The sequence below is a fragment of the Shinella sp. WSJ-2 genome (assembly GCF_003432075.1).
GTDB lineage: Bacteria > Pseudomonadota > Alphaproteobacteria > Rhizobiales > Rhizobiaceae > Shinella.
On record NZ_QWBU01000007.1, the window covers coordinates 57,058 to 113,616 of the forward strand.

Sequence of the window (56,559 nt, forward strand, 5' to 3'; positions counted from 1 at the left end):
ATATACATGCCCGGGCGCATGCGCACCGGCTCGAGGCCTTCGAGAACGCGGATCGCCGAAGCGTCGTAGCCGCCGGAACCCTCGCTCAGCGGCGGACGGGTCTCGCGGGCCGGTTCGGGCGCTGCGGCAACGGGCTTTTCCACCGGCCTGGGCGGCTGGCGCTCGGGCTCGGAAGGCATGTTGGCGAAGAGATCGTTGTTGTCGTCTTGCATGGGCTGTTCAGAGTTTGTTCCGTTTGCCAGTTTTCCCCGCCGATCCCTGGGGGATCGGCGTCTGGCGCAAAAGGGATGGTCGGCGAATCACCTGCGACTCTGCCAGATTTCGGGAAATTTCGCGATGGCAGCAGGGCAACGCCGGGCTTTCGCCGGACGGCCGTCCTGTCTCATCCTTTGCCGCTTCAAGGCGGCATCCCCGTATCCGTCGGTCGTCAAGCCGCGCCAACCGCTCGCCAAGGATTGCGTTGCGGGCGGGTGGATGGCAAGTATCGCGAGCCTCAAGGAGCCGCCGTTCATGCGTCAGTCCACAGTTCATTGCCTGAGAAGGCTGGTTTTCGCCGCGCTCTTCGCCTGCATGGCCGTTCAGGATGCGGTGGCGGTGACGCTCCAGCCGTGGAAGGACGAATTGTTCGCCTATGGCACGGTGGTCGAGACGACGGATGATGGCGCGCTCCGGGTCGTCGATTACCAGGAGATGCGCGATATCAACGGGCGCGACCAGGTGCCGGAACGCCGGGTGAAATCGCCCTATGTCTCGACCGCGGTGAAGAAGGCGCAGCAGAATGCGACGATCGACACGCCGGCGGGGCCGATAGACGTGACGATGACCGGCAAGGGCGAGGGGGCGGCCTTCACGGTCATCTTCATCCACGGGCGCGGCGGCGACCGGCGGCTCGGCAGCAACGACTGGAGTTTCGGCGGCAATTTCAACCGGCTGAAGAACCTCGCAGTGCGCGGCGGCGGTGTCTATTATGCACCGAGCGTGCCATCCTTCGACGATGCGGGGGCGGCGCGCATTTCAGGCCTGATCCTGCATGCCAAGGCGCTCTCGCCGGAGGCGCCTGTCATCCTCGCCTGTGCCTCGATGGGCAGCTTCATCTGCGCCCGCGTCGTGCGCGATCCCGTTGCCGTCAAAAGCCTGTCCGGCATGGTGCTGATGGGCGGTGCGGCGGATGGCGACTATGCGAAGACGCCGGCCTTCAAGGCGAAGCTGCCGGTTGTCTTCACCCATGGCGACAGCGACAGCGTCTATGCGGCCAACGACCAGATCGCGGTGTTCCGCAAGCTGCGCAAGGCCGGCATTCCGACGCGCTTCGTGCTGTTCCAAACCGGCGGCCACGGCACGCCGGTGCGCATGACCGACTGGCGCGAAACGCTGAACTGGGTGTTTTCTCAATAAGGTTTCACGAGCGCAGAAGCACCTTCGTCGAATCGAGCGCCGCGGCGATCTGCTGATAATGGCTGGCGCGTTTTTCCGAGTTTTCGGCGGCGCGCAGCAATTGCGTCGATGCTTCCTCAATCACCTGCCGCGCCTGCTCCATCGCCTTGCTCAGCTTTTCCCGCTTGACCGCGGCATAAATCTTCGTCTGCTTGAGCCGGGGATTGGCCCGCGAGCGCTGGCGCGGCGCCTTTGCATCGGTGATGCCGGCCTGGATGCGACCCAGTTTACTGGATGCGCGGCTGATGATCTGGCGCGCTTCCGCATAGGCCGGCCCAGCCGGGATGCGTTGGGCGATGTCGGCCAAGCGCTGGCGCAGACAGTCGATGCGATAGACGGGATCATAGCCGGCGCATTCGGCGCGTGCGCCGTTGATGTTCCTGACAATCGAGGATGTGAGATAGTCCGTCGGCACGGCAACGGCGGTCGAGGTGGCGTCGCTGCTGGTTTGCGAGGCCGTCGAGCCACGGCCGGGACTCGTCTGCCCCAGAACATCGGGGATTGCGGTGAGGGTGAGTGCCCCCGCCAGCAGCGCCGCGTGGAACGAACGCAGATAAGCAGCTTTGATCATGCCTTTCTCCTGTTGTTACTCCGGGTCGCCGAAGGCCATGCGCATGCTGCGCTGGGTACCTGCGCCGATATCGCCGTCGATGGTGCCCTTGTAAAATTTGTTGCGGCTGAGTGCGGCTTGCAGCGCCTTGCGCGTTTCCTGCTTGAACATGGTTGGACGCGTGGAGAGCTGCTGAAGAACGTCGTCCACGCCGGAGCGCAGCGCCTGGTAGAGATAGTTGGCCGCATCCTGTGGTGTCTTGCCCGGCACCAGCCCGTCGTCGATCAGCGCCGCGACGTTGAACATCGCCTGCGGGTGGCGCAGGTCGGCGGCGCGGATGAAAAGTTCGACGGCCTTTTTCGGATTGCGCGGCAGTCCCTCAGCGCCCTGGTAATAGAGGAAGCCGAGGTCGTTGATCGCATCGGCGAAACCGAGATCGGCGGCCTGCTGGTAGAGCTTGATCGCTGCCGGCACGTTCTGCGCCGTGCCGATGCCCTTTTCATAAAGTTTGCCGAGTTCGAACATCGCTTCGGCATCGCCGGCATCCGCGGCCTTGCGGAAAAATTCGAAGGCTTTTTCGGGCTGGAATTTTTTCGTATCCGGCGTCAGCGCCATGTAGCCGAGGCCGAGCATGGCGCGGGTATTGCCTTCGCCGGCCAGAGCGGCGAGCTGCACCTCCTGATCGGGCTTCAGCGCCTGCCACTGCGAGGCCTTGTCGCCGCTATCAGCGATGGCGGCATCCTCGCCGGCCAGGAAATAGGGCGCGCCCGACAGGGAGCCGTAGAAATACGGCTGCTGGCGATTGGCCGTCAGCGACATGACGCGGTCGCGAACCTGACGGAAGACGAGGCCGATCTCGACATTCGGCCTGGCCAGGTTTTCGAGGATCGCGGTGGCAAAAGGGCTGTGCTCGCCGTCGCCGTCCAGCGCCACCTTGCCGCCTTCGGCCGCGTAGATCACCAGCATGCCACGTGACGGATCCGGTGCTGCTAGACCATTGCCGCCGAGCATCGCACCATTGGCCGCCACCACGCCGGCCAGTGTCGGGAAGGGATTGTTGCGGCAGGAATCGAGAATGACGACGCGCAGTTTTCGCGCACGTTCCACGCTGCGCAGCACCGATGAAAGACTGACAGCCTGATCGGGGATTTTCGCGGGGTCATCGACCTTTATATCAATCGGCACGAGGTAGTTTTCGCCGGCCGCCTCTACGCCATGGCCAGCATAGTAGACAAGCGCGATATCGGCGGTTTCCACCTTGCGCGAAAAGGCTGTGATCGTTTCCTGCATCTGAACGAGCGGAATATCGACGGCGAGATCGACCGTGAAGCCAAGTCGTTGCAGCATGTCGGCGATGGCGCGGGCATCGGAGACGGTGTTCTTCAGCGGCGAGATCGAGGTGTAGGCGGACATGCCAATGACCAGCGCCATGCGCTTGAAGGAGGCGGCGGGCACCGTCAGCGTGTCGCCGGCGGTGATCTTGTCCACCCCGGTCTTGATAGGCATCAGACCGCGCGTCTGGCCGCCGGCGGAGGACGAATCCTGTGCGCCGGCGCTGCCGGCCGAAAGCAGCACCGTCAGGAAGAGGAGGATGACCAGTCTCGAGGGAAGCATGTGCCCCTTTCGCCTTCCTCATGCGCCGATCGCGATATGAGCAAGGACGGATCATATCCTATGCATATTCGAATTCGCTTGGCTACGGGACGGCTTTTCTTGGGGGCTTCGATTTGCTACGCCGCAAGCCGATGGAATTTTAGGGATAGGGAGGCCTCATGACACCGGACGTAACCCCGCTTGTTGCCGGAAACTGGAAGATGAACGGCACGCGCGCATCGCTCGACCAGATCAAGGCGATGGCCGAAGGCGTGATGGGACCGCTTTCCGAAAAAGTCGAGACGCTGATCTGCCCGCCGGCAACCTTGCTTTATGTGGCGACGGCGCTGTGCACCGACAGCCCGTTGCAGATCGGTGCGCAGGATTGCCATGAAAAGGCGTCCGGCGCCCATACCGGCGATATCTCGGCCGAAATGATCGCCGATTGCTTCGGCACCCATGTCATCGTCGGCCATTCCGAACGCCGCACCGACCACAAGGAGAGCGACGCCCTGGTGCGCGCCAAGGCGGAAACCGCCCATGCGAACGACCTCGTCGCCATCGTCTGCATCGGAGAGACCGGCGACGAGCGCAAGGTCGGCAAGACGCTGGATGTCTTGAAGACGCAGCTCGACGGTTCCGTTCCGGATGGTGCGACGGCGGAAAACACGGTCATCGCCTATGAGCCCGTCTGGGCGATCGGCACGGGGCTTACGCCGACGGCCGATGATGTGGCGGAGGCGCATGCCTTCATGCGTGCCGAACTCAAGAGCCGGTTTGCGGGCGAGGGCGCCACGATGCGCATCCTCTATGGCGGTTCGGTCAAGCCCGGCAACGCGAAGGAGTTGATGGGCGTCGCCAATGTCGACGGCGCGCTGATCGGCGGCGCAAGCTTGAAATCCGACGACTTCCTTGCCATCTACCGCGCATACGAAGCGCTGACGGCCTGACACCCGCTTTGATCGTTCGCCTGCCCGAGCAAAAGGGCGGGCGGATTGGCGGGAAGGGCTTGGAATGGCGCACGGCTTGGTATATTGAGCCGCAAACCTGAATTTTGGGCCGTCTGGCCGGGATCCTTAAACATGCAGACCATCTTGCTCGTCATCTATCTCATGGTCGTCGTCGCGCTGATCGGCGTCGTGCTGATCCAGCGCTCGGAAGGCGGCGGCCTCGGCATCGGCGGCGGCTCCGGCTTCATGTCGGCACGCGGCACGGCCAATGCCCTGACGCGCACCACGGCGATCCTCGCAACGCTGTTCTTCGTACTCGCGCTCGGCATGGGCATCATCGCCCGCTGGGAATCGCAGCCGACCGACATTCTCGACCGTATTCCCGGCACGACGGGCACCGGCGGCGTTCTCGATTCCCTCGGCGGTCAGAAGCCGGCCGAAGGCACCCAGCAGAACCAGGGCACGCAGAACAACACGAACACCACAAACCAGACTCCGACGACGACCGGCACCGACGCCGTTCCGACCGAAGGCGGCGCGGCAACCGGAACCGGCACCACCACGACGACGACGGGCACCGGCACCACGGGTGGTGCGACCACGGGCACGGGCGGCAACGCCGGCGTCCCGAGCGGCCAGTAAGCCGCAAAAGCAAAAACAAACCGGCCGGTTGGATCAATCCAACCGGCCTTCTTCTGTGTAAAACGCCGATTGCGACTTCCGAAATCACGAGCAAGGTGATTTTTCGGTGGCGGAATCGATTTTGAAAAGGTATCCGGTGACTCCCATGGCGCGATATGTATTCATCACAGGCGGCGTGGTTTCTTCCCTCGGAAAAGGCATCGCAGCCGCTGCACTCGGAGCTCTCCTTCAGGCCCGCGGTTACCGCGTCCGCCTCCGGAAGCTGGACCCCTATCTCAATGTCGATCCGGGCACCATGAGCCCGACGCAGCACGGTGAGGTGTTCGTCACCGACGACGGTGCGGAAACCGACCTTGACCTCGGCCACTACGAGCGCTTTACCGGCCGCTCTGCCACCAAGACCGATAACATCACCACCGGTCGCATCTACAAGAACATCATCGACAAGGAACGCCGCGGCGACTATCTCGGCGCGACCGTGCAGGTCATTCCGCACGTCACCAACGAAATCAAGAACTTCGTCACTGAAGGCAATGACGACTACGATTTCGTCATCTGCGAGATCGGCGGCACGGTGGGTGATATCGAGGCGATGCCGTTCATGGAGGCGATCCGCCAGCTCGGCAACGATCTGCCGCGCGGTACCGCCGTCTATGTCCACCTGACGCTGATGCCCTATATCCCTGCTGCTGGCGAGCTGAAGACCAAGCCGACTCAGCACTCCGTCAAGGAGTTGCAGGCCATGGGCATCCACCCGGACATCCTGCTGGTGCGCGCCGACCGCGAAATCCCGGAAGCCGAGCGGAAGAAGCTGTCGCTGTTCTGCAACGTGCGGGCGACGGCCGTGATCCAGGCGCTCGACGTCTCCTCGATATACGACGTGCCGCTCGCCTATCACAAGGAAGGCCTGGACGACGAGGTGCTGGCCGCCTTTGGTATTGAACCGGCGCCGAAGCCGCGTCTCGACGCCTGGCAGAAGGTTTCCGATCGCATCAAGACGCCCGAGGGCGAGGTGACGATCGCCATCGTCGGCAAGTACACCGGCCTCAAGGACGCCTACAAGTCGCTGATCGAGGCGCTGTATCACGGCGGCATCGCCAACCACGTGAAAGTCAAGCTCGAGTGGATCGAGTCGGAAGTCTTCGAAAAGGAGGATCCGGCGCCTTATCTGGAGAAGGTGCATGGCATCCTCGTCCCGGGCGGTTTCGGCGAGCGCGGCTCGGAAGGCAAGATCAACGCGGCGCGCTTCGCCCGCGAGCGCAAGGTGCCGTATTTCGGCATCTGCTTCGGCATGCAGATGGCGGTCGTGGAAGCGGCGCGCAATCTCGCCGGCATCGAGAAGGCATCCTCCACCGAATTCGGCAAGACCGCCGAACCCGTCGTCGGCCTGATGACGGAATGGGTGAAGGGCAACGAACTCGAAAAGCGGTCCGCTGCCGGCGACCTCGGGGGCACGATGCGCCTCGGCGCCTATCGCGCGGCGCTGAAGGGCGGCACGAAGATCGCCGACATCTACGGCTCGACCGACATTTCCGAGCGCCACCGCCACCGCTACGAAGTGAACGTCGATTACAAGCAGCGGCTGGAAAACTGCGGCCTTGTCTTCTCCGGCATGTCGCCGGACGGCGTTCTGCCGGAGACGGTGGAATACCCGGATCATCCGTGGTTCATCGGCGTCCAGTACCACCCGGAACTGAAGAGCCGCCCGCTCGACCCGCATCCTCTCTTCGCAAGCTTCGTCGAAGCGGCACTGGAACAGAGCCGCCTCGTCTGAGTGTAGCAATCTCGTTTTGAGAACCGCCCGGTGCCGCAAGCACCGGGCGGTTTTTATTGGGCGCCCGCGCGCCGCGTTGCTTGCCGTAACGTGACGGCTGTAAGGGCAAGCAGCAACGCATCTGCCGCCGGCATGGCGAACCAGATGCCGCTTTCTCCGAACAGCGTGGTCAGGGCTAGCACAAGCGGCATGGTGAAGAGATAGGGTTTTGCGAGGCTCAGCAAGGCCGCGCGTTTCGCATCGCCAATCGCCTGAAAGGAGCCGGCAATGACCATGAGCGGGCCGGAGACGATGTAGAGCGCTGCCATGATCGGCATGATGCGCGTCACCGCGGAGATGACTGACGCATCCGCGACGAACAGGCCGGCAATCTGGACGGGCATAGTGACGAGCAGGATTTCGATGCAGAGGCAATAGACGAGCACGGCGACGAGGCCGAGGCGCAGCACCGCATTGGCGCGCTGCGTCAGGCCGGCACCATGGTTGTTGCCGAGGATCGTCTGCACGGCCTGGCTCATGCCGAGCAGTGGTAGATAGGCGAAGGTCAGGATGCGGGTGACGATGCCATAGGCCGTGACCAGTGTTTCATATGCGCTGCCTGCCGAGATTTGCAGGGCGGCGATGACCGCGGCGGATGCGAGCGCGAGACCGATGAAGCCGAGGCTTTGCGGTGCGCCAAGCGTCAGGATGCCGCGTGTCGATTCGGACAGACGGGACGGTTTGCCCAGGATGTCCGCGAGGCGCAGGTTCGTCTTCCCGACAGTCCTGAACACCAAGAGAAAGCCGAGCGCCAAGAGTTGCGCCAACACGGTTCCGAGCGCGGAGCCGGTGACGCCAAGGTCGAACCCCACGATCAGGATATAGTTGAAGGCCAGGTTGGCGAGCGAGACGAAGAGGCTCGCCAGCGCCATCAGCCCGACGCGCCCCTCGCAGCGAAGCGCATCGACATTGACGGCCAGCAGCAGTTGGAGCGGCGAGAAGTAGACGACGATTGCGATATAGCGATAGGCCAAGATTTCGAGCACCGGCGCGCCATTGGCGATGGCGGCGATGAGGGCGGGACCAACGGCGAGGAAGGCCAGGATGAAGGCCGCGCCGATGGCCAGTGCCAGCCAGTGGGCAGCGGCGAAGACGCTGCGGGCCGCCGGCAGGTCGCCCGCGCCCAGACGACGGGCGAGCAGGCTCGCCATACCGCTGCCGACGAGGGTTGCAAGCGCCACCAGCAGCATGAAGATGGGAAAGACCGCCGTGACAGCGGCGACGGCCTCCGGCCCGGCATAGAGGCCAAGCATCACGGCATCCATGATGGTCAGAAGCCCGTTCATGCTCATGACGAAGACGATGGGTGCGGCCGTCCTGGCGAAAAGCGCGCCGAGTGGCGTGGTCAGAAATGGGTTGGAATGGTCTTGCGACATCCCGCTCTCCTCATATGCATTTCGATGGGAGGGAGGAGCTCGCATTGCCTGCCGCACGAAATGCTTCGAGGGTCGGGGTCGTCCAAGATCAGATTTCACCGGGACTTTCGTCTGCGAGCGGCAGGTATCTGAAACCTTGATGTGCTCGTTACCGGTGCGGCACGATGGCGTCAAGCCGTGAGCGTGAAGGCCCGGCGCGGTGGCCGGGCCTTGCGGGCCTATTCGGCGGCCTGCGGCAGCGGGCAGACGTCGCCGTCGCAATCCTCGCCGGCAAGCGAGCGCTGGCCGAGCGCGATGGTCAAGGTAGCGCTGGCACCGGCGACGACGGAGACCCAGAAGCCGTGGTGCGGGCCGAATGTGTCGACGGCCCATCCCGCAACGAAAGCGCCCAGCGCCATGCCGATCCCGATACCGGTCGTGACCCAGGTGACGCCTTCCGTCAGCATGGCCTCGGGCACGCGGCGTTCGACGATGCCGAAGGCGGTGATGAAGGTCGGCGAGATGGCGACGCCGCTGACGAAGACGGCGACGGCGAGCAGCGGCACCGAGCCGGCAAAGGGCAGCGGCAAGGCGGTGAGCGCCAGAATGGTGACGGCGATCATCAGCTGCTTCTGCAAGGCCAGTTTCGGGTTCAGAGCACCGAGCACGAGGCCGACGACGAAGGAGCCGATGGCATAGACGCCGATGACGAGGCTTGCGGCATTCGGCTGGCCGAGATCCTTGGTGATGGCGACCGCGCTGACTTCGGCCGTGGCGAAAGTGGCGCCGACGAAGACAAGCGCGAGCGTGATGATCTGGATCGGGCGCAGGCGGATGGCCGACTTCTGCGGCGCGCTGCCGACGACATGGCGGACAGTGGGTTCCGTTCCCCGTTGCAGCACGAAGGCGAGGGTGCCGAGCGCCAGGAAGGCGGTGCTGATCAGCATGCCGGCCTCCGGGAAGAGTGCGACGGCAAGGCCGACCGAGAGCGACGCGCCGGCAATATAGACCAGCTCGTCGGCCGCCGATTCGAAGGCGAAGGCGGTGTTGAGCTCCGGACGATCGCGGAAGAGTTCGGTCCAGCGGGCGCGCAGCATGGCGGGCATGCTGGGCATGGCGGCGGCAAGCAGCGCGGAGGCAAACAGTGTCCAGACCGGCCAGCCCTGGTTTGCAGCGGCAATCAGCGTGAGGAAGGCGACGACGGAGACGATGGTCGTCGGCGTCAGCACGGCCGACTGGCCGTAGCGATCGACGGCGCGGGAGATCTGCGGGGCGATCAGGGCGTTGGTCAGCGCATAGGTCGCCGAAACGGCGCCGGCGAGCCAATATTCACCATGGGTCTGCGACAGCATGGCGACAATACCGATCGGCGCCATGGCGATGGGAAGGCGGGCGAGAAAGCCGGCGGCGGAGAACCCCTTGGTTCCCGGCACGCTGAAAATTTCCTTGTACGGGTTGGACATGGCCTGCTCCTGTAAACGGGCGGTTCCACCACTTACATACGTGGCGTATATCCAGGAAATAGTTGCATACGTGGCGTATGTCAAATAAAATACGCAACGTATGTGAATAGGAGATGCCATGCGCAAACCGCGCGAGGAAATGATTGCCGAAACAAGGGCAAAGCTGATTGCCGCCGGCCGCCGGGCCTTCGGTACGGTCGGCTATGCCGATGCGTCCATGGATGATTTTACCGCAAGCGCCGGGCTGACGCGTGGCGCGCTCTACCATCATTTCGGCGACAAGAAGGGGCTGCTCCAGGCCGTGATGCGCGAAATCGACGCGGAGATGACAGTGCGGCTCAACCGGATCTCGGCGGCCGCGCCCAACCGCTGGCAAGGTTTTGTCGATGAATGCGTCGCCTATATCGAAATGGCGCTGGAGCCGGAAATCCAGCGCATCATGTTCCGCGATGGGCCGGCGGTGCTGGGCGATGTCTCGCAATGGCCGACGAGCCGGGGCTGTATCGCCGCACTCAGCCGCAGCATCGACCAGCTGAAGGCGGAGGGAACGATGGCCGAGATCGACACCGAAGCCGCCGCCCGCCTGATCAATGGCGCCAGCAGCCATGCGGCGCTCTGGATCGCAAATTCGGACGATCCGGAAGATACGTCCAAGCGCGCCGTGCGCGGCTTCCGCACCGTGCTGGACGGTCTGCGCGCCAAAGCTTGAGGCGCGTCAGGAGCCCGCCGGAGCTTCCTTGAGTTCGCAGGCTTCGGTGCCGATCGTCATTGTGTTGCCGCGCCAGTCGATGGTGCCGCCGATCCAGGCGCGCAGCCAGATGGCCGGCATCATGATATCGCGCACCATCATCGCCGGCACGGACCAGCGCGACAGATGCCAGCCCTTGGAGCGCGCAAGGGCCAATTCCGGCAGGTAGATGCCGGCCAGAACCATCAGGACGGCGGGCAGAAGCGTCATCTCGCCAAGGGCCACGGCGACGAGCGCAAGCAGCAGCGGCGGCAGCACGCCCAGCAGAATTTCCGGCGCGAAGAAGCTCGGGAAGGTGACGCGGCGCAGGCGCGACCAGCGGGCCTGTCGCGACCAGATCTCCTGTTCGGTACGGCGGCCGAGTGGCTGCTCGAACGGGGAGGAGACGAGATGGACCTTCAGGCCGAGCCGATTCACCAGTTTGGTGGAGGCGGCGTCTTCGGCGATTTCGGCATTCAGCGCATGGATGCCGCCGTTTGCATCGAGCATCGGCTTGTACCAGAGCATGCTCTTGCCCTGCGCAAAGCCCAGCCCGAGGGCCTCGCCGGCATATTGCCAGCGCGCCTGCTGGGTGTTGAGGAACATGCATTCCACCTCCGCCCAGAAACCCTCCGGGCGCGAGCCGAGCGGCGTGGAGCAGACGAGGCCGGTGCTGTTGCGCCAGCTGCCCATGAGATGCTGGATGTAGTCCGCCGGCATCAGCACGTTGGAATCGGCGAGGATTACCCAGTCGTATCGCGCGGCCTGCCAGCCCTTCACGCAATTGTTCAGCTTCGGATTGGCGCTGATGCGGTCGTCGCCGATCAGGATGCGCATCTCGATTTCGGGATGGGCGGCGGCGGTCTTTTCGATGAGCGGGATGATCGGATCGTTGCCTTGGGCGACGCAGAACAGCAGCTCATAGCGCGGCCAGGAGAGACGGAAGGCCCGCTCCAGCGTTTCGCCGGTAAAATTCTCGATGCCGCGAACGGGGATGACGATGGAGACCGGCGGCTTCTTGCGCAGGTCCGGCGGCGGCGCGCCCATGGCATCCAGCCGCCTGCCGGCAATGAGGATGCTCGCGAGATTGGTCGCGACGAGAGCGCCCGAAGCGAGGGCGAAGGCCTGGGCCATGTCCATTCACGCAGTCTCCGAAAGGCGCCACGCTTTCTGGCGGCGGCCGGGTGCATTCATGCGCGAAGGAACACCATTGTCATATGACAGGGGAATGACGGGCAGGGTTTCTCCCCTCCGCTAGGACACGAAGGGGATGGAAAGAGGGCGCTTTACGACAGGTATTCCGCCGTCGTCGTGACCTTGCCGTAGCCGAATTCCAGCGCCGACATGATGGTGGCGTGCACCTGGGCGGCCGGCACGACCGAATCGCCGAAAGCCTTGTCGCGCGTGGCGCAGGCATCGTGCACCACCGTCAGGTCATAACCGAGATCGGCGGCGGCGCGGGCGGTGGCGTCGATGCAGACGTCGCTCATGGCGCCCAGGACGACGACCTCCTCGATGCCGCCGGCCTTGAGCCTGTCCTGAAGAACGGTGTCGCGGAAGGAATTGGGGTAGTTCTTGATGACGACGGTATCGCCGGCTTCCGGCTTCACCGCGGCGATTGGCTCGATGCCATCCGTGTTGGGCGCGAAGAGCGGCGAATCGGCTTCCAGCGAGACGTGATGGACATGGACGATCGTGTCGCCGCGGCAGCGGGCGGCCGCGACGACACGGGCGGCATTGTCGGCTGCGGCGTCGATGCCTTCAAGCGCGAAGCTGCCGGTGGCGAGATAATCCTTCTGGAGATCGACGATGATGACGGCGCGTTTGCTCATGGCAAATCCTTCCTCGGTTGATGTCATGGACATTCTTCCGCCATCCTGCCATCTCTCGCCATTGGCGATACCGACATAATCAAGGGTGAAAGTGACATGGTCTCCTCGGCCGAAATCGGACTGGTGATCTATCCCGGCGCACAGATGGCGGCCGTGCTTGGCATGACCGACCTTTTCAATTCGGCGACCCGTATGGCACAGCGGAAATGCGGGGCGGGGGCGAAAATCCGAGTCAGCCACTGGCGACTGGAGGACGGCAGGCCGGTGCGGACGGATGCAAGCGATGCGACGGATGCGGCCACGCAGCCGGCCGTGCTGGTGCTGCCGCCGGCGCTTGGCGATGCGATCCGGCGCGAGGAGGCGGCGCCCTTTGCCGCCTGGCTGCGCGAATGCCATGCCTCCGGCATCCAGCTCGCCTCGATCTGCGCCGGCGCCTTCGTGCTTGGCGAGACGGGCCTGCTTTCCGGCCGCACGATCACCACCAACTGGGTGATCGCCGAAACCTTCGAACTGCGCTTTCCCGACGTGACCGTCGATACGGACCGGCTGCTCAGCGAGGACGGCGATATCGTCACGGCCGGCGGCGTGATGGCCTGGGTCGATCTCGGGCTGAAGCTGATCGACCGCTTTCTCGGGCCGACGATCATGCTGGAAGTCGCCCGGCAGTTCGTCGTCGATCCGCCCGGCCGCGAGCAGCGCTATTACAGCACCTTCTCGCCGCGTCTGCTGCATGGCGATGCGGCGATCCTCAAGGTGCAGCATTTCCTTCAGGCGAACGAGGCGCGGGAAACCGCGATCGATGTGCTGGCCGCGCAGGCGGGGCTGGAGGAGCGGACGTTTCTGCGGCGTTTCCGCAAGGCGACGGGGCTGACAACCTCGGATTATTGCCAGCGCCTGCGCGTTGCCAAGGCGCAGGAACTGTTGCAGTTCACCACCCGCTCGGTGGACAGCGTCGCCGTCGATGTCGGCTACAACGATCCCGGCGCGTTCCGGAAGGTTTTTGGCCGCATCGTCGGGTTGACGCCGGGCGATTATCGCAAGCGTTTCCGGTCCTAGAATCTGTCGTGTTCAGGATGAATCCATAAATCGGATTCTTTCGGATCGGGGAAGACGCCGTTGGGCTATGGTTGTGCGTCCCAGCCATCCTGGTATTTCGTCCAAGGTTGGCCACTGGCAACGCGTGTTGCCGACCAGCCTGGAGGAAGGCTGGCTATTTCTTCAAGGTAAGGATGTCGTTCGATGACCTCTGACATAGCCACAACGAGCGCCATTGCCATGTCGGTTGAGGCCTCGTTCATAAACGCCCAGGAGCCGTCGTCTTCGTAATGCGTCACGATGAGGACCGGATGACCGTCGATCACGGATTGGCACGTGATACAGGCCACGGTCGGTGCTTGATCGAACTTCCAACTCATAGTCTTCCTATCCGGCTAAATTCTGATTCAGCGTCGGTATGAGTCGATATGACCTGACCGATTTCGAGTGGCGTGTGATCGAACCGCTCCTGCCCAAAAGACCACGAGGCGTGCTGCGTGTCGATGACCGGCAGGTGCTGAACCACATCTTCTAGGTGTTGCGGCCCGGTGTGCCCTGACGCGACCTGCCCGAACGCTACCGGCCTCGCCCCACCTGTTACAACCGCTTCGTGAGGTGACGGAAGGCAGGCGTATGGGATCGGATGATGGACGCCATCACCGCTGCCCACGACGGGACATCCAGATGATCGACAGCACTTCCGACGCATCGCCAACCGTTACAAGAAGCTCGCTTAAAACTTCCTCGCAATGGTTAAGCCTGCCTTCGTGCGGCCGTGGCTCCGCTTCAATGAGTTTGCGACCTAGTTTTCCGGGCGCGTGCGGTTGCGCACCACGGTGACGGTGCAGGGCGCATGGGCCGCTACCTCGCCGGAGACGCTGCCGAGCATCGAGCGCATCGCCGATTCGGCGCGCGCGCCCATCACGATGTGATCGACATAGTTTTCGCGGGCATAGGCGAGGATGGCGTCGGCCGGCGAGACGGCCTCCAGCACATGGAAGGTGATGCCGCCGCCGGGTGTCGGCAGGCCGGTCGACCAGGCGCGTAATTCGACGAGCCGCATGACGTGTTTGTTGCGGCCCTCCTCGTCGAGCGAGGTATCGAGCGCGATGCGGTTGATCTTCAGCACGTTGAGGCAGGCGATGCGGGCGTCCGGCGTGTTCTCGATGATGCGCGCGACGGTCCGGCGCTTCGCTTCGTCCAGATCCGGCGTACTACCCGAAAGGTTGATCGCGACCGCGACGATGGGCGCATTGGCAAGCTGCGCTTCCGCCGTCTGCGGCTTGACCGTCTCGATCGGCACGGGATTGAAGCGGCGGCGCAGCACGGTGCCGAAGGCGTCGCGCTTCATCTTCTCCGCCCGCGCGGTGAGCTTGACGGCGGACAGATCCTGCAAGTCGAGCGCGAGCTGTGCCGCACTCGGATAGCGCCAGGCGGGGTTTACCTCCAGGCAGCGCAGGATGATTTCCTGCAGCGCCAGCGGAATGGCGCCATTGCGGGCGCGCGGCGGCAGCGGATCGCGCCAGAGCCGGCGTTTCAGCCCCTTCAGCCGCTGCGGATCGCCGAAGGGGCGTTCGCCGGTCGCGAAGAAATAGAGCATGACGCCGAGCGCGAAGAGATCGCTGCGGAAATCGCTGCGCGTGCCGAGCACCTGTTCAGGCGCCATATAGGGGGCGGTGCCATAGGGCAGGCGGAACTGCTCGTCCATGAGGTCCGGCAGATGGATGTGGCGGGCAAGGCCATAGTCGATCAGCACGGTCTCGCCGCTCTCGCGGAACATCACGTTGGAGGGTTTGAGGTCGAGATGCACGACATGCTGCCGGTGCAGCGAATCGAGTGCGACGGCGACCTTGGCGCCGATGGCGGCGACCTCCTCCGGCGGGAGCGGCAGGCGCTCGAGCAGTGGATAGAGCGAGGTGCCGGGCAGGCGCTCCATGACGATATAGGGCAGGGTAGCAAAATCGCCATTGGCGACGAAGCGCGGCACATGCGGGCCGGTGAGGCGCGGCAGGATCATCTGCTCCATTTCGAAGCCGACGATAGCAGCGGGATCGTCGCCTTCGCCGATGACCGGCACCTTCATCAGGATCGGGCAATCGATATCCGGCCGGGAAACCTGCCAGATACGCGCCATGCCGCCATTGTGCGCGATATCCTCGATGACGAAGCCGTCGATCACCTCGCCGGGTTTCAGGCGCCCCTTCACCATCAGCGGCCCTCGAACAGCCGCTCGGCGAGCGAGACGGGCAGGCCGGCGGCGCGAATCTTGCCCGCAGCGGTCGCGATATCATAGGCTGCGCGCAGGAAACGCAGTTCGGCGCTCCCGGTGTCGTACAGCGCAAAGGCGGCGCAGGGATTGCCGTCACGCGGTTGGCCGACCGCGCCCATGACGGCAAGCCAGCGGCGTTGGGGAAGGAGCGGGACCGGTGTCGCCGCGACGGGACAGAAATGCGTGACCCTGCCGCCGGGTGCCGTGCAATAGAGCGCGGGCTTGTGCACATGGCCGCAGAAACTGACGCGTGCCTCGCAGGCGCCGAGATGCTGGCCGGCATCGCTGGCATCAAGCACATAGTTCCAGTCGGAAGGTGCGCTGGCATCGGCGTGCACGAAGAGGTAGTCGCCCTCGCGCGCCTTGAGGGGCAGGGCGGCGAGGAAGGCGCGGGCATCAGCGCCCAGCTGCCGGCGCGTCCATTCGAGCGCCATCGTCGCCGTCGGGTTCATTGTGACGGAGGCATTGCCGATGGCATCGTCATGGTTGCCGCGCAGCACGATCGCGCCTGATTCCGCCAGGGATCTTGCCGTCTCTGTGCACCATTCGGAATCGGCGCCATAGCCGACGATATCGCCGAGCACGACGAAACGCTCCGCACCCGCTGCCCGCGCCGCCGCCAGCACAGCCTCGAAGGCTTCGCGATTGCCGTGGATATCGGAGAGAATGGCGAGCAGCATGACCGTCCGGATCGTTGCAGGTGCCGGAGCATAACGTGCCTTGCCGCAGGCTGCCATTCAACGGAAGGGGAATATCACGCCGCCGAATTGCGCTCCGTCATGATTTCTCGAAGGCGAAAAGATCCGCGTCGGGATCTTTGTGGCCGGCAATGTCAGCGGAAACGATCTCGGCGGCGATCTGGCTGAAGGTGATGCCGTTGCCGCCGAAGCCCATGACGGCGAAGACATTTGGGAGTTTCGGAACGCGCCCGATCAGCGGCAGACCGGTGCGGGTAATGCCGAAGGGCGCTGCCCAGACATGATCCGGTTCCGGCAGCGTGACGCCCAGCAAAGCCTCCGCCTTGCGGCGGATGATCTTTGCCTTCTGCTTCAGCTTCGTCCGCGAGCCGTAGGCGTCCTCGCTATCCTCGTCTTCGCCGCCGGCAATGAGCCGGCCGTCGCGGGAGCGGCGGAGATAGAGATAGGGATCGGCGCCTTCCCAGACGATGCAGTCCTTTAGCCACGCCGGCAGTTCTATCCCGGGCGGCGTGGCGAGCGCCCAGGTGGAGACGATGGCGTGGTTCTCGTTCGCGACTGTTTCCAGAAATTCGTAGCCGGAGCAGAAGACGGCGTGCCCGGCGGAGAGAATCCTCCCGTCCGACGTCGCAAGAAAGACCTCGTCGGTCGTAGCGCGCACATCGGTGATTTCGAGCGGGCTGACCACTTCGACGCCGCGTGCCATCGCCGCGCGCAAAATACCCGCCGCCATCTGGGCGGGATTGGCGGAGGCGGAGATATCGCTGAGGATGGCGCCGGTGCGATCTATGGCGAAACGCTCGGCTAGCGCCGTGGCATCGAGAAAATCGGCCTCTATACCGGCGGTTTGGCGGTTTTCGACCTCCTTGCGCAGCGCCCGCTGGCCGTAGGTGTCGCCTGTCAGGAAGAGGGTCTTCTTGCGTTCGAAACCGCAGGAAAGGTCAAGATCGGCAACGATCCGCGTGAGCTGCTCGACGGCGCGGGCGGATCGCCGCCAGGCGCGCTGGGCGTTCGGCACACCGATCATTTCCGCGAGCTTGTGCAGTGGGATATCGATCTCGTGCTGGATCATGGCGGTGCTGGCAAGCGTACTGCCATGCACGGGCTTGCGCCTTTCCACGACCAGCACGCGACGCTTTCCGTCTACCAGCGCATGGGCCATCAGCGCCCCGGAAATGCCACCGCCGATGATGATGACATCATAGTCCCGGGCAGCGGGTGTCTGGTGCAGGCGAACGGAGAGGCGCGGTGTGTCTGCCCAGAGCGGGCGGGATTCGTGCAGGGCGCGCTGGCGGGTGAGGTCTGGGGAGGAAGAGATGACTGAACTCCGGGTGAGACGATGCGCAGCAATGGCCGGCAACCGGAAAAGTTCCTCCCGTTCCCTATGGCCACCTTGCGTGCTTGCATTGCGGGCGGAAAGCATGCAAAGCACGGAGCGCCTGAAACACGACCGGATTTTTCGCCATGACCGTGCGTTCGAGAACGCCCCGCCCGATCGACCATCTGGTGCTGCCGGTGTCCGATCTCGGTGTTGCCCGTGACCGGATGACGGCGCTCGGCTTCACAGTCGCCAAGGACGCCCGCCATCCCTTCGGTACGGAAAACTGTTGCGTCTTCCTGTCCGACGGCAGCTATCTGGAACCGCTCGGCATCGCCAATCGCGAGGAATGCGAGGAAGCGGCACGCGATGGCAATACCTTCGTCGCCCGCGACCAGGCTTTCCGTTTCCGCCGCGGCATCGAGGGTTTCTCCGGCATCGCCATGGCGACGAACCATGCCCTTGATGATAACAGGCGCTATGCGGCGGCCGGCCTTTCCGGCGGTTCGGTGCTCGAATTTTCCCGCGACATGCTTCTGCCCGACGGCACCTCCGCGACAGGCAGCTTCCGGCTCGCCTTCGCCGCCGACCTGCGAAGTCCCGATTTCTTCTTCTTCGCGTCGCAGCGCGTCCGGCCGCTGCCATCAGACCGCAAGGCGCTGGAGACGCATGAGAACGGGGTTGTCGCATTGGCCGAGGTCGTCCTGTCGGAACAGAACCCGACGGATTTCCAGTATCTCGTGCAGGAGGCGGCCGATGAGCGCGAGGTCGAGGCGCTGTCCTTCGGCATGTCCGTCGAGACGCCGCGCGGCCGCATCACGATTCTGAACGATGCAGGACTTGAGGGTTTCTACGGCATTCCGCCAGTGGCTGGCGCGGATCGCGGCCTGAAGGGGCGGGCGGTGGTGTTCAAAGTGGCGAGCCTCACGGCCTGTCAGCGCGCGCTTACCGAGCGTGGTGTCATGTTACAGATACGCGACAACCGTATCGTGGTGCCGCCGGCGCCCGGTCAGGGCGTCCATTTTGTCTTCGGAGAATAAAATGCAAACAAACTCGACCGTCATCGTTGGCGATGGGCCGAAGAAGGTCACCTTCTCGCAGACCGCCCGCTTCTCGCTGATCGCTGGCCCCTGCCAGATGGAAAGCCGCGACCACGCCTATATGATGGCTGGCGCGCTCGTCGAAATGACCGACAAGCTCGGCATCGGCCTCGTCTACAAGTCGTCCTTCGACAAGGCGAACCGCACCTCGCTCTCCGGCAAGCGCGGCATCGGCCTGGAAAAGGCGCTGGAAATCTTCGCCGACCTCAAGAAGGATTTCGGCTTTCCCGTCGTGACGGACATTCACACGGAAGAGCAGTGCGGCATCGTCGCCAAGACCGTTGACATGCTGCAGATCCCGGCCTTCTTGTCGCGCCAGACCGACCTGCTCGTCGCCGCCGCCAAGACCGGCCGCGTCATCAACGTCAAGAAGGGCCAGTTTCTCGCCCCCTGGGACATGAAGAACGTGCTGGCAAAATTCACCGACAGCGGCAACCCGAATGTCATGCTCTGTGAGCGCGGCGCCTCCTTCGGCTACAACACCTTGGTCTCCGACATGCGCTCGTTGCCGATCATGGCCTCGCTCGGCGCGCCCGTGGTCTTCGACGCGACCCATTCCGTGCAGCAGCCCGGCGGGCAGGGCGGTTCGTCCGGCGGTGACCGCAAGTTCGTCGAGACCCTGTCGCGCGCGGCGATTGCCGTCGGCATTGCCGGTCTCTTCGTCGAGACGCATGAGGATCCCGACAATGCGCCGTCCGATGGTCCCAACATGGTGCATCTGAAGGACATGCCGCGGCTTCTGGAAAAGCTGGTCGCCTTCGACGATATCGCCAAGGCATAAGAGATTTTCAAACGGATGACACGAAGGCGTGTCATCCGTTTTTTCTTGGGCGGCAACGCCATTGTAATTTCTGCATCGTCGATTAAAAGTGGATTTTAATCGATTAATAAACCCCGAACCAGGACGATATCCATGACTGCTATCATCGACATCATCGGCCGCGAGATTCTCGACAGCCGCGGCAACCCCACCGTCGAAGTGGACGTGCACCTCGAGGATGGCAGCTTCGGCCGCGCGGCCGTTCCGTCGGGCGCCTCGACGGGCGCGCACGAAGCCGTCGAACTGCGCGACGGTGGCAAGCGCTACCTCGGCAAGGGTGTCGAAAACGCCGTCGCCGCCGTCAACGGCGAAATCTTCGAAGCGATCGGCGGCCTCGAGGCCGAAGACCAGATCGCTGTCGATCAGACGATGATCGAACTCGACGGCACGCCGAACAAGGCGCGTCTCGGCGCTAACGCCATCCTCGGCGTTTCGCTCGCCGTTGCCAAGGCTGCTGCCGAAGCCGCCAACCTGCCGCTCTTCCGCTATGTCGGCGGCCCGAACGCCCGTGTCCTGCCGGTGCCGATGATGAACATCATCAATGGCGGCGCCCATGCCGACAATCCGATCGACTTCCAGGAATTCATGATCGTTCCGGTCGGCGCCGACAACATCCGCGACGCCGTTCGCATGGGGTCGGAAGTGTTCCACACGCTGAAGAAGCAGCTCGCTGCCGATGGCCACAACACGAATGTCGGTGACGAAGGCGGCTTCGCGCCGGGTCTCGCTTCGGCGCCCGCCGCCCTCGACTTCATCATGAAGTCGATCGAGAAGGCCGGCTACCGCCCGGGTGAAGACATGTATATCGCGCTCGACTGCGCCTCGACCGAGTTCTTCAAGGACGGCAAATACATTCTGGAAGGTGAAGGCCGCACGCTGGAGCCGGGCGCCATGGCCGAATACCTGGCTGAACTCGCTGCCAAGTACCCGATCTTCTCGATCGAAGACGGCATGGCCGAAGATGACTGGGACGGTTGGAAGTCGCTGACCGACAAGATCGGCAAGAAGGTTCAGCTGGTCGGCGACGACCTGTTCGTCACCAATTCGGCGCGCCTGCGCGACGGCATCAAGATGGGTGTCGCTAACTCGATCCTCGTCAAGGTCAACCAGATCGGCTCGCTGTCGGAAACGCTCGATGCCGTCGAGACCGCCCACAAGGCGAGCTATTCCGCGGTCATGTCGCACCGCTCGGGCGAGACGGAGGATTCGACCATCGCCGACCTCGCGGTCGCCACCAACTGCGGCCAGATCAAGACCGGCTCGCTTGCCCGTTCCGACCGTACCGCCAAGTACAACCAGCTGATCCGCATCGAGGAACTGCTGGGCGCCCAAGCCAAATATGCCGGCCGCGGCATCCTGCGCGGCTGATCGAAAAACAGTTTTTCCAAAATGGCGAAACCCGCGTCGAGAGGCGCGGGTTTTGTTTTTTTGGAGGGCATAGGTCTATCGGAGAGTGCTATCGCCTGCCTTTTTCATGTCGCATCTACCGTGTGGAATGGATCCTCGGGTCAAGCCCGAGGATGACGAAACAAGAAAAGTGGCCGGCCAAAGCAACCGCGCAATATGCCGCTAGGTGCGCCTCTCGTCCCCTTCACTACTTCATCGTGCTTCCGTGGACATTCCTTATTTTGCTCCCGCAAATCTCTCCACCGTCCTCCTTCGGGCTTGACCCGAGGATCCACGCTCCGGACGCTGCGCCGCCTCTCCGATCTGCTCTCCGCCAGCTTTTTCCCGCGCCGCCCGTCATGGTCAATGATCGGTTAACCCCTTGGCGCTAGTATAAAATCCGTATTGCGTATCGGGGCACGTGCATGTGGACCAAACACCATAAGAAGCGGAAATTCGGGCGGCTGACGCTGCCGGTAATTACAGTCGCATTCCTTTCCTACTTCGGTTATCATTCCGTCCATGGTGACTTCGGTCTGCGCGGAATGGAGGATTTCGAGCGACAGAGAGTGGAACGGCAGGCGCGTCTGGACGTGCTCGTGCGGCAGCGCCAGATTCTGGAAAAAGAAGTGGCTCTGATGAGCGACGGCTCGCTCGAGCGTGACATGCTCGATGAAAAGGCGCGTTCTTATCTCAATATGTCGAAGGCCGATGAAATCGTCATTTTCCACTGATAAGGTCGATTAACCGAAATCAGGTTAATCGTAAATAACCCTTACTAATCAGTGACTTGTCGAGAATATAAGCCATGCATTTATAGCATTGCTACGATGGGCATTCTTCCCTATGGTTTTGTCAAAAGGGCAAACATAGGGAGGAACCGATGGCTCCGCGTAAGACCGCGTCCACGTCCAGCCGCAAGATTGCGGCAAAGCCTGCGAAGAAAGACTTCAACGGCGGCACGATTGCCGACTTTTCCAAGGAAGACGACCTGAAGGCCTACCGCGAGATGCTGTTCATCCGGCGTTTCGAGGAAAAGGCCGGCCAGCTTTACGGCATGGGCTTCATCGGCGGCTTCTGTCACCTATACATCGGCCAGGAAGCCGTTGTCGTCGGCATGCAGCTGGCGCTGAAGGAAGGCGACCAGGTTATTACCGGTTACCGTGACCACGGCCACATGCTGGCTTGCGGCATGAGCGCCCGCGGCGTGATGGCGGAACTGACCGGGCGCCGCAGCGGCCTTTCCAAGGGCAAGGGCGGCTCCATGCACATGTTCTCCAAGGAGAAGCATTTCTACGGCGGCCACGGCATCGTCGGCGGCCAGGTGTCGCTCGGTACGGGCCTTGCCTTTTCCAACCGCTACCGCGGCAATGACAACGTCTCGCTGACCTATTTCGGCGATGGCGCGGCCAACCAGGGCCAAGTCTATGAAAGCTTCAACATGGCGGCTCTCTGGAAGCTGCCTGTCATCTACATCATCGAGAACAACCGCTACGCCATGGGCACCTCGGTTTCGCGCGCTTCGGCGCAGACGAATTTTTCCGAGCGCGGCACCTCCTTCGGCATTCCAGGCTACCAGGTCGATGGTATGGACGTCCGCGCCGTAAAGGCTGCGGCCGATGAAGCCGTCGAACATTGCCGCTCCGGCAAGGGCCCGATCATTCTCGAAATGCTGACCTACCGCTATCGCGGCCACTCCATGTCCGATCCGGCGAAGTATCGCTCGAAGGACGAAGTGCAGAAGATGCGCTCCGAGCATGACCCGATCGAGCAGGTGCGCGCACGCCTTCTTGAAAAGGGCTGGGCCAGCGAAGACGATCTCAAGCAGATCGACAAGGACATCCGTGACATCGTCGCCGACAGCGCCGATTTCGCGCAGGCCGATCCGGAGCCGGATGCATCCGAACTCTACACCGACATCCTGCTGTAATCCGGGGAGGGACACCAATGCCAATCGAGATTCTCATGCCCGCCCTGTCTCCGACCATGGAAGAGGGTACGCTCTCCAAATGGGTCAAGAACGAGGGTGACACCGTCAAGTCCGGCGATGTGATCGCCGAAATCGAAACCGACAAGGCGACGATGGAAGTCGAAGCCGTCGATGAAGGCGTGATCGGCAAGATCCTGGTCGCCGCCGGCACCGAAGGCGTCAAGGTCAACACGGCCATCGCCGTGCTGCTCCAGGACGGCGAAAGCGCCGATGCAGTAGCCGCGCCGAAGGCCGCCGCTGCCGAAAAGCCGGCGGAAGCTCCGGCACCGGCTGCTGCTGCACCGGCCGCCGCTGCCGCGCCCGTTCCGGCGCAGCCGAAGGGGGAGGTCGCCGCTGATCCGGATATCCCGGCCGGCACCGAAATGGTGATGACGACCGTGCGCGAAGCGCTGCGCGACGCCATGGCCGAGGAAATGCGTCGCGACGCCGATGTCTTCGTCATGGGCGAAGAGGTGGCTGAGTACCAGGGCGCTTACAAGATTACGCAGGGCCTTCTGCAGGAATTCGGTGACCGCCGCGTCGTCGATACGCCGATCACCGAACACGGCTTTGCCGGCCTCGGCGTCGGCGCGGCGATGACGGGCCTGAAGCCCATCGTCGAATTCATGACGTTCAACTTCGCCATGCAGGCAATCGACCACATCATCAATTCCGCCGCCAAGACGCTCTATATGTCGGGTGGCCAGATGGGTGCCCCAATTGTGTTCCGCGGCCCGAACGGTGCTGCTGCCCGCGTCGCAGCCCAGCACTCGCAGTGCTATGCCGCATGGTACAGCCACGTTCCCGGCCTCAAGGTCGTCATGCCCTACACGGCTGCCGACGCTAAGGGCCTCCTCAAGGCTGCCATCCGCGACCCGAACCCGGTTATCTTCCTTGAAAACGAAATCCTCTACGGCCAGAGCTTCGAAGTCCCGAAGATGGACGACTTCGTTCTGCCGATCGGCAAGGCGCGAATCCACAAGAAGGGCAACGACGTCACCGTCGTCTCCTTCGGCATCGGCATGACCTATGCCCTCAAGGCGCTTGCGGAACTTGAGAAAGACGGCATCGACGTCGAGCTGATCGACCTTCGCACCATCCGCCCGATGGACCTGCCGACCATCATCGAATCGGTCAAAAAGACCGGCCGCCTCGTCGTTGTGGAAGAAGGCTTCCCGCAGTCTTCCGTCGGCACCGAGATCGCGACCCGCGTCATGCAGCAGGCCTTCGACTATCTCGACGCGCCGATCCTGACGGTCGCCGGGAAGGACGTTCCGATGCCCTATGCCGCGAACCTCGAGAAGCTGGCGCTTCCGAACGTCGGCGAAGTCGTCCAGGCGGTCAAAACCGTCTGCTATAAATAAGGGGAGGGTCGAGGTATGCCGATCAACATTACGATGCCGGCCCTTTCGCCCACCATGGAAGAGGGCAATCTCGCCAAGTGGCTCGTCAAGGAAGGCGACACCGTGAAATCCGGTGACGTCATTGCCGAAATCGAGACCGACAAGGCGACGATGGAAGTCGAAGCCGTCGACGAGGGCGTTGTCGCCAAGATCGTCGTGCCGGCTGGCACGGAAGGTGTGAAGGTCAACAGCCTGATCGCCATCCTCGCCGCCGATGGCGAAGAGGTGGCTGCCGCCGCTGCCGGCGGCGGTTCGGCCGCGCCGAAGGCGGAAGCCAAGGCTGCGGAAGCGCCGAAGGAAGCCGAAAAGCCGGCTGCTGCCGCTCCGGCTCCCGTTGCTGCCGCTCCGGCGGCTGCGCAGAACCACGGTGGCGCCGGCCTGTTCTCCTCGCCGCTCGCCCGCCGTATCGCTGCCAATGCCGGTCTCGACATCAAGTCGGTTGCCGGTTCCGGTCCGCATGGCCGCGTGGTGAAAAGCGACGTCGAGAAGGCCATCGCCTCGGGCGGCGCCAAGCCGGCCGCAGCCCCGGCTGCTGCCGCTTCGGCAACTCCCGCCGCAGCCCCCAAGGGTATGTCGGAAGAGGCCGTGCTAAAGCTGTTCGAGGCGGGCTCCTACGAGCTCGTGCCGCATGACGGCATGCGCAAGACCATCGCCAAGCGCCTGCAGGAATCCAAGCAGACGATCCCGCACTTCTACGTTTCCGTGGATGTCGAACTCGACGCGCTTCTGGCCCTGCGTGCCCAGATCAACGGTTCCGCACCGGAGAAGGACGGCAAGCCGGCCTACAAGCTCTCCGTCAACGACATGGTGATCAAGGCCATGGCGCTTGCGTTGCGCGACGTGCCGGACGCCAACGTCTCCTGGACGGACACGAACATGGTCAAGCACAAGCACGCGGATGTCGGCGTCGCCGTCTCCATCCCGGGCGGCCTGATCACGCCGATCATCCGTAGAGCCGAGCTGAAGAGCCTGTCGGCCATCTCCAACGAGATGAAGGACCTCGGCAAGCGCGCCAAGGAACGCAAGCTGAAGCCCGAAGAATACCAGGGCGGCACGACAGCGGTCTCGAACATGGGCATGATGGGCGTTTCGAACTTCGCCGCCGTCGTCAACCCGCCGCATGCGACGATCCTGGCGGTCGGTGCAGGTACGGAGCGCGTCGTGGTCAAGAAGGGCCAGATGGTCATCGTCAACGCGATGACGGTCACGCTCTCCACCGACCATCGCTGCGTGGATGGTGCGCTCGGCGCCGAGCTTCTCGGTGCCTTCAAGCGCTATATCGAAAGCCCGATGGGGATGCTCGTCTGATAGCGGGGTGCGGCCATGAAGACGGTTCTCTGCTACGGCGACAGCCTGACCTGGGGTTACAACGCGGAAACGCTCGACCGGCATGCCTTCGAGGATCGCTGGCCGAGCGTGCTTGCCAAAGCGCTGGGACCTGATGTCACCGTGATCGCGGAGGGCCTCAACGGCCGCACCACCGCCTATGACGACCATCTGGCGGATTGCGACCGCAACGGCGCTCGCATTCTGCCGACCATCCTGCACAGCCATGACCCGATCGACCTCGTCATCCTGTTCCTCGGCGCCAATGACATGAAGCCGACCATCTGCGGCACCGCCTTCGGCGCCGTGCAGGGCATGGAGCGGCTGGTCGAACTGGTGCGCCATCACGCCTGGTCGTTCAGCGAGGAGGGTGGGCCGGAGGTGCTTATCGTCTCCCCGCCGCCGCTTTGCGAAACCGCCAACACTGCCTTCGCGGCGATGTTTGCCGGCGGTATCGAGCAATCGGCGATGCTGGCGACGCTCTATGCGGATCTGGCGGACGAGATCGGCTGCGGCTTCTTCGATGCCGGATCGGTTGCGGAAACGACACCGCTCGACGGCGTGCATCTCGATGCGAAGAACACGCGCGCGATCGGCAAGGGTCTCGAGCCGGTCGTGCGCATGATGCTCGGATTGTAACCAAAAAAATCAAGACGCGGCGCTTCGTTCCCGCGCAACAAGTGAGGCAGGAAACGACATGGCTCAGACTTACGACGTCATCGTTATCGGTTCGGGTCCGGGCGGCTACATTGCCGCGATCCGTGCGGCGCAGCTCGGCCTCAAGACGGCCATCGTGGAGCGCGAGCATCTCGCCGGCATCTGCTCCAACTGGGGCTGCATCCCGACCAAGGCGCTGCTGCGCTCGGCCGAAATCTTCCATTATGCCCAGCACCCCGGTGACTACGGCATCAAGGTCGAGGGAACGGTGACGCCGGACCTGAAGGCCATCGTTGCCCGCTCGCGCGGCATTGCCCAGCGCATGAACGGCGGCGTCGGCTTCCTGATGAAGAAGAACAAGGTCGATATCATCTGGGGTGAAGCCAAGATCACCAAGCCAGGTGAAATCGTCGTCTCCAAGACGACAAAGGCGATCCAGCAGCCGCAGGCGCCACTGCCGAAGAACGTTCTGCCCGAGGGCACCTATACCGCCAAGAACATCGTCATCGCCACGGGTGCGCGCCCGCGCGCGCTGCCGGGCATCGAGCCAGACGGCAAGTTGATCTGGACCTATTTCGAGGCGATGAAGCCGGAGGAAATGCCGAAGTCGCTGCTCGTCATGGGCTCGGGCGCCATCGGCATCGAATTCGCCTCGTTCTATCGCACGCTCGGCGTGGATGTGACCGTCGTCGAGGTGATGAAGTCGGTCATGCCGGTCGAGGACGTTGAAATCTCTGCCCTCGCCAAGAAGCAGTTTGAAAAGCAGGGCATGAAGATCCATCTGGAGGCCAAGGTCGCCAAGGTGGAGAAGGGGGCTAACTCCATCACCGCCCATGTCGAAATGAAGGACGGCAAGGTCGAGAAGATCACGGCCGACCGCATGATTTCCGCCGTCGGCGTGCAGGCCAATATCGAGAATATCGGCCTTGAGGCTATCGGCGTGAAGACCGACCGCGGCTTCATCGCCATCGACGGCTACGGCAAGACGAACGTGCCCGGCATCTACGCCATCGGCGACGTCGCCGGCCCGCCGATGCTCGCTCACAAAGCCGAGCACGAGGCCGTCATCTGCATCGAGAAGATCGCCGGCCTGCCGAACGTACACCCAATGGACAAGTCGAAGATCCCGGGCTGCACCTATTGCCACCCACAGGTCGCCTCGGTCGGCCTCACGGAAGCCAAGGCCAAGGAACTGGGCCGCGACATCCGGGTCGGCCGCTTCCCCTTCGTCGCGAACGGGAAGGCGATCGCGCTTGGCGAAGACCAGGGTCTCGTGAAAACGATCTTCGACAAGAAGACCGGCGAACTGCTGGGCGCCCATCTCGTCGGCGCCGAAGTGACCGAACTCATCCAGGGTTTCGTCATCGCCATGAACCTGGAAACAACCGAGGAAGAGCTGATGCACACAATCTTCCCGCATCCGACAATTTCGGAAACGCTGAAGGAAAGCGTGCTCGATGCCTATGGGCGTGCGCTCAACGCTTGAACGTGCTAAAGCCCGCCTCCACATGAGGCGGGCTCACTTTTTCAGTGTCCGCAAGACAGGCGCGAAAGCCTGCCAGGAAAGTGGAAACGACATGGTCACCATTCTTGATCGCACCAATCCCGACCCTGACGCTAAGCGGGTGCGCCACCCCGAAAAGGCCAAGCGGCCGGACACGGAAGTGCTGCGCAAGCCGGAATGGATCCGCGTGAAGGCGCCGGTTTCCAAGGGCTATCAGGAAACGCGCGATCTGGTGCGGAGCCACAAGCTGGTGACGGTCTGCGAGGAAGCGGGCTGCCCGAATATCGGCGAGTGCTGGGACAAGAAGCACGCGACCTTCATGATCATGGGCGAGATCTGCACCCGCGCCTGCGCCTTCTGCAACGTGGCGACGGGCAAGCCGAATGCGCTCGACATGGCGGAGCCGGAAAATGTCGCCAAAGCCGTCAAGCAGATGGGGCTTTCGCACGTCGTCATCACCTCGGTGGACCGTGACGATCTGGAAGACGGTGGCGCGGAGCATTTCGAGAAGGTGATCTGGGCCATTCGCGCAGCTTCTCCGCTGACCACGATCGAAATCCTGACACCGGACTTCCTGAAGAAGCCGGGCGCGCTGGAGCGTGTCGTCGCCGCCAAGCCTGATGTCTTCAACCACAATATGGAAACCGTGCCGGGCAATTACCTGACGGTTCGTCCGGGTGCGCGCTACTTCCACTCCGTCCGCCTGCTGCAGCGGGTGAAGGAACTCGACCCGACCATGTTCACCAAGTCGGGTATCATGGTGGGCCTCGGCGAGGAGCGCAACGAAGTGCTCCAACTGATGGACGACCTGCGCACCGCCGATGTCGACTTCCTGACCATCGGCCAGTATCTCCAGCCGACCCGCAAGCACCATGCCGTCATGAGCTTCGTGACGCCGGAGGAGTTCAAGTCCTACGAAACCGTCGCCTATTCCAAGGGCTTCCTGATGGTGTCGTCGAGCCCGCTGACCCGCTCCTCCCACCATGCCGGCGACGATTTCGCCCGCCTGAAAGCGGCGCGCGAAAGGCTGGCCCGGAAAACCGCCTAGTTTTCGCGTGATTCATGTCCATTTTTGAATCTTGCAAGCTTTATCTGCGGGCTCGGCCTTTCCCAGCGATTGCCGCTATCGGTCTGGGCATTGCCAATTCAATGTTGTCGGAAAGCAGTGGGGTGGCGCCTTCGGTGCAGTTTCTTCTGTCCATGGCATCACTGGCCGCGCTGCTGTTTGTCGGATACACCGCCCTTGTCGATATGTATCGCTATTTAGCTCCGAAAGGCAGGAAGCCGATCGACGGGAGCTCCACTATCTGGTCATACGTTCTTAGAACGCTGGCCATCGGTTTATGCTGGACAGTTCCATATTTCGCCCTCTTTACTGTCGTTTCTCGTTTGGAATTGCCCCCCACGTTGAACTTGATTGTTCTCCAGATACCATCTGTGGTTCTGGGCAGTCTCGTCTGGAGCATATTCGGTGTTTGGCTCGTTTCAGCGATCGCTGATGGATCAGATCGACAATTGATTTTCCAACGCACAAAAGGGCCAATAATTTCCACCTTCGGCATGTTTGTCGCGATCAATAGCCTGCTGTCCGCCGCATTTGTTTTATCAAACATTGCTACACAGCACCTGATCATATCAGCTGGCTCCGCTGTTATCTGGGCGACTTTGGGCGTGTTCCGCGAGATAGTTGTTGCTCCGATACTCATCAACGCTTATTTGCGCGACCGTTCGAATATCGTCGGTAGGACACCGTCATCTGACCCCGGCGTATAATTAAACATCTAGGCTGAGAGTATGCAGATGGCACACAACCTTGCGGCCTATGGCCGCGACGTGCCGGTTTGCGTGTTGAAATCGCGTGGCGAGAATGACGCCCTACTTGCAAGACTTGCCGCGGTTCATTAGCTCTCGGCCATGCCCCAGTTCGAAACCCGCCGTCCGGTTCCCCATTCACCCGATGAGATGTATGCCCTCGTCGCCGATGTCGAGCGCTACCCGGAATTCCTGCCGCTCTGCGAAGCGCTTTCCGTGCGCTCGCGCAAGGAGCGCGACGGCAAGGAGCTGCTCGTGGCGGACATGACCGTCGGCTACAAGGCGATCCGTGAGACCTTCACCACGCAGGTTCTGCTGAACGGGGCAGAGCGGGCGATTGACGTGAAATATATCGACGGGCCGTTCCGCTATCTCGACAATCGCTGGCGCTTCGAGCCGCTGCCGGACGGAGGCTGCTCGGTGCATTTCTTCATCGACTACGAGTTCAAGAGCCGTATTCTCGGTGCGCTGATGGGCTCGATGTTCGACCGCGCCTTCCGCATGTTCACCGAGGCGTTCGAGAAGCGCGCCGACGCGATCTATCCGGCCGCCTGAATTTTTCCGCCCGGTCGCCCGTTACCGGGACATGATCACCCGGTTCGCTCCCTTAGCCCTGATCACCTTCCTCTGCACGCCTGCGGCCGCGCAGGAAGCGCCGGGAGACTACATTCTTCTCCTCGATGAACAGAACCGGCCGCTCGTGGGCAGTTATCGCATCGGGCCGGATGTGAAGATGACGATCCAGGGCAGGGAGGACGGCTTGCCCCGAAATCCGGTTTATCTGGACCGCGCCTTCTTCCCCACCCGCGAAGCGGAGATGCTGGCCTTCTACAACGCGCGCCATGCCTATTCCTCCGATCCGGCGGCGATCGATGTCGGCGGTGAGATGCGCATCGTGGACACGGAGACGCTGCAGCCTCCGCTCTTCAAGGACCAGAAGCCGGAGCGCGAGAAGGCGCTGAAAGTGAAGGTCTCGGCGCGTCTGGCCTTCGAGGCGAGCGGCTACAAGCTCGTCGGCAAGGCCTATACCGTCGAGGGGGCCGAACTTGGGGACGAGGACCGGCGTCTCGGCGATTTTTTCCATGTCGAGACGTTCGATATCGTGCTGTCCGCACCAGCGTCCCGCAAGATCGCTGCCGTTGAGATCGGCAAGGCCTTGAGTTCCAGTGATTTCGAGGCGCTTTTCGTGGAGCGGACAAGCCCCATTCCGGATTTCACGAAATGCATCACCGAAAAGCGCAAGACAGCCGACTACAAGGCACTCGCCGAAAAGCAGAAGGCGAACGTCGATGCTTTCCTCGCGAAGAATTTCCCGGAGGGGCAGGTTTTCTGGGCAGATACGGAGCGCTACGAGGCGAATTTCGCCATGAACATCTATTCGCTCTGCCCGAATTAATCCCGCGCGATCTCGATCAGCATTTCCAGTGCGGTGCGCACCGTCGCAAGCCTGACGGCGCTGCGGCCGATCTCGCCGTAGCGCATTTCCCGATGCAGCGTCTCGTGGCCAGTGCGCGCGGCGGCGAGGTGGACGAGGCCGACGGGTTTTTCCTCCGTGCCGCCGCCCGGACCGGCAATGCCGGTCACGGCAATCGATATATTGGCGCCGGAATTGCCGATGGCACCCTGCGCCATTTCCAGCGCGGTCGGGCGCGAGACCGCGCCGTGCGCCTTCAGCGTCGCATTGGCGACGCCGATCATCTCGCGCTTGGCCTCGTTGGAATAGGTGACGAAACCTCGGTCGAAGACATTGGAGGAGCCGGGAATTTCCGTGATCGCGCCAGCGATCAGCCCTGCAGTGCAGGATTCGGCGGTGGCGATCAGCAGCTTCTTCTCGGTGAAATCGGCAACTATGCTGCGCGCGGTCTCTTCGATATCCTCAGGCCAGAAGCTCATGCGTCGATTCCCTTGTAAACGACAGTGGCGGTGGCGATGGCGGCAATGCCTTCGCGGCGGCCGATGAAGCCGATCTTCTCGTTGGTGGTGGCTTTCACCGAACAGCGATCAACGGAGATGCCGAGGAAATCCGAGAGGTTCTGGCGCATCGCATCACGGTGCGGGCCGACCTTCGGCGCTTCGGCGATCAGCGAGACGTCGGCATTCATGATTGTGCCGCCCTTTGCGCGCACGATGCCGGCGGCGTGTTCGAGGAAGATGCGCGAGGCGGCCCCCTTCCATTGCATGTCCGACGGCGGGAAATGATCGCCGATATCGCCGGCACCGCAGGTGGCGAGCAGGGCATCGGTGAGGGCGTGCAGCGCCACGTCTGCATCGGAATGGCCCGACAGTTTCTGGTCGTGCGGGATGAACAGGCCGCAGAGCGTCACGCCATCGCCCTCAACGAGCTGGTGCACATCATAGCCGTTGCCGGTGCGTACGTCCGGAAGCCCGTGGGAGAGGCGCTGGTCGGCCATGGCGATATCCTTCTGTAGCGTAAGCTTGACGTTACCGGCGCTGCCTTCGACGAGATGCACAGGCACGCCGGCCCATTCGGCAATCGAGGCGTCGTCGGTGAAATCCGTGCGGCCGGACGCGGCCGCGCGACGATGCGCCTCTAGGATGGTGGCGAAGTGGAACGACTGCGGCGTCTGGGCGGCAAAGAGCCCGGAGCGCGAGACGGTTTCCGCGATATTCCCGTTCGCATCGGCGCGCTTCAGCGTATCCGCAACCGCCACGGCGGGCAGGACGGCGCGGGCGCCGTGACTGAGGGCGGCAAGCGTGCGTTCCAGGATGGCGGGTTCGACGAAGGGGCGCACGGCATCCTGAATGAGGACGTGGCTGATCTCCTCCTTTGCGAGCACTTCGAGGCCGGCAAGCACCGATTGCTGGCGGGTTGCGCCGCCATAGACGACGGTGAGGCGATCGCCGGCGGGCAGGGCGTTTTCGCGCGCGATCTCGAGCAATGCCGCGTCATCGGGATGTATCACGACCACGATACGCCGGGCGGGCTGCCAATTGACAAAGAGATCGAGCGTATGGGAGATGACCGGCCTACCGCCGATGCGGCGGTACTGCTTGGGGCCTTCGGCATGACTGCCGGCCCGCTCGCCGCGACCGGCGGCAACGATCACCACACCGCAGGAGTGCGCATTTTCAGCCTGCATTTCGGTCATCGACCTCCCGTTTCAAAGCGTTTTGAGGTGGTTTAGCCGGAAGGATGCCGCAATTCCAGCGCTGACAGGAAAAATGCGGGTTCGCAGGATTGCGGCTTGGCAAGAACGACAATGATGGCTAAAAATAGTGCAAAGACATGACCTGCTTGAAAGATGAGCATTTGACGATCCCCGCTCTGTCGGCACCGCTGGCGATCCGAAACCAGACCCTGCGCAACCGCGTGGTGCTGGCGCCGATGTCGGGCGTTACGGACCTGCCGTTCCGCGATCTCGCCTGGCGTTTCGGCGCGGGACTGGTGGTGACGGAAATGGTGGCGAGCCGGGAACTTGCGCTGAATGCGCGGGAAAGCTGGTCGCGCATCCGCAATTGCGGCATCGCGCCCCATATGGTGCAGCTCGCCGGCCGCGAGGCGCACTGGATGGCGGAAGCCGCGAAGATCGCCGAAGGCGAGGGCGCCGATATCATCGACATCAATATGGGCTGCCCCGCCAAGAAGGTGATCGGCGGTTATTCCGGTTCTGCCCTGATGCGCGATCCCGATCATGCGCTCGGGCTGATCGAGGCGACGGTCAATGCGGTGAAGGTGCCGGTCACGGTGAAGATGCGGCTCGGCTGGGACCATGATTCGCTCAATGCACCGCATATCGCATCCCGTGCCGAGGCGGCGGGCGCCGCGATGATCACCGTGCATGGCCGCACGCGCATGCAGTTCTACGAGGGCAAGGCGGATTGGGACGCCATCCGCGCGGTGCGCGACGTGCTGTCGATCCCGCTCGTCGCCAATGGCGATGTCGAGACGTCGGAGGATGCCGCTGAAATCCTGCGCCGTTCGGGTGCCGATGCCGTGATGGTCGGCCGCTCCGCGCAGGGCCGTCCCTGGCATCCGGCGGTGCTGGCCGGTGCCATCGAACACCCCTCGCTGGAGGTGGTCGCGGCAACAGCGGTGGAGCACTATCGCATGATGCTCGATTTCTACGGCGTCGAGGCGGGCCTGCGCCATGCCCGCAAACATGTCGGCTGGTATCTCGGACACTATGCACCGGACATGTCTGGTGTCGCGAAAGCGGAGATGATGACGGCGCGTGACATTGAGTTCGTGGCACGCCGTCTGGAAGCGGCCATTCTGGAGGTGGGGGCCGCAGGGATCGGAGAGGCCGCATGACGGACAAGGCCCCACAGCAGAACGCCGCCAAGGCGCCGGACCTGGCGCTCGCCGTGCTCAATTCAATCCAGAACCCGGTCATCCTGGTGGATATCGACGGCCACGTCGCGTTCGCCAACTGGGAGGCGGAATCCTTCTTCGGCGCGAGCGCCAACCATCTGGCGAAACACAAGGTTTCGAGCCTAATCCCCTTTGGAAGCCCGCTTCTGACGCTGATCGACCAGGTGCGCGAGCGCAAGGCGCCGGTCAGCGAATACCGCGTGGACCTGTCCTCGCCGCGTCTCGGCGCGGACAAGCTTGCCGATATCTATGTCGCGCCTGTGACGACCGAACCGGCGGGCTCCGTCGTGGTCGTCATCCAGGAACGCTCGATGGCGGACAAGATCGACCGGCAGTTGACGCATCGCGGTGCGGCCCGTTCCGTCACCGGCCTTGCCTCCATGCTGGCGCATGAGATCAAGAACCCGCTGTCCGGCATTCGCGGCGCCGCACAGCTTCTGGAAACCTCCGTCATCGACGAGGACCGCGCGCTGACGCGGCTGATCTGCGACGAGACCGACCGCATCGTCTCGCTGGTCGACCGCATGGAGGTGTTTTCGGATGAGCGTCCGGTCGATCGCGTTCCGCTCAACATCCATGCGGTGCTCGACCATGTGAAGGCGGTCGCGAAGGCCGGTTTCGGACGCAACATCAAGATCACCGAACTTTACGACCCCTCACTCCCGCCGGTCTTCGCCAACCGCGACCAGCTGGTTCAGGTCTTCCTCAATCTCATCAAGAACGCCGCCGAGGCGATCGGCGATCGCCCGGACGGCGAAATCCAGCTGACGACCGCCTATCGTCCGGGCATCCGCCTTTCCGTTGCGGGTACGCGGGAAAAAATCTCGCTGCCGCTGGAATTCTGCGTGCATGACAACGGTCCGGGCGTGCCCGGCGACCTGCTGCCGCATCTCTTCGATCCCTTCATCACCACCAAGACCAATGGTTCGGGCCTCGGCCTTGCGCTGGTGGCGAAAATCATCGGCGGCCATGGCGGCATTGTCGAATGCGACAGCCAGGGTTCGCGAACCACCTTCCGCGTGCTGATGCCGGCCTCCCGCGGCGTCAGTGAAGACGACGACTTTCCCAAGACCAAAGGACATATCTGATGACAGGCGCCACAGTCCTCGTTGCCGATGACGATGCCGCGATCCGCACGGTTCTCAATCAGGCCTTGAGCCGCGCGGGCTATGACGTGCGCATCACCTCCAATGCGGCGACGCTGTGGCGCTGGATTTCCGCTGGCGAGGGCGACATCGTCGTCACCGACGTCGTGATGCCCGACGAGAACGCCTTCGATCTCCTGCCGCGCATCAAGAAGGCTCGGCCCGATCTGCCGGTGTTGGTGATGAGCGCGCAAAACACCTTCATGACGGCGATCAAGGCCTCGGAGAAGGGCGCCTATGACTATCTGCCGAAACCCTTCGACCTGACGGAACTGATCGCCATCATCGGCCGCGCGCTGGCCGAGCCGAAGCGCAAGCCAGCCCGGCTCGACGACGACACGCAGGACGGTATGCCGCTGGTCGGCCGCTCCGCCGCCATGCAGGAAATCTACCGCGTGCTGGCGCGTCTCATGCAGACGGACCTGACGCTGATGATCACCGGCGAATCGGGCACCGGCAAGGAACTTGTCGCCCGCGCGCTGCATGACTATGGCAAGCGCCGCAACGGCCCCTTCGTCGCCATCAACATGGCGGCCATTCCGCGCGACCTCATCGAATCGGAACTGTTCGGCCACGAGAAAGGTGCCTTCACCGGCGCGCAGAACCGCTCGACCGGCCGCTTCGAGCAGGCGGAGGGCGGCACGCTGTTCCTCGACGAGATCGGCGACATGCCGATGGATGCGCAGACGCGCCTGCTGCGCGTGCTTCAGCAGGGCGAATACACCACCGTCGGCGGCCGCACGCCGATACGTACCGACGTGCGCATCGTGGCGGCGACGAACAAGGACCTGAAGCAGTCGATCAACCAGGGCCTGTTCCGCGAGGACCTTTATTACCGCCTCAACGTCGTGCCGCTGCGCCTGCCGCCGCTGCGCGACCGCGCGGAGGACATTCCCGATCTGGTGCGCCATTTCGTGCAGCAGGCGGAGAAGGAAGGGCTGGACGCCAAGCGTTTCGACCAGGAGGCGTTGGAGCTGATGAAAGCGCACGCCTGGCCGGGCAATGTGCGCGAGTTGGAAAACGTCGTGCGCCGCCTGACCGCGCTCTATCCGCAAGACGTCATCACCCGCGAGATCATCGAGACGGAATTGCGGGCGGATGTGCCCGACAGCCCCATCGAAAAGACCGTGACGCGCAGCGGCTCTCTTTCCATCTCGCAAGCGGTGGAAGAGAACATGCGGCAGTATTTTTCGAGCTTTGGCGACGGCCTTCCACCGGCCGGTCTTTACGACCGGGTGCTGGCCGAGATGGAGTATCCGCTGATTCTCGCGGCCCTCACGGCAACCCGCGGAAACCAGATCAAGGCCGCGGATCTGCTTGGCCTAAACCGCAACACGCTGCGCAAGAAAATTCGCGAACTCGGTGTGTCTGTGTACAGAAGTTCCCGCTCCGCTTGACTTAACGGCAAGAGGCGTTGCATTTTGGCCACAATCTGTTGCTTGAGGGTAACAGAGGGGTTTGCGGCCGAATTCGTCCGCGTGCCTGAACGTCTAGGGATTCGGGTGCAACTGCAGCCGATCCGCCCTGCGGTCGGCGCCATCCCGAAAACAAGAGAATAACGCCGGCGGCTTTCGAGACGTTCGGCCGGGGAAGCGATGCAGCAGATGGACGAGCGTTTGGACCTGCTTGCGGGCGGCGGTGAAGGGAAGGCTTCGGCGGATAGGCGCGCCTCCTTCGCCCTGCCGGGCCTCGTGCTCGCCGGCGGTGCGCTCGTCGCTGCCACGCTGTCGCTGTTCATCTTGCTTGGCTTGACGCCGATCAAGCCGGTCGCCAATGTCGTCATCGCCTCGGCGGCGATCAATGCCATCTTCATCGTCGGCCTGATGTTCCTGATCGGGCGGGAAATCGTCCGGCTCTTGCGCGCCCGCAGCCGTGGCCGTGCCGCCGCGCGGCTCCATGTGCGCATCGTGGCGCTGTTTTCGATCGTCGCGATCACGCCGGCCGTGCTCGTCGCCATTTTCGCCTCGATCACGCTCGATGTCGGCCTCGACCGGTGGTTCTCAATCCGCACGCAGTCGATCGTCAGTTCCTCGCTGAACGTCGCGCAGGCCTATATGCTGGAAAATGCCAGCTACCTGCAGGGCCAGACCGCCTCGATGGCGAACGATCTCGACCGCAACCGACAGCTCTACAGCCTCGACCGCACCGGCTTTACCGAACTGATGACGCGGCAGGCGCGCGGACGCGGCATGCTCGGCGCCTCCCTGCTGCGCGCCGACGGTTCCGTCATCCTCCAGGCAAACATTCCGACCGAAAACCGTCTGCCGCCGGCGCCGGAAGATGCGCTGCGCGCCTCTGCCGCCGGCCAGCCGACGCTCATTCCGCCGGGACAGACCAACCTCGTCGGCGCTATCATCAAGCTCGACAACATCCCGGACGCCTTCCTCTACACGATCCGCACCGTCGATCCCGAAGTCATGCGCTCCATGCGGCTGATGGAGGAGAACACGGCGGAATATCGCGCGCTGGAAGCCGGCCGCACGACGTTGCAGATCGCCTTCGGCGTGCTCTATCTCGGCTTCGCGCTCATCGTTCTGCTCGCGGCGATCTGGACCGCGATCGCGGTCGCCGACCGCATTGTCCGGCCGATCCGCCAGCTGATCGGCGCAGCCGACAGCGTCGCCTCGGGCAATCTCGACGTCACGGTGCCGGTGCGCGTGGCCGATGGTGACGTCGGCAATCTCTCGCGCACCTTCAACAAGATGATCGCCGAGATCCGTACGCAGCAGGGCGAGATCTTGGATGCCAAGGACGAGATGGACCATCGCCGCCGCTTCATCGAAGCGGTGCTGTCGGGCGTCACGGCGGCCGTGATCGGCGTGGAGGGCGACGGACGCATCACCATCGTCAATCTCTCGGCGGAAATCCTGCTCGGCCGCAATGCGGTCGACCTGATTGGTGAACCGCTTGTTGGCGTCACGCCGGAGATCGCCGCCGTGCTTGCCGAAGGTTCGGCCCGCCACCGCAACGAGTTCCGCAAGCAGATCAACATCATGCATGGCGGCAAGGAGCGGACGCTGAACGTGCAGGTGATCCGCGAGGAAGCGAGCGACGCGCAGGAATCCTTCGTCATCAGCGTCGACGATATCACCGATCTCGTCATCGCGCAGCGCTCGACCGCCTGGGCGGACGTGGCACGCCGCATCGCGCATGAAATCAAGAACCCTCTGACCCCAATCCAGCTTTCGGCCGAGCGCATCCGCCGGCGCTACGGCAAGCAGATCGACCAGGAGGATCGCGCGGTCTTCGACCAGTGTACGGACACGATCGTGCGGCAGGTCGAGGATATCGGCCGCATGGTGGACGAATTCTCCTCCTTCGCGCGCATGCCGAAACCCACCAAGGAGCGCTCGGATCTGCGCAACATCCTGAAGGATGCCGTTTTCCTGCGCGAGATGGGCAACAACCACGTCGCTTTCCAAAAGGATTTGGGCGAGGTGCCGCTGACGGGGCTGTTTGACGCGCGCATGCTCGGCCAAGCTTTCGGCAATCTCATCAAAAATGCGGTAGAGGCGATCGAAGCGCTGCCGCCGGAGGCCGAGCGCGGCGAGCACAAGATCCTCGTGCGCGCCGAGGCTGACGATGCGGGACGGCGCTTCGTCGTTGATGTCGTCGACAACGGCAAGGGGCTGCCGACCGAGAATCGACATCGCATTCTCGAACCCTACATGACGATGCGCGAGAAGGGCACGGGGCTCGGCCTCGCCATCGTGAAGAAGATTATCGAGGACCATGGGGGGCAGCTGGAACTGCATGATGCCCCCCAGGACTTCGACCACGGCCAGGGGGCGATGATCCGCGTGATCCTGCCCTATGAAGAAACCGCGGCCGTCGATGCGGACAAGAATAAGAGCAAGGAAATGAGCCATGGCGTCTGATATTCTGGTCGTTGACGACGAAGAGGACATCCGCGAGATCGTCTCCGGCATCCTGTCGGACGAGGGGCACGAGACGCGCACCGCCTTTGATAGCGACAGCGCGCTGGCGGCGATCAGCGACCGCGTTCCACGGCTCGTTTTCCTCGACATCTGGATGCAGGGCAGCAAGCTCGACGGGCTGGCGCTGCTCGACGAAATCAAGAGCCGCCATCCCGACCTGCCGGTCGTGATGATTTCCGGCCACGGCAATATCGAGACGGCCGTGTCGGCGATCCGCCGCGGCGCCTATGACTTCATCGAAAAGCCGTTCAAGGCCGACCGGTTGATTCTCATCGCCGAGCGAGCGCTGGAAAACTCCAAGCTGCGCCGCGAGGTGACGGAGCTGAAGAAGCGATCCGGCGATCCGGTCGAGTTGATCGGCACCTCCGTCGCCGTCTCGCAACTTCGCCAAAACATAGACAAGGTCTCACCGACCAACAGCCGCATCATGATCCTCGGCCCCTCCGGTTCCGGCAAGGAACTTGTGGCGCGCATGATCCACCGCAAGTCAACGCGGGCAAGCGGTCCCTTCGTCGTGCTGAATGCCGCGGCGATCACGCCGGAGCGCATGGAGGTCGCGCTGTTCGGCACGGAGGGCACGCCGGGCCAGCCGCGCCGCACCGGAGCGCTGGAAGAGGCTCATGGCGGCATCCTTTATCTCGACGAGATCGGTGAAATGCCGCGCGAGACGCAGAACAAGATTCTGCGGGTGCTGGTCGACCAGCAATTCGAACGCGTCGGCGGTTCCAAACGCGTGAAGGTGGACGTGCGGATCATTTCCTCCACCGCGTATAATCTCGAAAGCCTGATCGCGGAGGGAGGGTTCCGAGAAGATCTCTACCACCGCCTCGCCGTGGTGCCGGTGCGCGTGCCGCCGCTCGCCGAGCGACGCGAGGATATTCCCTTCCTCGTCGACATGTTCATGCGCCAGGTCAGCGAGCAGGCCGGTATCCGTGCCCGCAAGATCGGTGATGATGCCTTGGCCGTGCTGCAGGCGCACGACTGGCCAGGCAACATCCGCCAGCTGCGCAACAATATCGAGCGCCTGATGATTCTCGCCCGCAGCGACGGCCCCGACACGCCGATCACCGCCGACATGCTGCCGACGGAAGTGGGCGACATGCTGCCGAAAATTTCCACGCAGGGTGACCAGCACATCATGACGCTTCCGCTGCGTGAAGCCCGTGAAATGTTCGAGCGTGACTATCTGATCGCGCAGATCAATCGCTTCGGCGGCAACATTTCCCGCACGGCCGAATTCGTCGGCATGGAACGTTCCGCGCTCCATCGCAAACTGAAGTCGCTTGGCGTATAAGGCGCCGAGCGACTGAGGGATTCTAGGGCATGAAGGTCATCATCTGCGGCGCCGGACGCGTCGGCTACGGTATTGCCGAGCGGCTTTCGGAGGAGGGCAACGACGTCTCCGTGATCGACACGCAGCCATCGCTGATTGCGGCCATCTCCGAGACGCTCGACGTCAGCGGCGTCGTCGGCCACGGCGCCCATCCCGAGGTGCTGGCCAAGGCCGGCGCGGACCAGGCGGACATGCTGATCGCCGTGACCCTGTTCGACGAGATCAACATGGTCGCCTGCCAGGTCGCCCATTCGCTGTTCAACGTGCCGACCAAAATCGCCCGCATCCGCGCGCAGAGCTATCTGGCGCCGGAATATTCCGATCTGTTCTCGCGCGAAAACATGCCCATCGACGTTACCATCTCGCCGGAGGTGGAGGTAGGCAAGATGGTGCTGCGGCGCATTTCCTTCCCCGGTGCGACGGATGTCGTGCGCTTTGCCGACGACCGAATCGTCATGGTGGCGATCGAATGCATGGAGGATTGCCCGGTTGTCGAGACGCCACTGAAGCAGCTCAGCGAGCTCTTTCCGGACCTCAATGCTACCGTCACCGGCATCTTTTCCAACGGCAAGCTGACCGTGCCGAACTCTTCCGACCAGCTGCATTCCGGCGATCTCGCCTATGTCGTCTGCGACAAGGGGCATGTGCGGCGCACGCTCGCGCTGTTCGGTCATGAGGAGCAGGAGGCGGCGCGCATCGTCATCGCCGGCGGCGGCAATATCGGCTATTTCGTCGCCAAGGCCATCGAGGATTATCAGCCGAAGACCCGACTGAAGATCATCGAGAGTGACCGGGAGCGCGCCGTCGCCGTCGCCGACAAGCTGCGCAACGCTGTTGTCCTGCATGGCTCGGCGCTCGACCAGAAGATGCTGCTGCAAGCCGATATCCAGGATGCCGACCTGATCGTGGCGCTGACCAACAACGATCAGATCAACATTCTGGGCTCCGTCATGGCCAAACGCCTCGGCTGCAAGCAGAATCTCGTCCTGATCAACGATCCGAGCTACCAGGATTTCACCAAGACGCTGGGCATCGACGCCAGCATCAATCCGCGCGCCGTGACGATCTCCGGCATCCTCCAGCACGTCCGTAAGGGCCGCATCCGCTCCGTCTATGCGGTGCAGAAGGGCTCAGCCGAAGTGATCGAGGCCGAGGCGCTGGAAACGTCGCCGCTCGTCGGCAAGCCGCTGCGCGATATCGAGCTGCCGCCCGGCATCCGCATCGGCGCCGTCTATCGCGACAAGACGGTGATCCGGCCGGACGGCAACACCAAGATCAAGGCGAAGGACCGGGTGGTGCTCTTTGCGGCGGCCGGTGCGGTGCGCCATGTCGAACAGCTCTTCCGCGTCAGCATTCAATACTTCTAGGATTTCCATGCCGCGCTTCGCCTATGTCAACGGCCGCTATGTCCGCCACGCCGATGCCGCGGTCTCCATCGAGGACCGGGGGCTGGTCTTCGGCGATGCTGTCTATGAAGTCTGCCAGGTTCAGCGGGGCTTCATCGTCGATCTGACGCGGCATCTAGACCGGCTCGACCGATCGCTCGGCGAAATCCGCATTCGCGCGCCGATGAGCCGCGCGGCGCTTGTCGGGATCCTGCGCGAGGTGCTGCGCCGCAACCGCGTCGTCAACGGCATGGTATATCTCCAGATTTCGCGCGGCGTCGCCCGGCGCGACCATGTGTTTCCCTCGCCCGAGGTCCGGGCCTCACTGATCGTGACGGCCAAAAGCCTCAACCCGGCGATCAATGCCGCGAAATACGCTGCCGGCATCAAGGCGGTGACCGTGCCGGACAACCGCTGGGGCAGGGTGGATATCAAGACCGTCGGCCTGCTGTCGAACGTGCTGGCCCGCCAACAGGCGAAGGAGGCGGGCGCGCAGGAGGCGATTTTCGTCGATCGTGACGGCAAAGTCACCGAGGGCGGCGCAACGAACCTGTGGATCGTCGATAAGGCCGGAATGCTGGTGACGCGCCCGGCCGACCATGCGATCCTCCAAGGCATCACCCGCACCACAGTGATGGATGTGGCCGGAAAACTCGGGATAGCGGTGGAAGAACGGCGCTTTTCGGTGACGGAAATGCTCGAAGCGCGCGAGGTTTTCATCACCGGGGCCACGACCATCTGCCTCCCGGTGGTCGCCATCGACGGACAGAGCATCGCCAACGGCCATCCCGGCATGACGGCGCAGAAAATCAGGGATGCTTTTTTCGCCGTTGCGGAGAAGACCGTGATTTGATACCAAAATCGACGGTCGGGCACATCGGTTGCCGGGCCTGGGGGCAATTTATTTCAGTCAACCGGTCTCAAGGGCCGGCAATCAGAAAGAAGCGGCGCGATGGCGGAACGTTCTCAGAACCTGCAGGATCTTTTTCTTAATACCGTTCGCAAGCAAAAGATTTCTCTCACGATCTTTCTCATCAACGGGGTCAAGCTGACCGGGGTTGTCACCTCCTTCGACAATTTCTGCGTGCTGCTCCGTCGCGACGGTCACTCGCAGCTCGTGTACAAGCACGCGATCTCGACCATCATGCCCGGCCAGCCGCTGCAGATGTTCGAGACCGAGGAAAGCGGCTCCTGACAGGACCCAAGACCATTAAAAAATCTGATTCATCCAAGGATTCCATCGTCCCGGACGTCGAAAAACGCCGGGACGACATGCGCGCTGTCGTCATCGCGCCTGTTTTAAAGGCGCGCACGAAGCCGGATCCGACCGTCGTGACGCGTTCCGACGAGGCCCGCCTCGAAGAGGCCGTCGGCCTTGCGCGCGCCATCGATCTCACCATCGTCGCCTCCATGCTCGTGCCCGTCAGCCAGCCGAAGCCCGGCACATTGCTCGGCACCGGCAAGATCGAGGAGATCAAGGCGGCGCTCGATGAACACGACGCCGGTCTCGTCATCGTCGACCATCCGCTGACGCCGGTGCAGCAGCGCAATCTCGAGAAGGAATGGAACGCCAAGGTCATCGACCGCACGGGCCTCATTCTGGAGATCTTCGGCCGCCGCGCCTCCACCAAGGAAGGCACGTTGCAGGTCGAGCTTGCGCATCTCAACTACCAGCGCGGCCGCCTCGTGCGCAGCTGGACCCACCTCGAACGCCAGCGCGGTGGCGCGGGCTTCATGGGTGGTCCCGGTGAAACGCAGATCGAAGCCGACCGCCGCCTGTTGCAGGACAAGATCGTCAAGCTGGAGCGCGAGCTGGAGCAAGTGCGCCGCACCCGCCAGCTGCATCGCTCGAAGCGCAAGAAGGTGCCGCATCCGATCGTGGCGCTCGTCGGCTATACCAACGCCGGCAAGTCGACGCTGTTCAACCGCATCACCGGCGCGGGCGTGCTGGCCGAGGACATGCTCTTTGCCACGCTCGATCCGACGCTGCGCCGCATGAAGCTGCCGCAGGGCCGGACCGTCATCCTGTCCGACACCGTGGGCTTCATCTCCGACCTACCGACCCATCTCGTCGCCGCTTTCCGCGCGACGCTGGAAGAGGTGCTGGAAGCCGATCTCGTGCTCCACGTGCGTGACATGTCCGATCCGGACAACGGTGCGCAATCGTCCGACGTGCTGCGCATCTTGGGTGAGCTCGGCATCGACGAGAAGGACGGCGCGGAGCGTATCCTCGAAGTCTGGAACAAGATCGACCGGCTGGAGCCGGAGGCGCGCGACGCACTGGTGCAGAAGGCCGAGACGCAGCCGAATGTCGTCGCCGTCTCCGCGATTTCGGGCGAGGGTGTTGATGCGTTGCTGTCGGAAATCAACCAGCGTCTTTCCGGCGTTTTGGTCGATCGTGACGTTACCGTGCCCGTCATGCAGCTGCAATTGCTGCCGTGGATCTACGATCACTCGATCGTCGATGTCCGCGAGGACCTCGAAGACGGCAATGTGCGGCTGGAACTGCGGCTGACGGAAACGGAAGCAGCGGAACTGGACCGCCGCCTCGGCATTGGCGGCAAAGCCGTGCGTGAGGATTGGGAACGCTAACGCAACGTCATTCTTTTGACGTTGCGTTATCCAAGCTGCCGCTCGATCTGCTTGGCGGCCTGCCACAGTTCTTCCATGCGCTCCAGCGTCGCGGTCTCAAGGCCTTCGCCATTGGCCGCGAGGCTATCCTCGATATGCGAGAATCTGTTGCGGAACTTGGTGTTCGTGCCGCGCAGCGCCATTTCCGGATCGGCTCCGACATGGCGGCCGATATTGACCAGTGCAAAGATGAGGTCGCCGAGTTCGTCGGCAACGGCTTTGGGATCATTATTGCGCAGGGCTTCACGCAGCTCGCCGATTTCCTCCTCGATCTTGTCGAGGATCGGCGTAGGCTCCGACCAGTCGAACCCCACTTTGGCCGCGCGCTCCTGAAGTTTCAGCGCCTCAACAAGGGCTGGGAAGGAACGCTGCACCGAACCGAGATGGCCGCGCAATGGGTCTTCCGGCATGCCGCGCTTCGCGCGCCGCTCTTTGCGCTCGCGCTTCTCCGCCTGTTTGATCGCATCCCATTGCAGCTTCACGGCTTCGGGCGTGTCGGCGTCCGAGCGGGCGAAGACATGCGGGTGGCGGCGGATCATTTTGCGCGTCACGGCCTCGACGACGCTGCCAAAATCGAAATCGCCGCTCTCTTCGGCCATCCGGGCGTGGAAGACCACCTGCAAAAGCAGGTCGCCCAGCTCCTCGCAGAGATCGTCCATGTCTCCCCGCTCGATCGCATCGGCGACCTCGTAAGCCTCCTCGATTGTGTAGGGCTTGATCGTCTCGAAGGTTTGGACCACGTCCCAGGGGCAGCCGGTTTCCGGCTGACGCAGGGCTTGCATGATCTCGATCAGGCGCTCGATGTCGCGGCTCGGCTGCATGGCGGTCTCAGTTCAGCGGGATGTTGTTGTCAGCCTTGCCGGACTGGTAGCTTTCCGACAGCGCGTCATAGGCGGCGCGGATCTTTGCATCCTGCGCTTTCAAATCGGCCTTGGCGGTCTCGTCGGCGGTGGCGACCAGGTCGGCTATAGCGGCGGAATGCCAGAAGGCGTTGGTCTTGGCATAGCCGCCGGGATCGAGCCGGAAGACTTCCTTCAGGATGCGCAGGTCGTGCGGAATGGCGAAGCTGTCGCGCGAATCCTCATGGCTGAAGAAATAGTAGAAATTGTCGAAGCCGGCCCAGGTGATGGCCGAAAGGCACATGGAGCAGGGCTCATGCGTCGAAAGGAAGACGTAATCCTTGGTGTTGGGCTTCTCCACGCGCTCGTAGAGGCGTTTCAGTGTATGCACTTCGCCGTGCCAGAGCGGATTTTCCGTCTCGTTGTTCGTTTCGGCGAGAACGAGCGAAAGATCCGTCTTGTTGAGGATCGCCGCGCCGAACACCTTGTTGCCGGCCGCAACGCCCTGGCGCGTCAGCGGCAGGATGTCGAATTCCATCACGTCGAGCAGACGTTTTGCAAGCGCGGCCTGGTTCATGGCGGGATTCCCTGTTGGCGTCATGCGGCATCCTTACCGGGCGCCCGGGCGGACAGGCAAGGGCGGCCGGTGACTTATGCTCAAAATGCGGGGTCGCAGAGCAAAACAATACGCCCCTCCAAGACCATTGGAATTTCTGTTTCTTTTGTTTCTTGTCGTTTTTCGCGATAGTGCGCACACTTCAACCGGACCCTATCATGACCGAGGCACAGCAGAAGCTTTCGACATTCCCGGCGTTCTTCCGCGTCAGCGGCAGGACGGTCGTCGTCGTGGGCGAGGGCGACGAGGCCTTTGCCAAGGCGCGCCTGCTGTTCAACACGGATGCAAGGATCGTCGTTCTCGCCGAAGCGCCCGAGGCCGGCTTCGCCCGCTTCATCGCCGAGAAGGGGCTGACGCTGGTCCGCGCGCCGTTTTCGAAGGAAGCGATCGCCGGGGCGACGCTGGTTTTCGCCGCAACCGGCGATGCGGCCGTCGACCGCGCCATTTCCAAGATAGCCCGAGAATTGCACATCCCGGTTAATGCCGTCGATCAGCCCGATTATTGCGATTTCTTCACGCCGGCCCTCGTCAATCGTGCGCCGGTTGCCGTTGCGATCGGAACCGAAGGGGCCGGCCCCGTTCTGGCGCAGATGATCCGCGCGCAGGTCGACCAGATCCTGTCGCCGTCGCTTGGCCGCCTCGCAAGCCTTGCCAGCGGCTACCGCGATGCCGTCGACCGCATCCTTCCGCGCGGTGTAACCCGCCGCGTCTTCTGGCGCCGCTTTTTCCACGGCGCTGTCGCGGATGCCGTGAACAACGGCGATATCGCGCTGGCACGCAACGCGGCCGATACGCTTCTCAACGCGCAGGGCAGGGCCGCGGGCCATGTCTGGCTCGTCGGCGCCGGTCCGGGTGCCGAAGACCTGCTGACGCTGCGCGCCCAGCGCGTGATGATGGAAGCCGACGTCATCGTATCCGATGCGCTTGTGCCGCAGGCCATCGTCGATATGGGCCGCCGCGATGCCGAGCGCCTTTCGGTGGGCAAACGCAAGGGCTGCCATTCCAAGTCGCAGGAGGAGATCAACGACCTGCTTGTCGAACTCGGCAAGGCGGGCAAGCGCGTCGTGCGCCTGAAATCCGGCGACCCCCTGGTCTATGGCCGGGCCGGCGAGGAAATGGCGGCGCTGCGTCAGGCGGGTGTAACCTATGAGATCGTGCCCGGCATTACCTCCGCCTTCGCCGCCGCCGCCGATTTCGAACTACCGCTGACGCTGCGCGGCGTTGCCTCCTCACTGGTGTTCACCACCGGCCACGACCTTGCCGGTTCTGTGTTGCCCAACTGGGCGCGCCTTGCGATTTCCGGCGCGACCGTCGCCGTGTATATGGGCCGCTCGGTCGCCGCCTCCGTCGCCGAACGACTGATGGAAGCCGGCCTGCCGGACGAAACGACCGTCGCGGTCGTCGAAAATGCCAGCCGCCGCGAAAAGCGCCTACTGCACGGCACGCTCAAGGATCTTCCGGGTCTCGAACACCGCGACGAACTGTCCGGCCCGGTCATGGTTATCATCGGCGACGCGGTTGCGGGCGCTAATTTCGAACATTCCGAGCCGCTCGCCATCCGGCAGACGGTTCGCGACACAGCAGCATTGGGAGCATGACATGGCCGACAAGGTTCTGACAGCCAATCGCCTTTCCGACGGGATTTCCGTCTGGCTGGATGCCGCCGGCACCTGGAACGAATCTTTGCAGGCCGCATTCGTCGCGCGCCACAAGGAGGCCGTAGAGGCGCTCGAAGCCACCGGCAAGCAGGCCTTCGCCGACAATAAGGTGGTTGACGTTAATGTCGTGGACGTCGAAGAAGTGGATGGTGTTCTCAGGCCGTTGCGCATGCGCGAGCGTATTCGTGCCGAAGGTCCTTCGATTCCCTATGCCGCCGGTTACGCCGGCCTGACTGCGACGGCTCCGGCCGCCTGAGGAAATTTAGATGTATCGCTACGACGAATTCGATCACGCCTTTGTCTCCGACCGTGTGGAGCAGTTCCGCGATCAGGTCGCCCGCCGCCTGTCAGGCGAGCTGGCCGAGGATGCCTTCAAGCCGCTGCGCCTGATGAACGGCGTCTATCTCCAGCTGCATGCCTATATGCTGCGCGTCGCCATTCCCTACGGCACGCTGAATTCGCGCCAGATGCGCATGCTGGCCCTGATCGCCCGCAAATACGACCGCGGCTACGGCCATTTCACCACGCGCCAGAACATTCAGTACAATTGGCCGAAGCTTTCGGAATTGCCGGATGCGCTGGCCGATCTCGCCACCGTCGAGATGCACGCGCTCCAGACCTCGGGCAACTGCATCCGCAACGTCACGGCCGACCACTTTGCCGGCGCTGCCGCTGATGAGGTCGCCGATCCCAGGCCTTACGCGGAAATCCTGCGCCAGTGGTCCTCGGTTCACCCGGAATTCTCGTTCCTGCCGCGCAAGTTCAAGATCGCTGTCACCGGTGCGGAGCGCGACCGCGCCGCCATCCAGGTGCACGATATCGGCCTGCATCTGAAGAAGGACGAGAACGGCCGCATCGGCTTTGCCGTCTATGTCGGCGGCGGGCAGGGCCGTACGCCGATGATCGCCAAGAAGATCCGCGACTTCCTGCCGGAAGAGGACCTGCTGTCCTACACGACCGCGATCATGCGCGTGTACAACCTGCACGGCCGCCGCGACAACAAGTACAAGGCGCGCATCAAGATCCTCGTGCATGAGACCGGCGCGGAAGAGTTGGCCCGCCAGGTCGAGGTCGAATTCGCCGCCCTCAAGGATGGCGAGCTGAAGCTGCCGGAACGCGATGTCGCCGCCATCTCCGCCTATTTCGCGCCGCCGGAACTGGCGCCGCGCGCCGAAGGCTGGGCGAACCTTGCGCAGTGGAAGAAGGCCGATGCCGAATTCGCCCGCTGGGTTCAGCAGAACGTGCAGCCGCACAAGCACCCCGACTACGGCATGGTGACGATCTCGCTGAAGCCCATCGGCGGTATTCCGGGCGACGCCACGGATGCACAGATGGAGGCCGTCGCCGATATCGCGGAGGAATATGCCTTCGACGAGATCCGCGTCAGCCATGAGCAGAACCTGATCCTACCACATGTGGCGCTCGCCGATCTGGAGCCGGTCTATCGTGGCCTCGTCGCCGCCGGTCTTGCCACCGCCAATGCCGGCCTCATCACCGACATCATCGCCTGTCCGGGGCTGGACTATTGCGCGCTCGCCAATGCGCGCTCGATCCCGGTCGCGCAGGAGCTTTCACTGCGCTTCGGCGCTCCGGAGCGCCAGGCCGAAATCGGCGAGCTGAAGATCAAGATCTCCGGCTGCATCAATGCCTGCGGCCACCACCATGTCGGCCATATCGGTCTGCTCGGCGTGGAGAAGAAGGGTGAGGAGCTCTATCAGATCACGCTGGGCGGCTCGGGGGATGAAAACACCTCGATCGGCGAGATCATCGGCCGCGGCTTCGAGCCGGAGAAGGTGACGGATGCCGTCGAGGTGATCGTCAACACCTATCTCGGCCTGCGCCTCGACCCCACGGAAATCTTCCTTGATGCCTATCGCCGCGTCGGACCGCAACCTTTCAAGGATGCGCTCTACGGCGGCAAGGCGGCCGCTGCAGCCTGAGGAGTTAGGGACATGACGAAAATCTGGAATGAAGCCGGCTTCGTGAGCGACGATCCCTGGATCATCGAAACCGAGGAAACCAAGGCCGGTTCGAACGAGAAGGCGATCCTTGGCCTCGATCATTTCCTAGCAAAGGTCGCCGAGGGGGATGACACAGGTCTCGGCGTGCTGATCAACCCGGCCGACGACGTGCGCAAGCTGGAAGGCCATCTCGACCGGCTGGCGCTGGTGGCGGTCGCTTTCCCGGCCTTTAACGACGGCCGCGCCTTCAGCCACGCCTCGCTCTTGCGCTCACGGCTGAATTTCTCGGGTGAGGTCAGGGCGGTCGGCGACGTGTTGATCGACCAGATCCCGCTCATGCTGCGCTGTGGCATCGATAGCTTTGCCGTCAGCAACGCGACGGCGCTGAAGCGCCTTGCGGAAAACCGCCTGCCGGGTATCGACAACCACTACCAGCCGACCGCGCGCGCCTCGCAGGATGTCGGCTCCTACAGCTGGCGCCGCCGGGCCTGATTTCAGGCCCGGTTTGCGGGGTCGGCCGGCGAAAGGCCGCAATCGCGGTATAGTGTTGCGTCAGATCAAGGACGCGGGCCGGGCTTTGCGGGAAAACGCATCGGCGGCAAACTATTGCGCGGCCAATCGGCGCATTGGAACGGAATACCTTCCTTTCATGCTCCACATGTAATATCTGCCTATCGTCAAGATTATCAGACGCAGCCAGGATCGATCCCGAAATGAACGCACCTGCTAAGACCGAAGAATTCGTGCCCGCCATTCCCGCCGGCGTTTTCGCCGAGACGGTGACGAGCGTGCAGCATTATACGGATCGCCTGTTCCGCTTCCGCATGACGCGCCCCGAAAGCTTCCGCTTCCGCTCCGGCGAGTTCGCGATGATCGGCCTGATGGTCGGCGACAAGCCGGTTTACCGCGCCTATTCGATCGCCAGCCCCTCCTGGGACGAAGAACTCGAATTCTTCTCGATCAAAGTGCCGGACGGCCCGCTGACCTCGCATCTCCAGCAGATCAAGCTGGGCGACACGGTGCTGATGCGCAAGAAGCCGACCGGGACGCTGGTGCTCGACGCGCTCACCCCCGGCAAGCGTCTCTACATGTTCTCGACCGGCACGGGCATCGCGCCCTTCGCGAGCCTCATTCGCGATCCGGAAACCTACGAGAAGTTCGACGAGGTCATCCTGACGCATACCTGCCGCGAAGTATCCGAGCTGAAATACGGCTTCGACCTCGTGGAGGAAATCCGCAACCATGAATTCCTCGCTGAAGTTGTCGGCAACAAGCTGCGCCACTACGCGACGGTGACGCGCGAAGACTTCCCGTTCCAGGGCCGCATCACCGATCTCATCCGCAACGGTAAGATGTTTGCTGATCTCGGCGTGCCGCATTTCGACCCGGCGGTGGATCGCGGCATGATCTGCGGCTCCTCGGCGATGTTGAAGGAAACCAAGGCGCTGCTGGAAGAGGCGGGCCTCGTCGAGGGCTCCAACAACAAGCCAGGCGAATTCGTCATTGAGCGCGCCTTCGTCGATTGATCGACGGCATACTTCCCATGAAAAGGGCGGCCTTCGAGCCGCTCTTTCTGTTTCAGGGCGAGAGGCAGTCGATGAGGTCGGTCATTGCCTCCGAGGCCGCCTGGCCGTCCGCGTTGCGGATGGAGCGGATGACCTTGACGTGGAGATCCACGGACCGGTCCATGTGGCGGTTGTCGGCGCGGGCAAACCACAGCCGGCGGGCGTGGGTTTGCAAGGGCGCGAGCGCGCCGGTCAGGAAGCGGTTGGGGCATGCTTCCTCGAGGATTTCGTCAAACACCTTGTCGGCCGCGAGAAAGCCTTCGAGATCGGAGCGGATCGAGCAGGCCGTCATGCTCTGCGCACATTCGACAAGCCGTTCGCGATGTTCCTCGCTGGCATGGCGGGCGACGAGATCAGCAGCTAGCGGCTCCAGCTGCCGGCGCGCCGCCATGACCTGGATGTGGTCCTGCGCCTGTATCGGCGTGATCTGCAGCCCCGCACGGGGCCGCACCGCAATCAATCCCTGCCATTCGAGCTTCTGAATGGCCTCCCGCACCGGCGTACGGCCATGCTCGGCAAGGTCGATCAACTGCCGCTCGGTGACCATCGAGCCGGGTTTCAGCTTGAGCGTGACGATCAGGCCTTCGAGGGCGAGATAGGCGAGGTGGGCCTGCGAGGCCGCCGTTTCCGTCATTCCGCGAATCCAGTTGATATATCACATGCTCGCACGTCGCGTTTGGAATAGCAAATCAACTCATATATCAGTGAGGTGGAGGCGGCTTGGCGGAAGGCGCGACTTGGATCTGCGACACTTTCCGACAAACAAAAGGCCGGGATTTCTCCCGGCCTGTATGAAGCTTCTGAGTTGTTTTCAGAGAATGAAATCGCTGGCGTCCAGGCTCGCTTTGACGAAATTCTTCAAAACGATGACATCGGTGCTGGTCAGGCGAATTTCGACGTTGTCGCCGACCGTTACAGCCTTGCTGAGAACCGAGCTTACCGACGAGAAATTGTAGGACTGGAGATCGATATTGTCCTCGTTGTTCTTGAAATCGGTGATCGTATCCCGCCCATAACCTGCCGCGAAGACGAAAATATCTGCTCCGCTTCCGCCGGTGAGGGTGTCGTTGCCCTTGTAGCCGGTAAGCTTGTTTTCGCCGGTATTGCCTGTGAGCTTGTCGCCGAAGGCGCTGCCAAAGAGGTTTTCGATGCCGGAATAGGTGTCGCCCTTGGCCTCATTCGTGTTGAGACCGGCATTTGCGAGGCTCGCCGTCACACCGATTGTCGCGTTCACATAGGTCGCGGTATCGACGCCCGTCCCGCCGATCAGCTTGTCACCGCCCAAGCCACCGTTCAGCGTATCGTTGCCAGCGCCGCCAGTGAGCGTATCGACACCGTTGCCTCCATTGAGGACATTGTTTGCGGAATTGCCGGTCAGCTTGTCAGCGAACTTCGTACCGGTCAGATTCTCGATGGATGAATAGGTATCTCCGGCAGCATCATTCGTATTGTCAGCCGGCTTGAGCAGGCTGGCGACAACGCCCTTCGTCGCGTCCGAATACGATGCCGTGTCTGTCCCTGCGCCACCTTTCAGAATGTCGGCGCCCGCGCCACCGCGCAGAGTGTCATTGCCGTTGCCCCCGTCGAGCGTATCACCGCTAGCCCCACCATTCAGGGTATCGTTGCCGTCGAAACCGAAGAGCTTGTCCGCCCCTCCGTTGCCGGAAAGTGCATTGGCGCCTTGGTTGCCCTTGATCGTGTCACTACCGCTGCCGCCTATGGCATTCTCAATAAGCGAGCGAAGATCGCCTTTGAAAAGCAGGGCGTTGAAAATGTTGCCCCGTGCAAAACCGTCATTCGGGCCGCCGCCGAGATTGGCAAGTTGGATTGCGCTGAAGACGGAGTATTTTCCCGGACGAAGGTCGATGTTCAAGGTCGTGGTGTAGGCGCTGAGATCGTAGGTGTCATTGCCACCGCCATCCCACACCGTTGCAAAAATGCGGTTCGCACCAGGGGCAATGGCAACCTCGCCGTTGACGAGAGTGTTGCCGCTCCCGGGGGTCCATTTGTAGACTGTGGTACCGGAATTGGTGGAATAATCCGCACCATACATATGTTGGAGAGCGGCAATATCAGCCATCATGAATGTCTGCGGCGCGCCGAATTCCTCGTAGACATAGGTTCCGCCGGTATCACCGACGTAGCTTCGATAACTCATGACCGTAAATTCGACACTGTTCGTCTCATCCGGCATTTGGCCGTAGACGAGATTTTCCTGCGCGTGCTTCAGCCCCAATGCGTGCCCCAATTCATGGATCAGCGTGTGCCATGCATAGTTGCCGGCCACAGGTGTGCGCATGTCGTAGATTGTGCCGACATAGGCCGTGCCGAACCAGATATCACCATCGTCAGCGGTATCCGACGTCGTGATTAGGCTGCCCGGAAAATCGGCAACTTCCGCCGTGCTTGGCACGCTGGATTCCGCGAAGCGAAATGTCGCATTTGTCGAATTGCCCTGAGTGAAGTTCAGATTGGTAAAACCTTCAACAGAGAAACCGTCATTAGCGGTTCTTCCAAAGGATTTCTCCATTGCAAACAGGGCGGCGTTCTTCTGCTGCGTAGTAACTGTGTTGAAGCCGCTGTCGTATTTCGAATAGCTATAGTCGGATGCCAGGGTTGGAAATGCATATGTAACCGTAGAGCTGCTCCAGCCTGTTCCAACAAGCACAGAATCGACAAAGATTGACCCGGTAGCATCAACCGTTTTTGTAGGTGTTGCAGAGCCCGACATATTTCCCTCCAGAAGTGATGGGCTCCTGCTTTCGGAATCGGCAGGCTTCCCAAAAAGGCCTTAGTGACGATACATTACCATATTAGTCGTTCAAAAGACGCGCGAGATCATCATGCTATTCGGGATTTTTTTGGCGCTATTTACTATGGGTTTTAACAATGTCGGCTGGACCATCTGGTCGCAGATTCCCACCGCAGTACATGAAACGGTCACGCGTGTAGTCATGCAAAAACCAGGCGATCCGGAAAAAATCATCGAATCTGAATATGCTCGCCTGAAAGGCCGAGGCACACGAGAAGGTCTTGAGCTTTTCATCGCACGGCACCCCGATCATCCTCTTGCCGAAAAGGCTCGCGAGGATATCAGGCGCCTCTATGAATGAGCATAGTCCGGACCGACTGTGTTCCGGCATTATCTATTTTATTCCATTGCCATTTTAGTGATTTTTCGCGGCGTTGTCAGCCGCGACATGGCCTCCCCGTATATGTACCCGAATAAAGCCGTCAGCCCACCCGTCGATAGGAGGATTACGGTTGACGAACGACATGGGCCTTGCCAGCATGCCCTGACATTCGGACCGTCCAGTTTGCATTGTGGGGGCATACGTGACTGCGGGTTCCATCGTCGCGACACTTCTGATCGTCTTCGCCGGCCTTCTGGCGGTGCCGGCTGTCAGTCATACCAATGCGGGGACGACCTTTTCCCTCATGGCCTCATCCATGGCCTTCGTCGCGATGGCGATCGCTCAGTTCATGGCAACACGTCCGCCCGTCGTGGAGAAACTGTTCGGCGGGCTTGACCGCATCTACCAGTTCCACCGCAAGATCGGCATCGCGGTGCTCTGTCTTATCCTGTTTCATTATTTCATCGCACCCGACTTCCAGGGCCTGTCGGTGACGAGCGGCCTCAACGTGCTTGCCAAGACGGCGGGGGAGTGGGCCTTCTACGGCTTCGTCTTCCTGCTTATCTTCAGCCTCGTGAAGATCATCCCGAAGACGCGTTTCCAGATTCCCTATCAGTATTGGCGCATCACGCACCGCTTCATCGGCCTGCTCTTCGTGCTCGTCGCTTTCCACCAGATGTTCATCAAGCGGCCCTATGACGGCACGGCGTTTCTCGCGACCTATCTCAACATTTTCGCGCTGATCGGCATCGTCAGCTATGCCTATACGCAACTCCTGCCATGGCTACGCACCCGGCGCTACGAGGTGGTGAATGTCGAAAAACACGATGGGGCGACGATCATTTCGGCGCGCCCCATCAATGGGAAGCTGCGCGCGACGCCGGGCCAGTTCGGCTTCTTCCGGGTCAACAAGCCGGGCCTGCGCGAGCCGCACCCCTTCACCATCGCCGGCATAGACGAGGACGGCTCCGTGCGTTTCGCGATCAAGCCGCTCGGCGACTATACCAAAGCCTTGCGTGAAGGCGTGGCGGTTGGCGATGCGCTGACGCTCGAGGGCGGTTACGGGCATTTCAACCACAAGCGCGGTGGCAAGAAGCAGATCTGGCTTGCCGGCGGCATCGGCGTCACGCCGTTCCTAGCCATGGCGAGCCGGCTGAGGGGCGACGAGGGGCAGGATATCCATATGGTCTATTGCGTGCGCGACGGGGCGGAGGCGATCGGCCTCGATACGTTCCGCGCCCAGGCCGAGAAGCTCGGCAATTTCAGCTTCGTCCTGCACAATTCGGCGACCGACGGGCGCTTCGACGCCTCGAAGCTCGTATCCGGCACCAGCATGAACCCGGCCGAGGCAGACCTGTGGTTCTGCGGCCCGCCGCCCTTGCGGCTGGCGATCGAAAAGGGATTGAGGGAACTCGGCAAGCCCCCGCGGCGCGTCGAGTTCGAACGTTTCGAATTTCGATAGGACAGTTACCGAAGAAACTGCAAAGCGGTTCTGCATCCGGAATTGTCGAGATTGTTTGAATTTCCAGCCGGCTCGCCGGCCTCTTGGAGCGAAGGGAACAAGCCATGCGCGTGTTCAACACATTACTTTCGCGGCCGATCAGCCGCCTTGCCGCCGCCCTCGGTCTGACGCTCGCGGTGTTCTGTCCCGCCGGGGCCTTCGCCATAGATCAGTTCGCGCCGGATGCCTTCGGCACCTATAAGGCGAATGTCGACAACGGCAAGATCCTGTTCGGCGCGGCCGGCTGCGGCGCCTGCCACGGCTCCGGCGACAACATGGAACTGCTGTCGGGCGGCATGGAAATGCAAACGGCGATCGGCAAGTTCTTCGCACCGAACATTTCCGCCCATCCGAACGGTATCGGCGGCTGGTCCAATGCGGACTTCCTCAACGCCGTGATGGTCGGCCTCAAGAAGGACGGCGACAATCTCTATCCGGTCATGCCCTACACGTCCTATGGCGGGATGAAGCCGGAAGACGTGCTCGACATCAAGGCCTATATTGACACGCTGCCGCAGTCCGATGCGGCTTCGAAGGAACACGAGATCGCGTTCCCCTTCAGCCGACAGACGACGATCACGCTCTGGAAGCGTAGCCATTTCGTCGTGCAGGCCTACCAGCCGCGCGAAGAGACGCAGATGGAGCGCGGCCGCTACCTGGTCGAGAATGTCGGCGGCTGCGGCGACTGCCACACCCCGCGCACCACGACCTACGGTCTCGACCTGACCCGCGCCTACGAGGGTGAAAAAGGCCTGACCGGCGCCGTCGCGCCCGATATCACCAAGGCCCGCATGGGTGGCCTTGCTTCGCATGAGGTGTTCACCAAGGGGCTGATCGAGGAGGGCAAGAAGCTTTCCGGTTCGCCGC

Annotated in this window: 54 protein-coding genes and 1 pseudogene (2 of these 55 cut by a window edge); 37 read left to right on the plus strand and 18 right to left on the minus strand. The window is 62.6% G+C overall.

The features are described from left to right. Positions 1-212, minus strand: partial view of a DNA topoisomerase IV subunit B gene (gene parE / locus D0Y60_RS16350; RefSeq protein WP_117371036.1) — the start only. The gene continues 1,855 nt to the left of window position 1, outside the view; the window shows 212 of its 2,067 coding nt (coding positions 1-212); it begins with the start codon at positions 210-212; its stop codon lies off the left edge, out of view. Positions 213-510: 298 nt separating this feature from the next. Here parE and D0Y60_RS16355 point away from each other — a divergent pair, with 298 nt between their 5' ends. Beyond that, positions 511-1,395 carry an alpha/beta hydrolase gene (locus tag D0Y60_RS16355; protein ID WP_117371183.1) on the plus strand — a complete coding sequence of 295 codons (885 nt, stop codon included), beginning with the start codon at positions 511-513 and terminating at the stop codon, positions 1,393-1,395. 4 nt (positions 1,396-1,399) lie between these two features. On the opposite strand, the gene D0Y60_RS16360 is transcribed toward D0Y60_RS16355, so the two are convergent. Both D0Y60_RS16360 and D0Y60_RS16365 read right to left on the minus strand, forming a co-directional pair. Next, positions 1,400-2,005 carry a hypothetical protein gene (locus tag D0Y60_RS16360; RefSeq protein ID WP_117371037.1) on the minus strand — a complete coding sequence of 202 codons (606 nt, stop codon included), beginning with the start codon at positions 2,003-2,005 and terminating at the stop codon, positions 1,400-1,402. A gap of 15 nt (positions 2,006-2,020) precedes the next feature. Next, positions 2,021-3,598, minus strand: a complete 1,578-nt coding sequence (locus tag D0Y60_RS16365; RefSeq protein ID WP_199564216.1) for a caspase family protein — start codon at positions 3,596-3,598, stop codon at positions 2,021-2,023. A 158-nt stretch (positions 3,599-3,756) separates the two neighbouring features. Between D0Y60_RS16365 and tpiA the strand changes: the two genes are divergently transcribed. From tpiA to D0Y60_RS16380, 3 genes are all read left to right on the plus strand, one after another. Further along, positions 3,757-4,527, plus strand: coding sequence for a triose-phosphate isomerase (tpiA, locus tag D0Y60_RS16370; protein ID WP_117371038.1), 771 nt, complete (start codon positions 3,757-3,759; stop codon positions 4,525-4,527). 132 nt (positions 4,528-4,659) lie between these two features. Further along, positions 4,660-5,169 (plus strand): preprotein translocase subunit SecG, encoded by a 510-nt coding sequence (secG, locus tag D0Y60_RS16375; RefSeq protein WP_117371039.1) that lies wholly within the window; start codon positions 4,660-4,662, stop codon positions 5,167-5,169. 145 nt (positions 5,170-5,314) lie between these two features. Beyond that, positions 5,315-6,943, plus strand: coding sequence for a CTP synthase (locus D0Y60_RS16380; protein WP_117371040.1), 1,629 nt, complete (start codon positions 5,315-5,317; stop codon positions 6,941-6,943). 53 nt (positions 6,944-6,996) lie between these two features. Here D0Y60_RS16380 and D0Y60_RS16385 read toward each other — a convergent pair whose 3' ends face one another. Continuing rightward, entirely contained in the window at positions 6,997-8,358 is a 1,362-nt protein-coding gene (locus D0Y60_RS16385; protein ID WP_117371041.1) for an MATE family efflux transporter, read from the minus strand. Between the two features lie 218 nt (positions 8,359-8,576). Next, complete coding sequence (locus tag D0Y60_RS16390) at positions 8,577-9,800, minus strand: MFS transporter (RefSeq protein ID WP_117371042.1); 1,224 nt, start codon at positions 9,798-9,800, stop codon at positions 8,577-8,579. 118 nt (positions 9,801-9,918) lie between these two features. On the opposite strand from D0Y60_RS16390, the gene D0Y60_RS16395 reads away from it, so the two are divergent. Continuing rightward, entirely contained in the window at positions 9,919-10,509 is a 591-nt protein-coding gene (locus tag D0Y60_RS16395) for a TetR/AcrR family transcriptional regulator (RefSeq protein WP_117371043.1), read from the plus strand. A gap of 6 nt (positions 10,510-10,515) precedes the next feature. On the opposite strand, the gene D0Y60_RS16400 is transcribed toward D0Y60_RS16395, so the two are convergent. After that, positions 10,516-11,667, minus strand: a complete 1,152-nt coding sequence (locus tag D0Y60_RS16400; RefSeq protein WP_117371044.1) for a ceramide glucosyltransferase — start codon at positions 11,665-11,667, stop codon at positions 10,516-10,518. 146 nt (positions 11,668-11,813) lie between these two features. Continuing rightward, complete coding sequence (locus D0Y60_RS16405) at positions 11,814-12,359, minus strand: isochorismatase family protein (protein ID WP_117371185.1); 546 nt, start codon at positions 12,357-12,359, stop codon at positions 11,814-11,816. Positions 12,360-12,455: 96 nt separating this feature from the next. Here D0Y60_RS16405 and D0Y60_RS16410 point away from each other — a divergent pair, with 96 nt between their 5' ends. Continuing rightward, positions 12,456-13,415 carry a GlxA family transcriptional regulator gene (locus tag D0Y60_RS16410; RefSeq protein ID WP_117371045.1) on the plus strand — a complete coding sequence of 320 codons (960 nt, stop codon included), beginning with the start codon at positions 12,456-12,458 and terminating at the stop codon, positions 13,413-13,415. Between the two features lie 65 nt (positions 13,416-13,480). Here the strand turns inward: D0Y60_RS16410 and D0Y60_RS16415 are convergent, their stop codons facing one another. After that, complete coding sequence (locus tag D0Y60_RS16415; protein WP_117371046.1) at positions 13,481-13,774, minus strand: hypothetical protein; 294 nt, start codon at positions 13,772-13,774, stop codon at positions 13,481-13,483. A gap of 38 nt (positions 13,775-13,812) precedes the next feature. On the opposite strand from D0Y60_RS16415, the pseudogene D0Y60_RS16420 reads away from it, so the two are divergent. Next, a pseudogene (locus D0Y60_RS16420) lies at positions 13,813-14,079 on the plus strand (transposase); the annotation flags it as partial. Between the two features lie 117 nt (positions 14,080-14,196). On the opposite strand, the gene D0Y60_RS16425 reads toward D0Y60_RS16420, so the two are convergent. The 3 genes from D0Y60_RS16425 to D0Y60_RS16435 all read right to left on the minus strand — a co-directional run bounded on the left by D0Y60_RS16425 (position 14,197) and on the right by D0Y60_RS16435 (position 17,718). Further along, positions 14,197-15,603, minus strand: coding sequence for a bifunctional serine/threonine-protein kinase/universal stress protein (locus tag D0Y60_RS16425; RefSeq protein WP_117371047.1), 1,407 nt, complete (start codon positions 15,601-15,603; stop codon positions 14,197-14,199). Further along, positions 15,603-16,343, minus strand: a complete 741-nt coding sequence (locus D0Y60_RS16430; protein WP_117371186.1) for a metallophosphoesterase family protein — start codon at positions 16,341-16,343, stop codon at positions 15,603-15,605. The genes D0Y60_RS16425 and D0Y60_RS16430 overlap by 1 nt, the downstream gene beginning before the upstream one ends. A 97-nt stretch (positions 16,344-16,440) precedes the next feature. After that, a complete protein-coding gene (locus D0Y60_RS16435; RefSeq protein WP_245409209.1) occupies positions 16,441-17,718 on the minus strand; it encodes an FAD-binding oxidoreductase in 1,278 nt (425 codons plus the stop codon). Positions 17,719-17,822: 104 nt separating this feature from the next. Here D0Y60_RS16435 and D0Y60_RS16440 point away from each other — a divergent pair, with 104 nt between their 5' ends. From D0Y60_RS16440 to D0Y60_RS16500, 13 genes are all read left to right on the plus strand, one after another. Continuing rightward, positions 17,823-18,716: a VOC family protein gene (locus D0Y60_RS16440; RefSeq protein ID WP_117371049.1), complete on the plus strand. Its 894-nt coding sequence runs from the start codon at positions 17,823-17,825 to the stop codon at positions 18,714-18,716. Between the two features lies 1 nt (position 18,717). Beyond that, positions 18,718-19,557 (plus strand): 3-deoxy-8-phosphooctulonate synthase, encoded by an 840-nt coding sequence (gene kdsA / locus D0Y60_RS16445; RefSeq protein WP_117371050.1) that lies wholly within the window; start codon positions 18,718-18,720, stop codon positions 19,555-19,557. 132 nt (positions 19,558-19,689) lie between these two features. Next, a complete protein-coding gene (gene eno, locus D0Y60_RS16450; protein WP_117371051.1) occupies positions 19,690-20,964 on the plus strand; it encodes a phosphopyruvate hydratase in 1,275 nt (424 codons plus the stop codon). A gap of 443 nt (positions 20,965-21,407) precedes the next feature. Then, positions 21,408-21,716, plus strand: coding sequence for a septum formation initiator family protein (locus D0Y60_RS16455; RefSeq protein ID WP_117371052.1), 309 nt, complete (start codon positions 21,408-21,410; stop codon positions 21,714-21,716). A 149-nt stretch (positions 21,717-21,865) separates the two neighbouring features. After that, positions 21,866-22,912, plus strand: coding sequence for a pyruvate dehydrogenase (acetyl-transferring) E1 component subunit alpha (gene pdhA, locus D0Y60_RS16460; RefSeq protein WP_117371053.1), 1,047 nt, complete (start codon positions 21,866-21,868; stop codon positions 22,910-22,912). Positions 22,913-22,929: 17 nt separating this feature from the next. Further along, on the plus strand, positions 22,930-24,315 hold the full coding sequence (locus D0Y60_RS16465; RefSeq protein WP_117371054.1) for a pyruvate dehydrogenase complex E1 component subunit beta: 1,386 nt from the start codon (positions 22,930-22,932) through the stop codon (positions 24,313-24,315). A gap of 15 nt (positions 24,316-24,330) precedes the next feature. Next, positions 24,331-25,662, plus strand: a complete 1,332-nt coding sequence (locus tag D0Y60_RS16470) for a pyruvate dehydrogenase complex dihydrolipoamide acetyltransferase (RefSeq protein WP_117371055.1) — start codon at positions 24,331-24,333, stop codon at positions 25,660-25,662. A gap of 15 nt (positions 25,663-25,677) precedes the next feature. Continuing rightward, complete coding sequence (locus D0Y60_RS16475) at positions 25,678-26,319, plus strand: SGNH/GDSL hydrolase family protein (RefSeq protein WP_117371056.1); 642 nt, start codon at positions 25,678-25,680, stop codon at positions 26,317-26,319. Positions 26,320-26,377: 58 nt separating this feature from the next. Further along, positions 26,378-27,823, plus strand: a complete 1,446-nt coding sequence (gene lpdA, locus D0Y60_RS16480; protein WP_117371057.1) for a dihydrolipoyl dehydrogenase — start codon at positions 26,378-26,380, stop codon at positions 27,821-27,823. 22 nt (positions 27,824-27,845) lie between these two features. Next, positions 27,846-28,889 (plus strand): lipoyl synthase, encoded by a 1,044-nt coding sequence (lipA, locus tag D0Y60_RS16485; protein WP_281048155.1) that lies wholly within the window; start codon positions 27,846-27,848, stop codon positions 28,887-28,889. A 14-nt stretch (positions 28,890-28,903) separates the two neighbouring features. Next, entirely contained in the window at positions 28,904-29,614 is a 711-nt protein-coding gene (locus tag D0Y60_RS16490; protein WP_117371059.1) for a hypothetical protein, read from the plus strand. Positions 29,615-29,755: 141 nt separating this feature from the next. Then, positions 29,756-30,208 carry a type II toxin-antitoxin system RatA family toxin gene (locus D0Y60_RS16495; RefSeq protein ID WP_117371060.1) on the plus strand — a complete coding sequence of 151 codons (453 nt, stop codon included), beginning with the start codon at positions 29,756-29,758 and terminating at the stop codon, positions 30,206-30,208. A 31-nt stretch (positions 30,209-30,239) separates the two neighbouring features. After that, positions 30,240-31,049, plus strand: coding sequence for a hypothetical protein (locus tag D0Y60_RS16500; protein ID WP_117371061.1), 810 nt, complete (start codon positions 30,240-30,242; stop codon positions 31,047-31,049). Here D0Y60_RS16500 and D0Y60_RS16505 read toward each other — a convergent pair. Genes D0Y60_RS16505 through D0Y60_RS25220 form a run of 3 tightly spaced genes read right to left on the minus strand, consistent with a single transcriptional unit; the run spans position 31,046 to position 32,924 of the window. Further along, entirely contained in the window at positions 31,046-31,546 is a 501-nt protein-coding gene (locus D0Y60_RS16505) for a CinA family protein (RefSeq protein WP_117371062.1), read from the minus strand. The genes D0Y60_RS16500 and D0Y60_RS16505 overlap by 4 nt on opposite strands. Beyond that, a complete protein-coding gene (locus D0Y60_RS16510) occupies positions 31,543-32,763 on the minus strand; it encodes a bifunctional 2-C-methyl-D-erythritol 4-phosphate cytidylyltransferase/2-C-methyl-D-erythritol 2,4-cyclodiphosphate synthase (protein WP_117371063.1) in 1,221 nt (406 codons plus the stop codon). The genes D0Y60_RS16505 and D0Y60_RS16510 overlap by 4 nt, the downstream gene beginning before the upstream one ends. Positions 32,764-32,795: 32 nt before the next feature. Then, positions 32,796-32,924: a hypothetical protein gene (locus D0Y60_RS25220; RefSeq protein ID WP_281048160.1), complete on the minus strand. Its 129-nt coding sequence runs from the start codon at positions 32,922-32,924 to the stop codon at positions 32,796-32,798. Here D0Y60_RS25220 and dusB point away from each other — a divergent pair. From dusB to hflX, 9 genes are all read left to right on the plus strand, one after another. Next, a complete protein-coding gene (gene dusB / locus D0Y60_RS16515) occupies positions 32,901-33,926 on the plus strand; it encodes a tRNA dihydrouridine synthase DusB (protein ID WP_117371064.1) in 1,026 nt (341 codons plus the stop codon). The genes D0Y60_RS25220 and dusB overlap by 24 nt on opposite strands. Further along, entirely contained in the window at positions 33,923-35,074 is a 1,152-nt protein-coding gene (locus tag D0Y60_RS16520; RefSeq protein ID WP_117371065.1) for a nitrogen regulation protein NR(II), read from the plus strand. The genes dusB and D0Y60_RS16520 overlap by 4 nt, the downstream gene beginning before the upstream one ends. After that, complete coding sequence (gene ntrC, locus D0Y60_RS16525) at positions 35,074-36,528, plus strand: nitrogen regulation protein NR(I) (protein ID WP_117371066.1); 1,455 nt, start codon at positions 35,074-35,076, stop codon at positions 36,526-36,528. The genes D0Y60_RS16520 and ntrC overlap by 1 nt, the downstream gene beginning before the upstream one ends. 207 nt (positions 36,529-36,735) lie before the next feature. Further along, positions 36,736-39,009, plus strand: coding sequence for a PAS domain-containing sensor histidine kinase (locus tag D0Y60_RS16530; protein ID WP_117371187.1), 2,274 nt, complete (start codon positions 36,736-36,738; stop codon positions 39,007-39,009). Further along, positions 38,999-40,363, plus strand: a complete 1,365-nt coding sequence (locus D0Y60_RS16535; protein ID WP_117371067.1) for a sigma-54 dependent transcriptional regulator — start codon at positions 38,999-39,001, stop codon at positions 40,361-40,363. The genes D0Y60_RS16530 and D0Y60_RS16535 overlap by 11 nt, the downstream gene beginning before the upstream one ends. A 29-nt stretch (positions 40,364-40,392) precedes the next feature. Then, on the plus strand, positions 40,393-41,769 hold the full coding sequence (gene trkA, locus D0Y60_RS16540) for a Trk system potassium transporter TrkA (RefSeq protein WP_117371068.1): 1,377 nt from the start codon (positions 40,393-40,395) through the stop codon (positions 41,767-41,769). Between the two features lie 7 nt (positions 41,770-41,776). Continuing rightward, the gene (locus D0Y60_RS16545; protein ID WP_117371069.1) at positions 41,777-42,640 is read left to right on the plus strand and encodes a D-amino-acid transaminase; all 864 of its coding nucleotides are present in this window, start codon (positions 41,777-41,779) and stop codon (positions 42,638-42,640) included. 99 nt (positions 42,641-42,739) lie between these two features. Beyond that, entirely contained in the window at positions 42,740-42,982 is a 243-nt protein-coding gene (hfq, locus tag D0Y60_RS16550) for an RNA chaperone Hfq (RefSeq protein WP_023514954.1), read from the plus strand. Between the two features lie 77 nt (positions 42,983-43,059). Next, on the plus strand, positions 43,060-44,379 hold the full coding sequence (gene hflX / locus D0Y60_RS16555; RefSeq protein WP_117371070.1) for a GTPase HflX: 1,320 nt from the start codon (positions 43,060-43,062) through the stop codon (positions 44,377-44,379). A gap of 26 nt (positions 44,380-44,405) precedes the next feature. Here hflX and mazG read toward each other — a convergent pair whose 3' ends face one another. Together mazG and D0Y60_RS16565 are read right to left on the minus strand one after the other, a co-directional pair. Continuing rightward, positions 44,406-45,239, minus strand: a complete 834-nt coding sequence (gene mazG, locus D0Y60_RS16560; protein ID WP_117371071.1) for a nucleoside triphosphate pyrophosphohydrolase — start codon at positions 45,237-45,239, stop codon at positions 44,406-44,408. A gap of 7 nt (positions 45,240-45,246) precedes the next feature. Continuing rightward, positions 45,247-45,834: a nucleoside deaminase gene (locus D0Y60_RS16565; RefSeq protein WP_117371072.1), complete on the minus strand. Its 588-nt coding sequence runs from the start codon at positions 45,832-45,834 to the stop codon at positions 45,247-45,249. 197 nt (positions 45,835-46,031) lie between these two features. Here D0Y60_RS16565 and cysG point away from each other — a divergent pair, with 197 nt between their 5' ends. The 5 genes from cysG to D0Y60_RS16590 all read left to right on the plus strand — a co-directional run bounded on the left by cysG (position 46,032) and on the right by D0Y60_RS16590 (position 51,018). After that, positions 46,032-47,471: a siroheme synthase CysG gene (cysG, locus tag D0Y60_RS16570; RefSeq protein ID WP_117371073.1), complete on the plus strand. Its 1,440-nt coding sequence runs from the start codon at positions 46,032-46,034 to the stop codon at positions 47,469-47,471. A 1-nt stretch (position 47,472) separates the two neighbouring features. Then, complete coding sequence (locus D0Y60_RS16575; protein ID WP_117371074.1) at positions 47,473-47,787, plus strand: DUF2849 domain-containing protein; 315 nt, start codon at positions 47,473-47,475, stop codon at positions 47,785-47,787. Positions 47,788-47,797: 10 nt separating this feature from the next. Further along, positions 47,798-49,471 carry a nitrite/sulfite reductase gene (locus D0Y60_RS16580; protein WP_117371075.1) on the plus strand — a complete coding sequence of 558 codons (1,674 nt, stop codon included), beginning with the start codon at positions 47,798-47,800 and terminating at the stop codon, positions 49,469-49,471. A gap of 12 nt (positions 49,472-49,483) precedes the next feature. After that, on the plus strand, positions 49,484-49,984 hold the full coding sequence (locus D0Y60_RS16585; RefSeq protein ID WP_117371076.1) for a DUF934 domain-containing protein: 501 nt from the start codon (positions 49,484-49,486) through the stop codon (positions 49,982-49,984). A 221-nt stretch (positions 49,985-50,205) separates the two neighbouring features. Beyond that, a complete protein-coding gene (locus D0Y60_RS16590; RefSeq protein WP_117371077.1) occupies positions 50,206-51,018 on the plus strand; it encodes a ferredoxin--NADP reductase in 813 nt (270 codons plus the stop codon). Between the two features lie 52 nt (positions 51,019-51,070). Here D0Y60_RS16590 and D0Y60_RS16595 read toward each other — a convergent pair whose 3' ends face one another. Beyond that, on the minus strand, positions 51,071-51,691 hold the full coding sequence (locus tag D0Y60_RS16595) for a GntR family transcriptional regulator (RefSeq protein WP_117371078.1): 621 nt from the start codon (positions 51,689-51,691) through the stop codon (positions 51,071-51,073). 177 nt (positions 51,692-51,868) lie between these two features. After that, positions 51,869-53,788: a M10 family metallopeptidase gene (locus D0Y60_RS25225; RefSeq protein WP_117371079.1), complete on the minus strand. Its 1,920-nt coding sequence runs from the start codon at positions 53,786-53,788 to the stop codon at positions 51,869-51,871. Positions 53,789-53,900: 112 nt separating this feature from the next. On the opposite strand from D0Y60_RS25225, the gene D0Y60_RS24630 reads away from it, so the two are divergent. The 3 genes from D0Y60_RS24630 to D0Y60_RS16615 all read left to right on the plus strand — a co-directional run. Next, entirely contained in the window at positions 53,901-54,170 is a 270-nt protein-coding gene (locus tag D0Y60_RS24630; protein WP_147324533.1) for a hypothetical protein, read from the plus strand. Positions 54,171-54,393: 223 nt separating this feature from the next. Further along, positions 54,394-55,653, plus strand: a complete 1,260-nt coding sequence (locus D0Y60_RS16610) for a ferric reductase-like transmembrane domain-containing protein (RefSeq protein WP_117371081.1) — start codon at positions 54,394-54,396, stop codon at positions 55,651-55,653. A 104-nt stretch (positions 55,654-55,757) separates the two neighbouring features. Further along, positions 55,758-56,559 carry the beginning of a c-type cytochrome gene (locus D0Y60_RS16615; RefSeq protein ID WP_117371082.1) on the plus strand. Its footprint extends 2,462 nt past the window's final position, so only the first 802 of its 3,264 coding nucleotides appear in the window; it begins with the start codon at positions 55,758-55,760; its stop codon lies off the right edge, out of view.

Bases quoted from the DNA above. Each gene is read 5' to 3' on its own strand.
- D0Y60_RS16355 (WP_117371183.1), top strand. From the start codon at position 511: ATGCGTCAGTCCACAGTTCATTGCCTGAGAAGGCTGGTTTTCGCCGCG.
- D0Y60_RS16360 (WP_117371037.1), bottom strand. From the start codon at position 2,005: ATGATCAAAGCTGCTTATCTGCGTTCGTTCCACGCGGCGCTGCTGGCG.
- D0Y60_RS16365 (WP_199564216.1), bottom strand. From the start codon at position 3,598: ATGCTTCCCTCGAGACTGGTCATCCTCCTCTTCCTGACGGTGCTGCTT.
- tpiA (WP_117371038.1), top strand. From the start codon at position 3,757: ATGACACCGGACGTAACCCCGCTTGTTGCCGGAAACTGGAAGATGAAC.
- secG (WP_117371039.1), top strand. From the start codon at position 4,660: ATGCAGACCATCTTGCTCGTCATCTATCTCATGGTCGTCGTCGCGCTG.
- D0Y60_RS16380 (WP_117371040.1), top strand. From the start codon at position 5,315: ATGGCGCGATATGTATTCATCACAGGCGGCGTGGTTTCTTCCCTCGGA.
- D0Y60_RS16385 (WP_117371041.1), bottom strand. From the start codon at position 8,358: ATGTCGCAAGACCATTCCAACCCATTTCTGACCACGCCACTCGGCGCG.
- D0Y60_RS16390 (WP_117371042.1), bottom strand. From the start codon at position 9,800: ATGTCCAACCCGTACAAGGAAATTTTCAGCGTGCCGGGAACCAAGGGG.
- D0Y60_RS16395 (WP_117371043.1), top strand. From the start codon at position 9,919: ATGCGCAAACCGCGCGAGGAAATGATTGCCGAAACAAGGGCAAAGCTG.
- D0Y60_RS16400 (WP_117371044.1), bottom strand. From the start codon at position 11,667: ATGGACATGGCCCAGGCCTTCGCCCTCGCTTCGGGCGCTCTCGTCGCG.
- D0Y60_RS16405 (WP_117371185.1), bottom strand. From the start codon at position 12,359: ATGAGCAAACGCGCCGTCATCATCGTCGATCTCCAGAAGGATTATCTC.
- D0Y60_RS16410 (WP_117371045.1), top strand. From the start codon at position 12,456: ATGGTCTCCTCGGCCGAAATCGGACTGGTGATCTATCCCGGCGCACAG.
- D0Y60_RS16415 (WP_117371046.1), bottom strand. From the start codon at position 13,774: ATGAGTTGGAAGTTCGATCAAGCACCGACCGTGGCCTGTATCACGTGC.
- D0Y60_RS16425 (WP_117371047.1), bottom strand. From the start codon at position 15,603: ATGGTGAAGGGGCGCCTGAAACCCGGCGAGGTGATCGACGGCTTCGTC.
- D0Y60_RS16430 (WP_117371186.1), bottom strand. From the start codon at position 16,343: ATGCTGCTCGCCATTCTCTCCGATATCCACGGCAATCGCGAAGCCTTC.
- D0Y60_RS16440 (WP_117371049.1), top strand. From the start codon at position 17,823: ATGACCGTGCGTTCGAGAACGCCCCGCCCGATCGACCATCTGGTGCTG.
- kdsA (WP_117371050.1), top strand. From the start codon at position 18,718: ATGCAAACAAACTCGACCGTCATCGTTGGCGATGGGCCGAAGAAGGTC.
- eno (WP_117371051.1), top strand. From the start codon at position 19,690: ATGACTGCTATCATCGACATCATCGGCCGCGAGATTCTCGACAGCCGC.
- D0Y60_RS16455 (WP_117371052.1), top strand. From the start codon at position 21,408: ATGTGGACCAAACACCATAAGAAGCGGAAATTCGGGCGGCTGACGCTG.
- pdhA (WP_117371053.1), top strand. From the start codon at position 21,866: ATGGCTCCGCGTAAGACCGCGTCCACGTCCAGCCGCAAGATTGCGGCA.
- D0Y60_RS16465 (WP_117371054.1), top strand. From the start codon at position 22,930: ATGCCAATCGAGATTCTCATGCCCGCCCTGTCTCCGACCATGGAAGAG.
- D0Y60_RS16470 (WP_117371055.1), top strand. From the start codon at position 24,331: ATGCCGATCAACATTACGATGCCGGCCCTTTCGCCCACCATGGAAGAG.
- D0Y60_RS16475 (WP_117371056.1), top strand. From the start codon at position 25,678: ATGAAGACGGTTCTCTGCTACGGCGACAGCCTGACCTGGGGTTACAAC.
- lpdA (WP_117371057.1), top strand. From the start codon at position 26,378: ATGGCTCAGACTTACGACGTCATCGTTATCGGTTCGGGTCCGGGCGGC.
- lipA (WP_281048155.1), top strand. From the start codon at position 27,846: ATGAGGCGGGCTCACTTTTTCAGTGTCCGCAAGACAGGCGCGAAAGCC.
- D0Y60_RS16490 (WP_117371059.1), top strand. From the start codon at position 28,904: ATGTCCATTTTTGAATCTTGCAAGCTTTATCTGCGGGCTCGGCCTTTC.
- D0Y60_RS16495 (WP_117371060.1), top strand. From the start codon at position 29,756: ATGCCCCAGTTCGAAACCCGCCGTCCGGTTCCCCATTCACCCGATGAG.
- D0Y60_RS16500 (WP_117371061.1), top strand. From the start codon at position 30,240: ATGATCACCCGGTTCGCTCCCTTAGCCCTGATCACCTTCCTCTGCACG.
- D0Y60_RS16505 (WP_117371062.1), bottom strand. From the start codon at position 31,546: ATGAGCTTCTGGCCTGAGGATATCGAAGAGACCGCGCGCAGCATAGTT.
- D0Y60_RS16510 (WP_117371063.1), bottom strand. From the start codon at position 32,763: ATGACCGAAATGCAGGCTGAAAATGCGCACTCCTGCGGTGTGGTGATC.
- dusB (WP_117371064.1), top strand. From the start codon at position 32,901: ATGACCTGCTTGAAAGATGAGCATTTGACGATCCCCGCTCTGTCGGCA.
- D0Y60_RS25220 (WP_281048160.1), bottom strand. From the start codon at position 32,924: ATGCTCATCTTTCAAGCAGGTCATGTCTTTGCACTATTTTTAGCCATC.
- D0Y60_RS16520 (WP_117371065.1), top strand. From the start codon at position 33,923: ATGACGGACAAGGCCCCACAGCAGAACGCCGCCAAGGCGCCGGACCTG.
- ntrC (WP_117371066.1), top strand. From the start codon at position 35,074: ATGACAGGCGCCACAGTCCTCGTTGCCGATGACGATGCCGCGATCCGC.
- D0Y60_RS16530 (WP_117371187.1), top strand. From the start codon at position 36,736: ATGGACGAGCGTTTGGACCTGCTTGCGGGCGGCGGTGAAGGGAAGGCT.
- D0Y60_RS16535 (WP_117371067.1), top strand. From the start codon at position 38,999: ATGGCGTCTGATATTCTGGTCGTTGACGACGAAGAGGACATCCGCGAG.
- trkA (WP_117371068.1), top strand. From the start codon at position 40,393: ATGAAGGTCATCATCTGCGGCGCCGGACGCGTCGGCTACGGTATTGCC.
- D0Y60_RS16545 (WP_117371069.1), top strand. From the start codon at position 41,777: ATGCCGCGCTTCGCCTATGTCAACGGCCGCTATGTCCGCCACGCCGAT.
- hfq (WP_023514954.1), top strand. From the start codon at position 42,740: ATGGCGGAACGTTCTCAGAACCTGCAGGATCTTTTTCTTAATACCGTT.
- hflX (WP_117371070.1), top strand. From the start codon at position 43,060: ATGCGCGCTGTCGTCATCGCGCCTGTTTTAAAGGCGCGCACGAAGCCG.
- mazG (WP_117371071.1), bottom strand. From the start codon at position 45,239: ATGCAGCCGAGCCGCGACATCGAGCGCCTGATCGAGATCATGCAAGCC.
- D0Y60_RS16565 (WP_117371072.1), bottom strand. From the start codon at position 45,834: ATGAACCAGGCCGCGCTTGCAAAACGTCTGCTCGACGTGATGGAATTC.
- cysG (WP_117371073.1), top strand. From the start codon at position 46,032: ATGACCGAGGCACAGCAGAAGCTTTCGACATTCCCGGCGTTCTTCCGC.
- D0Y60_RS16575 (WP_117371074.1), top strand. From the start codon at position 47,473: ATGGCCGACAAGGTTCTGACAGCCAATCGCCTTTCCGACGGGATTTCC.
- D0Y60_RS16580 (WP_117371075.1), top strand. From the start codon at position 47,798: ATGTATCGCTACGACGAATTCGATCACGCCTTTGTCTCCGACCGTGTG.
- D0Y60_RS16585 (WP_117371076.1), top strand. From the start codon at position 49,484: ATGACGAAAATCTGGAATGAAGCCGGCTTCGTGAGCGACGATCCCTGG.
- D0Y60_RS16590 (WP_117371077.1), top strand. From the start codon at position 50,206: ATGAACGCACCTGCTAAGACCGAAGAATTCGTGCCCGCCATTCCCGCC.
- D0Y60_RS16595 (WP_117371078.1), bottom strand. From the start codon at position 51,691: ATGACGGAAACGGCGGCCTCGCAGGCCCACCTCGCCTATCTCGCCCTC.
- D0Y60_RS25225 (WP_117371079.1), bottom strand. From the start codon at position 53,788: ATGTCGGGCTCTGCAACACCTACAAAAACGGTTGATGCTACCGGGTCA.
- D0Y60_RS24630 (WP_147324533.1), top strand. From the start codon at position 53,901: ATGCTATTCGGGATTTTTTTGGCGCTATTTACTATGGGTTTTAACAAT.